This is a genomic window from Wolbachia endosymbiont (group A) of Bombylius major (assembly GCF_947251895.1).
In the GTDB taxonomy this organism is placed as follows: domain Bacteria; phylum Pseudomonadota; class Alphaproteobacteria; order Rickettsiales; family Anaplasmataceae; genus Wolbachia; species Wolbachia pipientis.
This window is the reverse complement of the sequence record NZ_OX366395.1, coordinates 1,384,116-1,441,786: the sequence shown is the minus strand read 5'-3', so window position 1 is coordinate 1,441,786 and position 57,671 is coordinate 1,384,116. Positions and strand designations below refer to the sequence as shown.

Here is a 57,671-nt window from a genome sequence, read left to right as displayed (position 1 = left end):
AATCTTTAAATTACTAAAGCCATTACTTAATGTTGAAAGTAGCTTGTTCTGCTATTTTTCCTTAACTTAAACGTACTGTACTTGAGATGTACTTGAGGTAATCACTACATTGTTAATATTAGTATTAGGATTACTGATGCTAAGAGGGTTACAAGCATCTATCAAAATTCTTAAGTCTTCGTTACTCAGGTAGCTAAATATTTTTTCAGTACAGTCATATGGTAACTCAGGAAAATTGTTAAAGAGAAAATGGAAAATTTTATTGCCTTGTTCAAGTAACTCTTTTCTTTCCATACCCTTTCTGAAATGACTTTCGACCATACTAGCATATATTGGAAATTTTGTTTTATAGTCGTCTGATTTTAAAACCTGCACTATATTTTCATTCCTCATATATATTGCTAATGAGCTTGTACCTTTTGCCAAGATATCATAAAATGAAATGTTAGGATTATTAATCTTCTCACTCTTCATCCTTGCTATTTCTTCCTCACATTCATCCTGAAAGCCACTTATTTCACCACTGATACTCATTGATAGTAAATTTTTTTCACTTACATATAAATTTGCGGTTTTCATTTTAACTATGTGGCGTTTAAGAGCTTCAGCAGTTACTTCACACGAACAGACACCACGATCAGGATCGTAATAACCATCATCATCAGAGTCATAGTTGTTGAGTTGACTATAGAATGACCTTATACCAGCCATAGCAGAATCAAGTGGTGTATGATTATTTCTACTCGTAATATTAATATCAGAGCCATATTCCAAAAGAGTTGTAACAACTTCTTCATGTCCTTCTTTAGAAGCAATGTGAAGTGCTGTTCTGCCATACTCATCTCTAGAGTTAATATCAGCACCAAATTTCAAGACAGTCTCAATAATTTCCTGGTAACCTTTTTGAGCAGCCAGGTGCAGTGGTGTTATGTCACTTTTAATTTTAGAACCAACTTTAGCACCGCATTCTAGCAATACTTTTACAACCTCTTTATGGCCTTTTTGAGTTGCAATATGAAGCGCAGTTATTCCATCTTTTTGCTTAGCGTTTGCGTTAGCTCCTTTGTTCAAGAGCATTTTGCTAATTACTTCATTTCCTTGTTGAGCAGAAAGATGGAGAGGTGTTATATCACTTTTAACTGTAGAATTAACATCTGCATTATATTCTAAAAGAGCTTCAACAACTTTCGTATATCCTTTCTGAGCAGCAGCATGAAGCGTCGTAATACCATTTTTGGTTTGAGCATTTATATTAGCTCCCTTACTTAGAAGCAGTTTAGCAATTTCTCCCTTAATATTAATATCAGGATCTTCATTAGTAAGAAATCCAAAAAAACCTTCACTCTCACTTAAAGCAGTAAAATGCAATGCTGTTCTTCCATATTTATCACTAGCGTTAATATCAGTATCGTGTTGCAAAAGAGCTTCAACGATTTCTATGCATTCCTTCTTAACAGCAATATTCAATAGCTCAGGATTATCTTTTACATTAGCTCTATTAGTTAAAAGTAGCTTGGTAATTTTTAAATCGGCATTCTCAGTAGCATAAAATATTGGAGTTTTTCCAGTTTTGTCTTGAGCATTTATATCAGCTCCATAGCTTATCAATAATTTAGCTACTTCTTCCTGTTTGTTTTTGGCTGCACTATGTAAAGGTGTAAAACCTTCTTTAGATGTTGAATTGTGTAACGTATTAACATCAGCACCATACTTCAATAGGTCTTCAACAATTTTCAAATATCCTTTTTCAACAGCAGCATGTAATAACTTAGGATTATTTGCATCTTCGAGATTAACAATAAGACCATATTCTAGAAGAGCCTCAACAATCTTTTTATACTCTTCTCCATAGCCGTGCACTGCGATTTTAAGAGAGCTTCTGTTACTTTGATGATTAATATCAGGACAATACTTTAAAACATCCTCAACAATCATTAAATATCCTTTTTCAACAGCGAGGTGTAGTGTGGTTTTACCATCTTTGTCCTGATTATCAACTTTAGCTCCATGTTGTAAGAGCAGCTTTACAACTGTTTTACGTCCTGTTTTGGTAGCAATATGAAGTGGCGTTAAATTACTATTTGTGCTAGCATTAATATCAGCACCTTTATTCAAGAATAATTTCACAGCTTCTTCATTGCCTAGTTCAGAAGCAAAATGTAGTGGCGTATATCCTTCCTTCAATGTGAAAGAATGAGTACAAGCACCATGGTTTAGAAGATCTTCGGCAATATGCATATATCCTTTCTTAGCAGCAATATGAAGAGGGGTTATACTATCTTCCCCTTTAACATCAACATTAGCACCTCTACTTAAAAGCAACGTGATAACTTCTTTACTACCTTTTTCAACAGCAAAGTGCAGTGGTGCATAACCTTTTTTCCATGTTGAAGTACACACACAATTAACATAAGCTCCATATTTTAAAAGATGCTCAACAATCTGTAAATACTCTCTCTCAGCTGCAATATGAAGAGGAGTTATACCATCATTGCTTCTGACGTTAATGTTAGCTCCACGATTTAAAAGTAGTTCGGTAATTTCCATTTTCTTATTTTCAATCGCATTGTGAAGCGGAGTTCTGCCATACTGATTTTTAGCATCAATGTTAGCACCTCTGTCTAGAAGCATCTTAACAATTTCTATGTCACCATTTATAGCAGCAAAATGAAGTGGAGTATTAGAAGGTCTTTTGTTTTTGCTGTTAACTTTAGAACCGTTTGTTAAAAGTAGTTTAGTAACCGCTGTATGTTTATTCTCAATAGCATCACGAAGTAAAACATATCCTTCTGACCATGCTTGTGAATAAGATAGTCCAAAAGAATTAATTAACTCCCTTGCTCTTTCTAGTCTTCCTTCACGAACTGCAGAAATTAAACTGTAGCTTGTATTATCATTGCCTAGCATAACTACTTACCCTCCAGATTATAACATTTTCCTTATATTAATATAATCATAAATAGATGATATATTATCCACAGTATATAATATAAGTCAAACTAGTTTAAACATAATATTTTTACTATCTTGCAGTGTTTTAGTTTCTGTAATAAATCCAGGTGTTTACATATACTCTCCTTTAACGCAATAAATATGTCTAATAGAATAAAATGGTAAACTTGTAGCTGTGATGTGGAGTATAAAGTAGCCCATGTACCAAAAATTTGTACTTTTTTCTATATCTACTTTCCTTAATTTGACTCTATGGCTTGCTGAAACTCAGATATTGTAACTGATTTAAGTATAATATTAACTTAGGTTATATATAAATATTTCAATAGTATTATTCAAAGTTTCAAACTTTTAACTCCACTTTCTATATTGACGTCTTGTAAATTTTGATCTGGCTCCTTCAGCATTTTTAACAATTTAGTTGCAATATTCTTATGTTTATTGGCTATAGCAACTTGCAATAATGTATTCCCTTGATTATTACGAGCATTTGTTACAGCTATAAACTCATCAGGTTTTACTGCTTTAAGCTTGCTGATAATTTCAACATTACCTTTTTTTGCATCTCCAAACAATTCTTCAATTAATTTCAGTAGGTTAGTAACTTTTTGGTCCTTAGAAAGATCAATAGGTATTTTACCTTCTTTGTTCTCAATGTTATAAATTGCACCATGTTTTAATAAAGATTTTACAACTTCCAAGGAGCCACCTTTAGCTGCAACATGAAGTGATGTAGTACCACTAGAAGTAGTTTTAGCATTAACAAAGTCATTTAATTTATCACGACTGATATGTTGTAACAGAACCTCAACAATTTCTTTGTAACATTTGGAAGTAGCAGTGTGTAATGGTGTATTACCTTTATTAGTAACTTGACTAACATTAGCTCCATTTGTTAGTAAGATGTTTACAATATCTATGTGTCCATTGCTAACAGCGTAATGCAACGGTGTTCTTCCATCAATATCTTTATCGTTGGCATCAGCTCCATCTTTTAACAGACGCTGAACAGTTCGTATATCACCTTTACTAGCAGCAATGTTGATATCTTTCTGCAGATGCTGGAGAACCTCTGATGCTTCGCTACCCTCAAGCTTAAATCTAAAATTAATCATCTCTATCTTTTTTAAAATATCTAAAACACTCGGATGACTTGGTCCAAAAACAGCTTTTCTTTGATCTAAACTTTCTCTGTAGACTTTAAGTGCGCTGATCCATTTCCCTTGAGCAAAAAGTACATTTGCTATGTTGTATTGAGTATTCAAGGTTTCTGGGTGATTTTGTTGTAAAGCTTTTTTCTGGATATTTAAAACCTCTTGAAAAGCTTTCAAGGCTTCATGATATTTATTTTGATTGAAGAGTACCCCAGCAATGTTATGTAACGTTCTCAAGGTATCAGCATGATTAATACCTAAAATTATTTTCTTCTTTTCAAAAACCTCTTTATAGATTTTTAAGGACTCTTCGTATTTACCTTGGTTAGCTAGTACCATTGCTATATTATTTTTGGCACTCACAGTGGCTAGATCATGTGTACCTAGTGTTTCTTTCCTCTTTTCAAAAACTGCCCTATTGATATTTAACGCTTCTTCATATTTTCCCTGTTTATCTAATACTAATGCCATGTGAAACTGAGTATTTAAGGTATCTGAATGATTTGACCCTAGTATTTCCTTTTGTCTCTGATAGACTTCTTGATAAATATTAAAAGCTTCTTCATCTTTCCCCTGTCTATGCAGCACTAAAGCGATTGTACTTCTTGTACTTAAAGTATCCTTATCGTTTAAACCCAGCATTTCTTTTTGTTTCTGAAAAATCTCTTTAAGCATATTTAAAGCTTCTTGGTAAATTCCTTGCTTATATAGCACTTTGGCTATATATGTCTGAATATCTAAAGTACCAGGATTGTCTGGTCCTAGTATTTCTTTTCTTCTTTCAAATGCGCTTCTGAAAATACTTAAGGCTTTTTGGTAATTGCCTTGATTCAAGAGCACTAAAGCTGTATCAATCTGAGCGGATACGTCACTTTGCGATATCTGCTTCAACTGCTCGACTTTTGAAAAGTTACTATGTACTGCAGCAACTACTAACGTTTTGTTCTCTCTATTACGAGCACTCATCACTGCTTTTACTGTATCAATATCCTTTATCTTATTTAGGTCATTAATAACTTGAGCATTACCATCTTTAACCTTTTTAAATGATTCACTGACTAGTTTAAATAAGCTAGTTATACTTTTATCCACAGTAAAATCTGATGGTGTTTTCCCACTGTCAGAGACAGCATTGTATACTGCACCATTAGATAATAGGGCCTTTACAACTTTTAAGTGAGAGAACTTAGCAGCATAATGCAGAGGAGTAAACCCCTTGTTACCAACCACATTAGGATTAGCTTTATTTTGTAATAGAATATTGACAACTCCATCATAGCCCTTCCATGCAGCATAATATAATGGTGTTACACTATCAGCATTTTTGGCATTAACAAACGCTCCTGCTTTAATGTAATTCTCAACCTCTGAAGAGCTATTACGTTTTACAGCCTCAAATAATTTCTCAGTTGATGCTAATAGATTGATAACGTCTTTATCGTTAGTCATTTCTAATGGTCTTCTACAAAGCTTGTCAACAGCGTTATAAACTGCACCATTTTTTAATAAAACTTCAATAACGTCTTTATAACCAAAATTAGCAGCAATATGCATAGGGGTTAAGCCATTAGTATCTTTAGCATTAACGTCAGCACCTTGTGCTATCAAATACTTTACAACTTCTAACCGACCTTTCATTGCAGCATAGTGTAGTAATGTCTGGTTAGCTGTACCAAGCTCATTAATACTCAACCCCTTGCTAAGGAAAAACTCTACGGTATCTTTATAACCTTCTCTAGCTGCAATGTGTATAGGCTTTGATCCAGAGGCATTTTTAGCATTAATATTAGACCCTTCATCTACTAGACATTTTACCATTTCCAAGTTACTTTCCTGTGAAGCAATGTGCAGTATAGTCCAATCATCATTGCCTTTAGCATTCATATCTACTTTTTTATACTGCAGTAACATTTTAACCACTTGCAAATGACCATGTGCAACTGCTAATTCTAAAGGTGTTCTGCTCTTATTGTCCTTAACATTAACTTTTGCTCCATTACTTAATAGGACTTCAATAACATTAACATGACCGTGTCCTGCAGCTATATGTAGTGGAGCACCTTCAACATTTACAAAGTTAACGTTAGCCTTGTTTGCTATCAAAATTTCAGCAACTTCTTCATGGCCTTCTTGTGCCGCAAGATATAATGGTGTTGTACTATTAATAGTCATAGCATCAACATTGGCTCCCCTTGCTATCAGAGCATTTACTATTTCCTTGTGGCCTCTTTTAGCAGCCAAATGTAATAGTGTAGCATCTTCAGGACCTTTCATATTAGTACGGGCCTTGTTTTTTAGCAAAATCTCTACAATATCCCTATAACCAGCGAGCACTGCTAATGATAAAGGTTCACCACCTTCTGCATTAACACTAGCTCCATTTTCTACAAGAACTTCAACGATTTCCTTATGATTATGCTTAATAGCAGAAAGCAATGGTGTTAGGTTGTTACTCTTAACATTAACATTGGCTCTATTTGCTACCAAAATTCCAACGATTTCTTTATAACCTTCCTCCACAGCTACATGTAATGGTGTACTACCTGCAATACCTTCCATATTAACTTTGGCTTCATTTTTTATTAAAAGGTTCACAATATCTTTGTGACCCCCTACAATAGCTGCATGTAAAGGTGTAAGACCATAATTAGCACTAGTATTGACTTCAGCTTTACTTTTGATTAGAAAAGCAATAGCGTCTTTATGTCCACTTAGAGCAGCTACATGCAATGGCGTCATGCCATCATTAGTTCTAGCATCAACTTCAGCTTTATTTTTTATTAGAAGATCAATAATATCTTTGCTACCATTCATCGCAGCTGCATGTAATGGTGTACTACCCTTAATGTCTTGAGCTCTAACTTCAGCTTTATTTCTTATTAGGAGTTCAATAATATCTTTGTGACCTTTCAGAGCAGCTACATGTAATGGTGTTAGATTATTATTGGCTTTATCATTGATTTCTACTCCATTTTTTATTAAAAGCTCAGCAACTGCCTTATGACCACTCTCTGCTGCATAGTGTAATGGCGTAGCATTATTTTTATCTTTAGCGCGAATGTTAACCCCATGCTCGAGAAGAGCAACAACTATCTTCAAGTGGCCACTCTGCACTGCAAAATGTAGTGGGGTTATACCTTCCACAGTGGCAATACTAGCATTTGCCTTATTTGTCAGTAAAGCCTTAACAATTTTCTCATGTCCATCTTTTGCTGCGTAGTGCAAAGGTGTGTTATTATAGGTTTTGTCAACAACATTAACATTAGCTCCATGCTTCAATAAAATATTAGCTATCTTTTCATGACCGTTTTCTATTGCATAGTGTAATGGTGTACAACCATCTATAACTCTGGAGTTAACATCGGCTCCTTTGAGAATTAAAGCATTCACTACTTCTAGGTGGCCATTTAGTGCTGCTGTATGTAATGGTATTCCCTCCTTATCGTTTCTTGCATTAACATTTGCCTCATTTTTCAGTAAAAAATTAACTAGCCCTAGATAACCACTTTCTGCAGCTATATGTAGTGAAGTAAAGCCACCCATAGTTTCGTTGATGTCAACATTCGCTTCTTTTTCTAGCATAATCTTAGCAACATCAATATGATTGTTTTTTATTGCATAGTGTAAAGGTGAAAAACCAGCTATATCTTTGGTATTAGTATTAGCATTATTTTTTAGTAGAATTTCAACAGCATCTTTGTGACCATTTTTAGCTGCAATATGTAGTGATGTTTTGCCACTATTATCTAGATCATCAACATATACACCTGTTTTTCCTATAAAAAATTCCACAATATTTTTCCTTCCATATGCAGCAGCAATATGTAGTGGGCTTTGACCATTAATATCTTTAACATTAACGTCTAAATTTTGATTAAGAACAAATTTTATAATTTCAAGACTAGGTCCCTTAGCAGCAAAATGTAATGTAGTCCATGAGTTAATACTTCTAGCATTGATGTCTGCTCCTTTTTTGAGATAACTCTTTAAGTCTTCAAGATTTCCTTCTTCCAACGCAGCAAACATTTTTTCCTGATTAGTAATAGTGATAAGGTTTTGATCGTATTTATCTTTCAGCTTGGAAGGATCATCTCTTACCGACTTGCCAATTTTCTTCTTACTTTTTATTACATTTTCTGAAATAAGTTTTTTAGCGTTCAAGATAACTGCTATTGAGGGATCAGATAACAATACATCAACTAAGGTATTATCGTGTGCTAAATGATTACGCAAACATTTTCCAGTTAATAAAGGAGTGTTATCATCTAAAAAAAGTAGATTGTTTTCTAGATGCTTCTCTGATCTACCTAAAATTGACATTATATCCAGAACAAGCATTTCTACTACTGCTTGCAACTTTTTATTCCTCTTGTAGGAAGGAAGCTTTTCAGTTAACTTGCCACTTAATGCGTTATTCCTCAAAATACTTTTCAGTTCAGATAACTTCAGTTCAAGCTGGTTATTGTATTTTTCTTCTGTTATGTTGTAAGCCTTCCTTTGTTTATGTATAGGAATAAACGAACCTTTCTCATTCAACTTGTTTCTTAATTCCTCAATCCATTTAAGGTCACCTGTTCCAAGTTCAGCAATGTAAAAAATCTCACAAGTTAATCTATTTACTTTATCAAGGTTGTCATCCTGTATTCTTGACCTAACACTATGAGAAATTTTCATTGATAGTTCGGCTATTTCTTTAAGATTGTGAGACTCTATTTGGGAAGGAATATTCTCTAGTGTTTTATTAGCAAAGAATTTTATTCCTCTAATAACATTATGGTCAATCTTATTGTCATTCAAACCAACATCTAAGCTCTTTAATGATATAAACGCCGTAACATAATCAGTTCTGATATTTTTTGATTTAGTTTTTGCAAAATTGATTATGTTATCAATTTTATTAAACAGCTCCTTTTCATAATTCGTCTTTTCAGTTATATTATTGCTTAATTCTTTTATGAGTTTTTCAAGCTTATCATGTTCCATCACTTTAAAACTCTCTGTAATCATTTCATCTAATTCAACGTTACTAAATATTCCAGCAACTTCTTTTATCTCGTCTAAGTTTTCACCTCTGGTAATTTTCTTTAGCAATATTATGACTATTTTAATCTTGTTATTGTAAAGAATATCAGTAATTACATTATCGATTCTTTTAGTATCATTTTGAACACCAATAAAAAAGTTAACATCTGTATTTTCCTCAATCTCTGTTCTTTTAGAGAGCGAGTAAGCATGTGATAGTGAGTTACGTAAATCTATAATGACTTCTCTTGTGTTCTTTGGTAATGATAGTAGAAGAAGCTCGCTTGTAGTGCTAGATAACTTGGGAGATTCTAGAGTGTTTTTTAAATATTCACCAATAACCTGTAAAACCCTTGTAATAATTAACTGTCCTTCCCTTTCTTTAGGATTAGCTGATAATGCCAACTTTATATAATCACTTATTTTCTCTAAAGAATGAATATCCCTAATTTGTTGATAATCGCTATACAACTCTCCAAATTGAGGATAATTGCTAACGATCTCTGCAACAACCCTCTCACGTTTTAACTTCGGGAGATCAGCAAATTTACCAATGTCCACACCTTCTATAATATCTTTTTCTTCTTTAAGTTTCTTTGCAAAATTTTCCAAGTGGTCTAGTATTTTACTTTTATTCAATGTGGCATTATAGAATAGATTCATTTCCTGTCGTTTTATGTGAGAAGAAACAAAACTGATCAAACAAAATTCCATTTCTTCCCAAGGTAGTCTATCGTAGGTTGATTTCAACTGCCGCTTTAATATATGAATATTTTGTGCAATAAATTTTGCTATGAATAAAAACTTTTCATCTACTTTTTCTGTGTTTGAATACTCTGCCTTTAACAGGCTAATATTTTGAAGTACTAACTCAATCCGCTCTCTTATGTTATTAAGATAACTCTTCACATTCTGATCTTGTCCAGAAGCACTAGAGAAAAAACGGAGGTTTATCAACTTATTTTCAACAAAAATTTCTATCTCTTCTGACAAGAATACGTTCTTTAGTTTTAATTCCTCATAAGCTCGTGAAAGAATTTCATCTAATTCCCTGAAATGAACAGCAAAATAATTACCTGGCCATTTATTAATGAGTGTATCAAGAAGTTCAACATTACCTGAACGTATAGCATAATAAAACGCATTATGGCATGTTTCATCCTCATCATCTGGTAATATAGTAGTTTCTCTGATGCCAACAGATAAATTACTGAGAATTTTACTATTATTGCCAAGTAGGTATTCTAAAATCTTTACCTTATTGTGTTTACAAGCTAAGATAACTAAGTTAGTACTCTTAACAGGATTGTTAGCATTATCATAATAGTCTCTCAAAGTTACTTGATCTTCTGCATCAGTTATGTAATCAATAAAATTGCTTAATTTTTTTAAGCTGTCGACATTACCATCTGATATTGCCTCTTCGAGTTCAGTTAAAACCAGGAGATAAAGTTCTTCAGCTTTTGCTTTTCTGCGGTAGAGCTTTTTATATTCTCTAATAAACTCCTCTTTTGATGTGTAAGAACGTGATAAAAACTGTTTATCTTCTTGATAAAAACTGGTTTGTTGTTTAGGTACATGCATAAACCCTCTCTGAGATATATTTACACCAGTATTAGAATAGCAAAGTTTACTTAATATGGCAAAATTTAAAATAGCATCTTTTGTTAATAAAATATTTTTGAGAGAATATCTACTAATCCTGCAATTTCAGGACGAAAAGCCTTCACAACATTTGATTTTGGGTGTGGGAAATGTGTTGGTTGTTTAAATTTTTAGTAACACCTACTAATAATAACCCGTTTGAAAACAACAAAGAGAAATGATGATCAACTTACATAAAAAAGCACTAAGTTTAGTGTTTTGGCATTATAGCAATCTCTTATGTATCACCTCTCTGGAACCATACGACTAATTGTTGTTCATAAAAAACTCTAGTACTGACAAAAAATGTATTTATTCTAATCTTGCACGTTTGGTATCATTACTTATAGAAGTTTCATAAAGTCTTGTACCAGGCTCTACGAGATTATTTAAGGAACTTAAAGATTGAAAAGTACGTTTATTGGAATCATCAAACGCTACTATAAAGTTTAACAAGTTATCATTAGATAGATATTCAGTTATATTATATGTAGAATCATGATCCAGAATAATTTTCTTTTCTTTGGCATCTTGATCTGCCACATCTAATTTAGTATAAAATTGTATCTTACTTAACTTATTTAACAAATCTGCTCTTTCTAAAAAAGGTTTTACCTTATCTAATATGATATCATTATATATAGGATAGCGTATGGAATAATCAATTTTTGCTAGTCTTACAGATAATTGATTATTATATAGTACATGTATGTTGAAATTATTTGTAACAAATTCATATAGTGGAAGGCTATCTTTTATTTCATCTGTTTTCATTTGAAGAATTTCACAAACACAGTCATCTAGATAACTTGATAATTTACTGTAATTACTGCATCCTTTATAAGGAGATAAGTCAATAATTTTTCCGTAATCCTTATTGAAGTTCCTTACTAAAGTAAATTTAATCAACAATTTAGCGCATGCTAGATCACTTACAGCGTTATCTAAAGATGTGGAACAATTATCATAAAGCCGTCGTTCACGATTTCTTATATTAATATCAGCTCCATATTCTAATAGTTCTTTAACTACTTCCAGATTTTTACCACTTTTTTTTACAGCATGGTTCAGTGCAGTATTGCCTTTACGGTTTGTTGCATTTACATCAGCACCATGTTTCAGAAGTTCTCTAACTAATTCTAATTCCTTCCCCAGTGTTATAGCAGAATGTAGTGGAGTTTCACTATACATGTTTCTTGAATTGACTTCGGCACCACCTAACAAAAGCTCTTTAGTAATTTCTACACTACTAGTAGTATGAAGTAACGTATCTCTATTCCTTTCTACTCTAAGGTTAGCATTAGCACCTGCAGACAAAAGAGCTTTAACTTTTTCTAAGTTTCGTTCATAGACTGCTTTTTCTAATTCTTTGTTAATATTATTATTTAGCATATTTTTAAAATCCTCCTAAATTTCACTATTTTGTAACAAAATTTTTGTATATTTTCTAGATCTTGGCACCCTCATTAGAGTTTCATTTAAGAGAGCTATAACTTTAAACTCTTTACTCGATTTTCTACGCTGACATCTTGTAAACTCTGATCTGGACTTTTTAATATTTCTAATAATCTACTTGCAAGGTTTGAGTGTTTATTGATTACTGCAACCTGGACTAATGACTTGCCTTGATCATCACGAGCATTTGTTACAGCTACGCGCTCATCGGGTTTTATTGCTCTCAGCTTACTGATAATTTCAACATTACCATTTTTTGCATTTTCAAATAGCTCTTCTACTAATTTCAATAGGTTAGTAATATTCTGGTCTCGAGAAAGATCAAGTGGTGTTTTACCTTCTTTATTCTTGATGTTATAAATTGCACCATGTTTCAACAAAGATTTTACAGCTTCGAAAAAGCTATTTTCAGTAGCAACATGCAACGATGTAGTGCCTTTAACTATTGTTTTAGCATTAATAAAATCACTCAATTTATTGTGGCTTACACGTTGTAACAAAGCTTCAATAATTTCTTTATGACCTTTGGAAGCAGCAGTGTGTAATGGTGTATTACCTTTGTTAGTAACTTTAGTAGCATCAGCTCCATTTGCTAGCAAGATATTTACAACTTTTATGTGCCCATTATTAACAGCATAATGTAATGGCGTTCTTCCATCCACGTTTTTCGAATCAATTATTGCTCCATCTCTAATGGAACTCTCAATTCCTAAATAATTATTATCTTCTATAGCCTTAAATAACTTCTCAGTCAATTTTAGTAATTTTATAACTTCTGGGTTTCCTCTTCTTTCTGCAAAGTGTAATGGTAAAACATATCTACCTCCTTCAGCTCTAGCATTAAAGTATGCTCCGCTCATAAGTAGAGACCTAACTATATCTAAATTACCAATTTGTGCCCCTAAGTGTAAAGGCGTAGCATTTTTATCCATTTTTGCATTAACATCCGCTCCATTTATAATAAGAGTTTTAACTACCTTAGGATGACCATATTGAGCTGCAAGATGTAGGGCTGTGCCTTTATTTTGATTTTCTTTTACATTTACATCAGCACCATGTTTCAATAGAACGGTTGCTATCTGATCATAACCTTTTTCTGCTGCAAAATGTAAAGGAGTCCAATTTGTGTGATCTAAAGCATTAATATCTGCTTCCTTTTCTAAGAGCAATTCAACCACCTCTAAATGATCATGGTCTACTGCAAAGTGTAGAGGTGTAGTACTTTTAACTGTTTTAGCATTAATGTCTACTCCTTTATCAAGCAAAGATTTAGCAACTTCTAAATTACCATCATATGCTGCACAATGTAGAGGAGTCCAACTTCTGTTATCTAGAGCATTAATATCTGCTCCATTTTCAATCAAGAAATTCATTATTTCCAAGCGATTATGTTCTGCTGCCAAATGTAGAGCTCTTCTACCATCATCCATCTTTGCATTTATATTTGCTCCTTTTGCAATTAAGCTCTCTACTATTTTTAAAGAAAAACCATTATATGCTGCATTATGTAAAGGAGTCCAATTCTGATCATCCACGGTGTTAATGTTTGCTCCATTTTTAATTAAAAAATCACTCACCTCGAAATGACTTTGCTGAATTGCTAGATGCAAAGGTGTAAAACCTTCGTTTTTTTTAGCATTAACATTGGCTTTTTTCTCTATTAGTAGCTTCACTACTTCTAAGTGACCATTCTGAGATCCTATATGTAAAGCTGTGGAATTATCGTGGTCCTTAGCATTAACATCAATTCCCCTTACGAGAAGAAGAGACTTAACTACTCCAAAGTGATTACGTTCTGCTGCTAAATGTAGAGGTGTAAGATTCTCATAATCCTTAGCATTAACATTAGATTTTGCTTTTAGTAAAATGTCTACTAACTCTAAAAAGCCATTTTGAGACGCTAAATGTAGAGGTGTAATCTTATCATCTGTTTTTGCATTAACGTTTGCTCCCGCTTCAAGCAGAACTTTAACTATATCTAACCTACCAGTTTGTGTTCCCAGATGTAAGGGTGTAATGTTTGCATCAACTTTATGATTACCTATGCCTGAAGATCCAGCGTTAATATTAGACCCTTGTGAAATAAGAGCTTTAACTACTTCGAGGTTACCATTTTGTACTGCAGAATGCAAAGGTCTTGCTCGATCATTATTTACAGCATTAACATCTAATCCCTTTTCAATAAAAACATTTACTATATCTAGATGACCATTCTCTGCTGCTAGGTGTAAAGGTGTATTAAGTTTATCTGTTTTAGTACTAAGATCTGCTCCATTTGCAATCAAGGTGTTGACTATATCTAAATATCCTTGCTGGGATGCAAAACTTAAAGGTGTAAAGCCTAGAATGGTCTTATGGTTTACATCTGCTCCATGAGTAATAAGAAAGTTAACCATCTCTAAGCGATTTTTTGCAATTGAAAAATACAGTGGCGTAAAGGCATCGTACTTAATCTCTGAGTTAATATCTAAACCCTCTCCTAATAAAGTGTTGACTAAATCCAACTGACCATTTCCTGCTGCTAAATGTAGCGGCGTAAGACTAAGATGTTTCTGAGTTTCATAGTTTTCATTTAAAAACTCTACAAAAAATTGCAGCTGATCCAGATTATTAGATATTCTATTAGTAAACATAAAGGCCTCGCATGAAGAATTTATGTAAAATATAGTATCTACAAGTTTTTAAGCAAGATAAATCTTCTTCTTAAAAAAGATACTGTGATCCAATCTGTGTGCTTATAACTTTTTTATTTGATCATGAGTGATCAGCTGTCTCAGCTGCAATAGAGACACCTGCCTTAAGTAGTTACATCAATTTTCTCTGTTTTTGCCCCTTTTTTTTCTGATGAAGATGTCTTCATTCTTCTCAGTAGCCAACATTCTTTTTAAAGTATAATCGTTACGTGCACCAAAGCATTAATAATTATACACAATTGTGAAGAAATATTCAATCTTTTTATTGTTTTGAATGTGTTGATGAAAAAAACGTCTGTCAGAGATCATCTGAGAATTGCATTTTAGGCTTTAGATGTAGAAGGGGTCTTATCGTCTTTTTATAAATACTCTAAAAATAGGCTTAAATCGCCAAGAGATGGATATCATGAATTTAGTAGCGTAAAAACATCAAAGATACCTCATATCATAAAGTTTAATGTCAACATTTGGTGCAACATTCCTGATTTACAAAGCAGAGTCAATAAAGGTTGCAAATAATCTACTTATGTTGGACGTTTCTGTTAATGCTATTTCTAAAATAACAGATTTATCTATTGAGGAACTTGAAAATCATGCTTCCAAAACTTAACCTGAATTAAAAGCAACATTAGTTTACTGATTTCTACACAATATATTAAAATACCAACAAAGGTGATTACATAATTAATTATCTGCATTACTGGATGAAATTCTTGTGCTTCTGTATTCAATATATAATATTAAAAAAATATTTTAGTAAATTTATTAAAGTAGATACTAGAAACTCGCTTATTTTGTTTTTCTAGCTCAGTTATAGTTTTCGATTTTGCTTGCAGAATTTGTCTATCACTTTCTGGTTATCCTCTATCATTTTACTTGCCTCTTGCTGAAGAAATTTGATATTTCTGAGTGTAATATTGTCCATCTCAGTCGATGCTACTTTCAATTGCGATTGTATTCTTATGTATTTATCATCTATTACTTGTTCTAGTTGATAATCAACGCAATCCAATCCAGAAGCGAACATCACATTCAGTAGTGGCTTGATCCACCCTATTTTGCCAAATTTCCTTGAGTTAGCATACTTTATACTTCTATCTGTTCCACCAGTGCCTATTGATAGCAGTATAATCTCATCATTTGGAAATAATCTCTTGCCACTTGCATATGCACAAGCTGCTGGATTATTAGCAAACACTCCGCCATCTATCAACACTCTCTCTGTTTGGCTAATTTTCAGACGTTTTGGTGTAAAGTACGTTGGAGCAGCTGTTGTAGCTCTGAGTGCATCTTTCAACTTAATGTTTTTTTCTTTCCAACTTTTGAAGAAAAATTCACAACTATTGTGAATGTCATAACTGGTGAGCAGTAGATTACTTGCAACATCGGCCATAGTACTTTCACCAAAGTATTTGTTGAGAATAAATTCCATATTTCTATACGAGTACTGAGAACCACTCAGCCAAGAAGCAATTGATTTTCTCCAAAATGATGATTGAAAGATATAAGCTCCATACTCTTGGTAAAGTCCAACTAAATCATTGGCAGAGTATTGAGGTTTATTGCTTTTACAAAGTCCAGCAACAATAATCCCACCGGTTGAGGTTCCTGCCATTAAGTCAAAAATCTGGGAAATTGGCTTTCTTGTTCTAGATTCAATTTCTGCTAGAATAATGGCAGGAATGATTCCTCTAATTCCACCTCCATCAACAGATAAAATATACTTTGCCACTTTTTTATTTTTGTCTCTGCTCAAGTTCATTAACTTCCTCAGCAAGGTTTTTGACCCTTTCTTCAAGGCGATAGATGATTTCTGTAGTCCTTTGATTTTGCTCTATAAATTTATCATGCATATGCACTCTTAAGTCGAGCTTAGCTAGCCACCAGATCAATGCTATTGTTTGTATCACCATAGTAGCAATTACTGCCATAGGAATCTTTCCTGTGTTTGTCATCTTTTTTAAAGGAAAAGTTGTATATATACATATACAAGATTCATCAAAAATACGTCCAAAAAATCTTTTCTAAAATAAAGTTAATTAGTTGCACTAAACAAGCGATGTAAATAATATAATCAACATGAAATCTAGCCTTTTTTGGAAATTGTTAACAAGTTCAATAATACCGATGATATGCGTTATTGTTCTGTATCAGCACTTTAGTACAGACCAATTATCAAAAGATGTGCCAATAAAAAGTAAGGCAAGTGGCAATGATCTGGAAACATTATCTACTGCAGCTGAAAAATGTAATTTAGATACTGTAAGATCCTTAATAAAAAATGTAGTAGATATCAATGCTACTCATCATTTTGGTGCAACATCATTACACTATGCTACAAGCGGAGGCTGTTTGGAAGTTGTAAAATTTCTAATTGAAGAAGGCATTAATGTAAACACTACTGATGCTTTTGGCTGGACAGCTTTGCACTATGCTGCACAGGAAGGACGCTTGGAAATTGTTAAATTTCTACTGAAAAATGGAGCAAATCCTCTTGCTAAAAACAAAGATAAAAAAACTCCTTTAGATCTTGCTGTAGAGGAATTAAACAATAATAAAGAAAAAAAAGATATTTATGAGGAAATTATCAATTTATTTTCCCATAACTGCTGTTAATATAGTACGATAGCCAAGGTTATCAATTACATGCTCAGCCCTATTTATTATCCATTTACCATAAACTCCTTTGCGAAATCCAGAAAGATTAATCTTTGCTTCAGCAAATAATTCAGGATTTCCTGGCATTGTGACATTGAGTGTTGCTGCATTACTCATCAGCTGATTCAACTTCGCAGATGCTGCACTTTGTGCCAAATCACTACTTGCATAAATATCTCGCAAAATATAGCTTGGTTCTTGATCACCTACTTTTTCCGTTATTGTCTCTGCTTTTTCATAATCATACCAGTAAGCAATAACCGAGCCATATTGATTACGCTCATTAAATTTTACTTTCCAATTTGTAATATCTCTAGGTGTTAAAGTAATAGTGCTTAAAGTTTTTCCGGTAACTGACTTTGCTTTTCCTTTTGAAACAAACAGTAAATACCCTCCAGCAGGTTTTGCTATTGCTCCATAAATTTGAGCAAGCCTGGTTAAAAAATGCATATCGCTCTCTGCAGTCTGATCAATATGTGATATCATGATATTTGCAAACTCTGCAGCAACCTTAGCTTGATAGCCATGTTTGTCTGCAATCTTTTTTACCAAATCATTTAAGGTGATTTGATGCCACTCATTAAACACTTGTTCCTTTAATGACTCTTTTAGATCCGCTGCATGACTCTTGATTTTTAGTCCTTGTGGCGGGCCTTGTAGCGTAATTTCATTCACTATGTAATCTCCCATCGGCACAATGCCAGTTTCTTTATACCCAAGTAAAATATTTAGCTTTGCCCCAGTTCTAGGAATTTCAAATAATGAATCACGGTCATCAAGATGAATTACAGCAGTATCACTTATTACTCCAGCTTCATCAGTAATATGCATTGATACTAACCGACTTTTTATCAACTCAGTGATTAAAATTCCCTCTACTGAAATACTAAAGTCTGGTGTCATTTTAATCCCATAGTTTTACTACTTGCTTTTGTGTCTCTTTTTGAATAACAGGAAGTTTAATGATTAATCCTGCAGGAAGAAGTTCGTACTCTGAAAGCCCAGGATTAGCTCTTAACACAATCTCAACTGCTCCTGAGCTGAATCCATAGTAGTTCCAGCAGATTAAATCTAACATATCATTTTCCTTAGTTTTGTAATATATCATTATCAAGTTGTATATCATCAACTGGATTATTTAGTGATCCGTCTGACAACACGTTATCATAGTGCTTCAAACTTAAGTGAAACTCAATCTTTCTTGCTTCACCATTTGGAAAAAAATATCTCTGCGTTTCTTCTATTTTCACAATAACAAAATGGCCTAAAATGTTACCTTGGCCATCAATGAGTAAAAGAGGTTTCGATAAATTTCGCATATTATTTATTTGCCCCAGTCCTCCTGAATAGATTACTCCCGCAAGCTCAATAACGTCCTCTCCAGGACCAATACTTTGAAGTAATGGCTTTTCTCCAATACGCTCAAGTGCAGGCCAGCGATATTCATTCCTGCGTGTGAAACCTCGCTCAGTTAATGAAAATCTATATGGACCAAGAGACAGCATAATTTAATTTATATCATAAAGTGCGCCACTAAATTGCTCTCTAATTCGCTCCATTACTTCATCAGCAATACTACGTACGTCTTGTCCAGAGCTTGGGTGAATATTAACATTAAAGTGATTATTGTGTGTTTTATTCTCTATAGTCTTATTGTGCGCTGCAATTGGGTGCTTAAGGGCGTCGCTTATAGTATTACTTACAGATCTAACTTCTAGTTTAGCCTCATTTTTTTTGCTCCATAGATTATTGATTGTTTTAAAAGGCTGAGTAATATTATTCCAAAACTTTCCTACCCAATCAGAAAAAGATTTCCATACAATTTTTACCGATTCCCAGATAGTAACAAAAAAGTTCTTTACCACTTGCCATTTGGTAATTATCAAAGTTGCAGCAACAGCAAGACCACCAATAATCAGCCCCATAGGGTTGCTCATTACGGCAATTGTCAATGCTTTAAATCCAGCAATTATTGCTGGAAAAACTGCAGAAAGACCTATTTTTACCAAAGTAACAACAGATCCAAACATTTTCCAAGTAGATAAAAGAGCAAATAAGGAACCTTTTACAAAAGTCCAAGCATATCCAAGAGATATGGCTGCTATTTTAATACTAATCAATGTTGCAATCGTACTTATGATCACTGTAGTCAGTACTGGATATTCCTTGGCACAAAGTGCTACTTGTGTAGTTGCTGACCTCAGAAGATTAACAGTAAAATTTAAAGGTGGTAATAGTACAGAACCAAGATTCATTCCTACTTCTGCTATTGAGTTTTTAAGTAACTGAAGGTTGTTTGCTGTAGTATTTGCTCTATTTTCAAACTCCCTTTGCATTGAGCCCTTATATTCCCCGTTTATTAATCGTAAAGATTTTTTGTATTCATCAAGACTACCAATAAGTAGTGCTATATCATCTTGATATTCAAGGCCAAAGAGATCAAAGAGAACGCTAGAACGTTCTTGCTTATCTAGTTTTGCAATTGTTTCTAAAAACTTAACTAATGTGCCTTGTGCATTCTTGCCAATTGCTTTCTCAAATTCCTTAGCATTTATTTTTAGCTGCTGAAAAGCTTTTTGAAAGTTTCCACCCTGTTTACTTGCTGTTTGCAGCTTGCTAAGCATTGCATTGATTGCCGTACCTGCTTTTTCAGGAGTTTTGCCAAGACTAATGAAGCTACTTGCCAGAGCTCCTGCTTCCGCTACAGTTAAGCCAAATTGCCTTGCCGTACCACCAATTCTGTTTAGTGCAGGAACAATGTCCTTAGCTTTTGCGGCAGTGTTATCAGAGATATGATTTATCGCATCACCAACGCTTTTCATTTCACCAATTTTAATTTGGTAAATATTAGAGAGCTTAGCAATAGCATCTCCTGCCTCTTCTGCTGACATATCAAATGCAGTTGCCATCTTGGCCACAGTGTCTGTGAAAACCGTAAGATCCTTAGCTTCAATACCAAGCTGCCCACCACTTGCAGTAATTTGCGCAAGTTCTGCTGCAGATAGCGGAATTGTTCGTGACATTTCCTTTAATGTTTCCCCAAGCTTTGTTAAGCCATTTACATCTGTATCTTCAAACTTTACAACTTTCTTTACATCAGCCATGGCACTCTCAAAACTAATTGCAGCCTTAAGTGGTGCTGCAAGGGTGAGGCCAAGTGCCACAGCATCCATCATTTGAGCTTTGAAATTTGCTCTTTGTGCTAAAACTCCTTTACGTTTTTGCATTACGGAATTTAAAGCTGTATAGTTATTTTTAAGCTTTTCAATAGAAGAGCCAAGTTTAACTTGATCTCCAATAAGAGATTTTATATCTCTACCACTTTTACTGAACTCCGTGCGTAAATGGTGGAGAGCACTTCTTTTTTGTAAATAAGCTGTTTTAGCTTTCAGTGCTGCAGTTTTAGACCTTGTAAACTCGTTTTGCAGGCTCTTACTTGGTGCTCCTGTATTTTTTATCTGCTGAGCAAGAGATTTTGTTTTTATTTCTAGTTCATTCCAAGAACGCCTAGCAAGCAGAGCATCGTGGCTTAATTGTTTAAACTTGAATACTGATTTACTTGATGATTCAAGTTGTTTTATCGTACTACCAATACGAGAAAGTTGCTTCGTGCTACCTGCTATCGTACTATTAAAACTGCTTTGCAGTGTTGCTCCAATTACTATAGAAATTGCCTTCATTTGTATAATTTTCCGCTACTTTCAAACCAAGTAATAAATTCTTCAATATCCATATCAAGCCACTGATTGATTCCACCACCAACCATTGAGCTAAGTGATAATATGCTCAACCTCAATTCTTCTGCTGAGACAAAAAACCTTGTAACGTTTCTTGAATCTTATTGTAGTCTGCTAAATCAAATTCTTCTACTGCTTCTCTTGAAATACTTGCAAGATTTGCAATCAGTGCTACTTCTTTCTCTGCATCGCTATTACCCATACGTTCAACAGCTAAACGATCTCGAACTTTTGGACGGCGTAGAGTTAGCTCTGAAACTAAAATTCCATCGATTTTTATTGGTTCAGTTAATTTAATTTTTTGCATTGTTTTACCCTTTTAGTTAAATTCCTAAAGCTGTGCGCATAGAAGTCATTTGATCAACACCATCGATCTTGCGAATCATATTCTCAGCGTCAATTTCAATCAATTCTCTGCCATCAATGGTAAGCTTATAATAGTTGGCAGCAATTATACATTTTAGTGTTGCTTTTTCAGCAGCCTTCCAGTTACCAAAATCAAGTTCCTTAAAGAGCCCTCTTAAGTTAATTACTACTGATTCGGCATCACTACTTCCCTGCAAACCTCCTCTTAAAGTAAGAGAAACAGCATTATTGTTTATCAATCCGAAAAGTCTAAAGAGCTCAGAGTCATATTCAGAAAAAGTGAAATCTGCTTCAAGCTTTTCCATGCCCATATCAATATTTATTGGAATATCCATACCACCAGCTCTGTATTCTTCTGTTTTTATGGTAAGTTTTGGCAAGGTTACTTCATCTATTTTTCCTGCATAGCCACGACCATCAACAAATACGTTAAAATTCTTTAGGATCTTTGGTAACATCTCTCTTTCTCCTTTTACAATATTGCGCCACTCACAAGGTGTGACCTGAAAGTAATCTGTTCAGCTGGATATGGTGGCGTGAACTCAAAATCAAAAGACACTTTTCCGCTTGCAATATTTGTTGGTGTATTGAGCTCTGGAGTTGCATAACATTTTCCGCTAATAATCGCCCCTTGCGCTTTTAAATTTGCAAGATAAGAATTTACCCCCTCAATCACATCATCTATATAAGTTTTGGTAATATTGCGATCAACTGCCCATAAATGAGCTCGAAGTAGACTATCGTTGATTAAATCTGCAGTCCTTCTCACTGACAAAAAAGCCCATTTTGAGTCATTTGAACATGTTCTATTTCCCCAAAGCCTATAGCCATTTTGATGAATTATCGTTGTTACTTCATTTTCATTCAAGTGGTTTGCTCTACAATTTATATTACCGAGCGTAAAATCAATAGGCCTGCTTGTTCCAACAATACCATTTATCTCTTTATTTGAAGGTGAGTGCCATAAGCCTTGCTCGCTATCTATCTTAGCTATTAAACCAGCTACAAATGAACTTGGAGGGAGAATTTCTTCTTTTCCTTCAATAAAAACCTTAACCCACGGATCAACAACATAAACTCTTGAGCTGCCTACACTTTTTCTCCATTTTATCGCTTCTTCATCATTGGTATTTGGTCCATCTGCTACTATTATTGCTCTTAGCTTTTCTGCTATAGGAATTAAAGCGCTAACCACTGGATTTCCAGCATCTCCAGATAATTGATGAGTAAACTGAGGTGCAATTAGTATTCTTGGCGCAACATGAACTATGCTTTCACTGCTTAAGAACGCTTGAATTCCCTGATATTCTCCAGTTTCTTCGTTAACTCCACCAATGACATTGCTGAGCGTCTCTTCTACTTTCTCCTCAACTCGAATAACTACTACTGTTGCACCAATTTGGGAAAAAATTGCATTAATAGCTGAAGGCAAAGTCCCAGATTGACCAAGTTTTGCTGCTTCTTTTAAGCTTCCTGCTATTAATATTGGTTTATTTAGTGGAAACTTTTGCCCGTCAGCATCAGGTGCAGTACCAATTACTCCAATTACCGATGATTTAGCTGTTCGTACTGTCCTCGCTCCTGAGGTAACCTCGATAACATTTACTCCATGTAGAAACTGTTCTGTCATTTCTTTTTCCCCTTTTCAACTTTCTTGCATTTTTTGTTTACAATTATCTAGCAAAGTTTGCAGCTCTTCCTTACTTTTAGCTTCACCGATTTCCCTTTCAGCTATATCCACCAATTCTTCGCACTTGATTATTGCTTTTTTCGCTCTTTTTGCTTTTTCCTGAATTATTCTTGCCATTTCTACTACTGAAATTCCTCGGACTTTTGCTAATGGCTCTATAATTTCTGCATCTTTTTTGTCTATAGATTCTGGTGCTGCTAAAATGTTCTCTGCGGCTTTTGCTTGTATTTCGTACGACTTAGACTTCTGATGAGAATATCCTGCGTATTGGTGAGTATAGTTATCATAATAAGCATGAAGATTAGAAAGTGCAGAAAACTTCGCATTTTGTAGTAACTCCAATTCAATATCTTCTTGATTCCGCTGAGCAATTTTGCCTCCTTCTGTTAAACAATAGCTTTTTTGCCAATCAAAATCTTCTGGTGCTTCATACCAATCATTTTCAGTTGGCTTGCTTTCAAGTGTTGTTGTTTCTACTTGTTTATCATTTTCAAATCTAATGTAGATAGACATTGTTTGTTACCTCCAAATCTCATACGTGTTAGATAATCCTGGACATTGCCAAGCTTTTAGCGTTCTCTCCACATCTACTTCAAGTCCTGTAGTTAGAACATTGCTACGTATGTTATAAATCCCCCACTGAATAAATTGACCATAGTTGTGTACATAATTTGATGCAAGCATACCTTGACTAACTTGTGTTCTGGAATACAGGTAAGATGATGTGTAAAGTAATATTGCAACTGTTTTTCCTGCTGGAATCTCCACATTACCAGATCCAGCTAATTTGCTATCAGAACTCGTGTATTGGTAAACATTTTTCCATATTATTCTTGAAATTCTTGATTTATTAGAATTGGTATTATCTGGTGTTCCCACAAATAATCCTGCTCCCCCATACTCCGTACTCGAATACGATGATCCAACAAATTCCATTGTCTTATTTATGTTCACATTGGTTGTATTTTTTACAAATACTACTCCAAGTGCAGCATACGGGTAATAGTATATCTCATCATAACTACCCGAAAAACTTTTTGTGCATAACTCTCCGTAAATAAATGTTCCTTTACTTCCCTCTATAAAACTGAGTTGTCTTGGCCGATAAAAACTAACGTAATCTGTATTGTACGTATGGCTACCTGCTAGTAGTTGTAACATATAGTCAGTTTTTGTTATATCACTACTCCACTTTCCAAGCTCTGTCGTAAAAGTTCCGTGGCCAAAATAATTATTTTTTCTGCCAAGTACACCAAATAAGAAAGGTAATGACCCTGGTTCAACCATGTTGCGCTTTCTTATTTCATTTATAAGAGACACTTTTAACTGTTCATCCCGAGTTTTTACCTCATTTATCAGGGATGTTTTTAATTGGTTATCACGAGTTTCTATTTCCCTAATAATTGATGAGCCAGATGGTACATTATTAACAGCACGAAAATCTTCTACTAAACCTTTAAGACCATCTTTATGACTGTTACTAATGCTATTTATTGCTGCAATATTGGCATTCTTTCTCGTATCAAGTAGCGATATATGCGAATCTGATGATGCTTTTAAAGTATTTAAGGAATTATCCCTAAGCTTGTTAATTTCATTGACAGAATCTGTTTTCGCTTCAGTTATTGCAGATATTGAATTTTCCTTATTGCTATTTATGTCACTTAAGTGCGTCCTTGCAGCGCTCAAGAGTTCTTTTAACTTACCATCTGTCATCTGTACAATTTCAGAAACCGCACTTTTGTCGATTATTGATTCCAGTGCTTTAGCAAGATATGCTAGTTGATCTGGTGTACTACTTCCTGCTAAATCTTTAAGCCTTCTCTGTAGTGCATCAATTATCTCTTTTACTTCAGTTATTTGTACAATGTCAGCAATAGCTTTTTTATCTGCTATCAATTCCAGCGATTTTGCAAGATATGCCAGTTGATCAGCCGTGCTATTTGCTGCTAAATCCTTTATCCTTTGCTGTAATGCTTCTATTGCTTCTTTCATTCCCAAAAATTCAAAAAAGTTTCAAATCTAAATCGTTCAAAATTATTTTTAAGTTCATCTTCTCTTTCACTCATATCTTCATCTATCTTTTCTATGGCTCTGCGAATACGTACTACATCTTCTACAGCTATGTTCTCTGGATGCGGCAAAGGATATCCTCGTTTGGTTTGATCAAAAGTCATTTAAATTTTATGTTACTATTACTCTGAGATTTTTGACTTTAGGACGATAAATAACCGTTCCACTTAAAACTAATTTTATCCTTGTCTCATTAGCATTAAAATTTGTCAGCACATGAGTTCTCTCTACCCAATTTTCTCCAATTGGTTTTCCTGATGTTAAATTTACTAATTGCCAATCACTGTTGCTTTTTTGTACATAAGCTTTAACATCTGCAGTGCCAGGTATCAGCGCATCGTACGTTATGGTGATTTTAGTATTAGCTCCTGCTGTAATACTTCTTGTAACATAATCTCCTTTTTCCCCTATATTACCCATAACTAGCTGTAACCCAGGATATAGCACTGGACTTTTTTCTCGCCCTCCTTTTAGGCTTGCCTTTACTGTTAGCTCTCCAGATAGTCTTTCACGCAGTGCAAGTGGCAAATTATCAGACAAAAAGTTCTCTTTTCCCTCTTCATCTGTTAAGATAAATTCCACATTGGTATCAAATGCTACTTTTTCGACGTTCGTCAAAACAATTAAATCTGAAGTATTGGTTGCTGTAACTTTTCCCAGATCAATAACGTGAGAATTTTCGCTAAATTTTGCAGCCAAAAGCCGAAACGTTAAATCTAAATTTTGATGTGGAGTCCAGGTGCTTGCATTGCTTGATGAAAGTAATACTCCTACTTGATATGGCTGGCTTGTTACCCAACGGCTATTTACTGCATCATATTTGCCAAGTTCTGCTATTTTTACTGCAGTATCTGCATCATCAGTAAGTAGTACTATTGCATACTCCTCTCCTGCATGGCAAAACACTGGTGACCACTCTATACGTGTTGCTGTGCCATCTATCTTTATATCTTTTGGCTCAATATAGCTTTCAGCAATGACAGTTTGCGAGGGCACTCCCACTGCTGTTTCTCTAATCTGCACAACAACACGTTTTTTGCCTTTATTTACAAACCATAGTTCCACGCCTCCTATGTGCCTACTTTCATTTAGAGTAAATGTTTGCGCTAAAGGATCAACTCTTCTTGCTGCGATAACTCTTCTTCTTTCCTCTATGGTAATTGTTTTTTTACCAGTATAAGTTGCTTCTCCATAACTGCCTTTATCACCGAAGAACTGCACTAACTTAGTCCCAGCAGGAATGTTTCTTGGTACAGTAAATCTTCCTTTTATTTTTCCTCTGTTATCAGCAATAAATGTTGCGATCATGTTTTTCTTTCAAATATTTTCTATGCTTTAGGTTGAATAAAAATTCCATCAAACTTTAATTCCTTAAGCTTTTCACCAGTTGCAAAACCTTCAATCTCAAAATTTTGAGTTGCTTCTCGCATAAATTCAGTTTCGTATGAGGTGCTTGACAGCAGCTCTGTTGTTTCTTTAACATTAAATACTCTAGTTACTGGACTTTTCCAATTCGTGGTAACCTCCGTCCAGTGGTCAATGTTTTTATTTAGAGTAATTTGTGCCGGGACTGGATCAAAAGCTTGATATGGATTAATCTTTTCTCCTTTAGTCTGTAAAAGCTGCTCCAGTACCGGTTCAAGTTCATACGGCAACAAATAAGTTTTTTCTTCCCCATCAATATCAGCAATAGTTACATCTATTGGTAAAATTAGTTCCTTATTTACTATTGCTGCAGACTGTGAAACTCCTTGATCACGCATATCATCGTCAAAAAACGAATCAACAAATACTCCTTTTTTCGTGGTTGGCTCTCTTGAATTTGCATCACTACGTAGACGTTCCTGTGCAACAAGAGCATAAAGATCATTTATTCCTTTTTTCATTGCTTCAAGCTCATTCATCGGTACAGCATGAATAGCATTATTCACTATTTTTACCCCTTCGCCTTTTTTCCACGTCTGATGAATGTAGCAGAGCAAAAGTTGTCCAGAGGGAGCTTTAGGCATCGATGGTCGCCAAGAGTGGGAAATTCCTTTTATTCTTCTTACCACTCCTTTGCTATCGATAGTAATTAAATCATAGCGTGGCATTTTCCAGGTGTAATCAATCAGAACCAAGCTGTTATCAACTGCTCCTTTTACTTTGCATCCCTGTTCACTTATATCTTCAGGGCTTACATGAGTACGACAGCGGTAAGTTATTTGATAACTACTTCCAGGAGCTGGTTCTTTACCTGGTAATGACCAATCAACGTTTCCTGCGTTTAATTTGTAATCTATACTATTTTCATAAATAACATTGCCTTGTTTAACTTGAATAATCTCAAGTACTGCAGAGTCAGGTATCGGATCAATAGCTCCAGAATATGAACCGTGAGTAACAGTAATAGTTTTCTGAACAGTTATATCTACTTTTTTAATTTCACTTATTGGAAAATCATTAACCTTCAGTTCCATTACTCTTTGGCTATTTGGCTGAAAAGTATGTGGCTCTGATTCAACTGATTTTATATCTGGATCTTCATCAAAAGAAATGCGAATACTGTGAGGTAACTCAATCTCATAGCCATCAACATGAGCTTTGCCCTCATTAATCACAAATATTTCTTTTTTACCTTTTTTTACCCCTTCTTCTCCCTTTTCTTCTTTGTGGAGGAACATCACTTCAAGGCCATTTACAACGTAGGAACCATTTGCCTCTTTGTCATAACGAGCAAGAGCTGTAGTTACTATATTTGCTTGTGGTGGCGGTGAGTGTTCTATTAATACTCCATTTTCAATGTTGTAAATTGGGTAAAATTCGCCATTTGTAGAGTTAACAGTAACACTTTCTACTTGGTATCCCCAAATGATGGAAACTTTAAGCCTTGCAGCTCCTACTTCCTGATAGTTTCTTGTACCAACTGCAGGATCACGAAGATTTTCGTCCTCAAGTTCTGTAATCGTAGATTCTAGATAATAAACACCTATACGCACTGTGGTACTCAGTGGAATAACAAACTCTTTTGCTTCTACTTTTCTAACTGCTCCACGAAGATAGATTTTTCCTCCTTCAAGTGTAACTTTACCAGTTTCTCTATCTATAATACAATTGCTTCCTGTTATAACATCACCATCACGAAATATTGCATCGCCTATACCTTTAAGCTTAGAGAGAGCATACTCCTGAGTCTCGTTTAATTCTGCTGACTGTAGACCTCTTCCAGCAAGAAACAAACTTTTTTCGTATTCTTTGTCAGGATTAAAGCGGTTATAATAACTATTTAAGGTCATTTTATTTCAAAAAGTTACAACAAATGAAAAAGTTTCCCGAGTTGCAGATGTTCTGATAAGTGGCACGGTGTGTTCTAAAACTAACAAAATTCCAGGATTTTCCACGTCTTTTGGCTCAAAATATCTCTGCCCAGATGACACTTTTTCCTTTACCTTTGTACCAACCATAACCCCGAGCTCCCTTATTACTTGATTTGCTGCGTCCGTGAAATCGAAAGTAAATTTAAGATAGAGATTATTAGTTGGTACATTAGAGGGTTTAAACCTACCTGTGGGAGTTAGAAGCTCTCCATCATCATCACCAGTACAAAAGAGTATCTCATCAACAACACGACGTCCAACTTCCTTAATTAATGTTGCAGAAGTAATTAGTTCCGGTGGTGTGTCTTGAGTGTACTCTATAGTGATTACGCTATCTGCTATAATTGCACCATTTTCTACACGCTCAATAGTGCCTGAGCTACTATCAACTATATAATCTATGCTTGACTGATAAATTGTTTGCCCTGTATAAACTTTTACATCTTTAATAGTGTGGTGATCTAAACTTATCTTGCCGCCTGCTGCAAAAGTTTTTTCAACTTTGTAGCTGCTTTCCCAGGTAGAATCTCCAGATCCCCAAGCAAGATGTATCGGTTGCTCTTTTATGCTCGCAGCAATAGCTGCTCTGCCTGATTGTGTGAGTACTGACATAGTTGATTGTGCAGTTGATATTATGTATATACAAGATCCGTAGAAAAAACGTCCAATTTTTTTGCAATAATAGGATCAAAATCTTTCCAAGGGCGATTTAAGTGGCGATGTTCATGCCAAGTAACCATACCTGGATAGAATGCTGCTACGTAATTTTCTAGCTCATGAATGGGATCTTTCTGTTTTGAATCTGAATCATTTTTACAATCAACGTGATATTCCACTAAATTAGACTCTATTATTTTTTGATCAGTAAAATTCTTCGCTTCATAGTAATAAGTTATACTAAATCGCTCTAAAATTGGTGTACGTTGAAAATTCCAAATCTGCTCAGAAAGTTTATCTTCACTTAAGTGAAATGTATGCTCTATTTCTTCATAAGTAGTTGATGCAAAACAAGCATTGATATCCCCTAAATTCCAACTATCTGACAATACTATCAATGCTTTAGCAAACTTAATTTCTGGCAATAAACTCTGTGGTAGAGGATATAGTGCTTCTAAGTTGTACCACTCATGATTTCTTTCATATGTACCGTTGTAATTCTTCGTGTGAGGCTCTGTCTCTCCTAATGTTGCAACATCTAACCTATATAAATCATTACTGTAACTTCTATCATAATGTGATCTAAAAGTGCCAAATTTAAATCTTGGATTTCCTATTTTCAGCTCAAATGAGTTTTTTCTTCCAAACGATAATACTGGTCCTTCTTTTGCTATTTTTACACCTGAGTAGTCTGAAAGAAGATCTCCAAAAATACTTTCATCTAACATAAACCGCTGAGCATTGTAATAGTCATTGAATATTCGCATTAATCGAGATCTTGCCGGTGCAGAAAGTTTTGCCAGAGCAATTACACTATCGACAAAAAAGTCATTAGGAACATCAGAGATGCCAATTTGAAATTCAGCAAAATGCTCTCCTGGTGGTTCTTCTTGAATGGTAATATTATCAATGTTTGCCCATTTCAGCGCCATCTTCAGTGACTGTGGTGTACCGCGCAAACGTTGAAATCTTATTCCGTTTTGTTTAGCTAAGACCCATTCTTTTAATGCACTCTTAGTAGCTTTCTTACCCCAGGATAAAATTTCTCCCAAGCCGTATTCCGCTACTAGCCACGGCAACATTTCAGTCTGTGGGTTAAATTTAAATCCCCGTAGAGAATTTGCATCAAGAGAATAATTAATTATGTCTGTAAGTATTTGCTCTTGCTTTGAAGCATTTGGAGGAAGTATAACCAATTTTTACCTAACACTTAAATTATTTAAAGTAACGCATTCATTATCTTGCACGACGATGTCTTCTATCGGCTCTGTAAGCTCTATATTCTGCATACCTTCTATAAAGAGGTGGGCAATAATCCATGATCTGGTAACATTCCACCCTAAACCTTTAGCAGATTCAAGATCTTTGATAAATTGTTCCTTTACAGCTTCGATAACATCTTTTGATGCAGTAGGGTAAATATGCACTTTAGCATGAATAGTAATGGGAATAATACCACAGCCAATAACTGTAAGCGTATCTGTTAATACACGAATATCATCACGAATAACGTGATTTCTGACGATCTCTAGCAATTCTTCTGAAGGTACTCCATCATTTTCTGTGGAAAGTATTGAAATCTGTACACTTCCTGGTATAGGTGATACCACTTGCGCATCTTTTACTCTCGTGTCAGCAGATAATGCATGATAGCGATAATGCTCTTTACTCCCTGCTGTTGACCAACCAACAATTTTGGCTTTTACCCGCTTCCTTAAGGATTCATCATTCTCTGACTCCTTTCTCAGCACACCATAAAATTCAGCCAAGTGATCAAGGTCATTACCTCTTGCAAAAGCAAGTAAATTTGCCTGTGCTGCATCATTAATCCTTTGCCTAAGCAAAAGTTCACGCCAGGCTGCTACTTCCAGTATCTTTATTGCTGGATCACTCTCAGTTAGTGCAGAAAAACTTGCATTCCGACGCACTAACTCTTCTTTCATTCGCGAAAAGATTTCCTCAAATTTTAATGTTTCGACAATATTTGGTGTTTTCATCCTACTACCTTATACTATAATACCATCAAGGCGGATCAGCTTTCCATTTGGCAGATAGATTCCCTCTAAAATGAGAGTTACTTTACCTTCTTTTATTTCTGTTATTTGTACACGTTTAAGCTTAAATCGACGCTCCCACTTTTCTAATGCTTCTGCAACTGCTGCATAAAGTTCTTGTGCAAAACCAGGTACAATTGGATGATCTATCAGCTCAAATAACCTTGATCCGTAATCTCGGCGCATAACACGAGTGCCAATTGGCGTAGTTAAAATATCAACTATTGATTGTTTTAAATGCTCTATACCACTTATTGTTTTACCAGTTTCAGAATTCATACCACGCATATCACTTACCCTGCAAAGACATCATTGCTTCCTTGTTCTGCCACTGCTCCACAGGAAATTAGGTCACCAGTACGAGCAATGGCTTTGCCATTTACAAACACTGAATCTGACCCCTCAAGAAGGGATTGACTAGTATGTGGTGGTTTATAAGGGTCTGTTGATGCATGTTGTGACCATTCATCTCCTTGACGATGCACAGGCCTACCATTTACAAACACATTACTGCTTCCTCCTATGCCAGGGCTTTGTAAATAATCTCCATGTTGGTTACACATATCACCAAAACGAACAACTTTTCCCTGTTTTGCCAAACTTAAATCTTTGTCTGATTCTGAAAGTCGTTTTTGCCCTAACAATGAACCTCTTGTTTCCTCCTCTCTTCTTGACTCATCTTCACATCCTGATTCATATCCACTTAATTCTGATGTTTGAGAGGTATACTCAATATCACCAATCATAATACCCTTATCATTATTAGCTCTAACATTTTTCTCCGGCTAGTTTAAATCTATTTTTTTCGCATTTAACTTAATGCCACTCTCAGTAATCTCTAGACTTGAGTTCCCAACCTGTAAGACAATCTTTTCATCAGTTATATTTGAACTTGATTTTCCCGTTTTTAAAATAACTTCCTTACTAGTTACTTCCATTTGCGTTTCTTTCACTGCAAAAACAAGAGCTCCTTCTTCTTTGACAGAAATTGTAAACTTATGACCATTTCGGTCATAGTAAATAACTGTTCCATCTTTAAAAACAAAACCGCTTACTTCTTCCTTACTTCCTTCTGGAATAGGATATTTTTTATAATAAATTGCAGGTAAGACAATCCCTTTGGCAATTTCACCAGATGGCGAAAGTACTATCACCTGTTCTCCAATACTTGGTGCAGACCAACTTCTGTCTTCTCCAGCTCTTGCTGTTACCCATGGCAACCAGTCTGTTAATATATTACCTATCATTTTTACACGTACCTTAGCCGTTCCACAGCCTACTTCTTCGACTGTGCCAACTCTAATCAAGTTATTAAGTTTTATTAGTAAGTTCGCATCTTCAAAACTATTCATCATTTTTGCCAACCTTTACATATTTATGCTTATTAGCAACTCCAATATCAGGCGTAAACCCAATGTAAACAGTACTCGGCGGAATACTACTCTCTGCCCATACTGAATCACCAAGATGTACTTCATGCACCCACTCTACCATCCACACTAAATATGCATCGAGCTCTGGCCTAAAATCATCTCCTCCTCCTGAGATAAATTCTCCTGGTGAAATTTTCTCCACTTTCCAAGTGTTTTTATTTACCACTCTTGCTACTTCTGCCGCCAATGCTCTGACAATAATAGGTGCATTTTCTATTGTGCTATCAATCACAATTCGTGCTTCAAATTTTGCTCTCAGCGCTAATTCTTCTGTTCCTGGATCATGTCCTTTTTCAAAGCCACTAAGTTCTATAAATACTGCTGGTGCTATCAATTCTTTCCTGATTGCTGGATAAACCTCACAAGTTTGAATTGCTGGTATCTCTGCCTTTAGCGTATTACAAATTGCCTCATGTAAATTAGTCCAAAATGCCGTCATAAAATAACTCATGTGTAAAATATTTTTCAAATATCCTTTCAACTTCATAATTAACAAGATTTTCTATTATCCTTGAAGCCTCAGGTTCAAGTGGTAGTTTAACCTCCTGTATCGGTAGTGCTGTTCTTCCTACACGTTTAAAAATACCACGATAGCCTCTTGGCATTGTTGCCATAAATTCATCATTAAATGCTGTTCTTATTTTTGCTTGTTTTATATTTATATCATACAGATATGCTCTAATTAAAACTTTCAAAGTGCTTTTTCTTGACTTGATGATTCTTAGTCTTTTTCTAATTACTTTCAGCCTAATTTGCTTTTCTTCACTGATTTCTCGGACAGCCTGAGATTTTAACCATAGTGCCGTTTTGTTTAGCGCTCTTACCGCTGCCAACTCTACTTTAGCTTTGTTAGCATCAATGTCGTGAGTAATTCTCTCAATGTTTTCATTAACTTCAATTTTAAACATCTTTCTCTCCAAGTACTGTACAGTTTATATTCCAAACTATTCCTGAATTACCTCGCAGTGGCGGAGAATATACTTTATATTTACAACCATCAATAACAAAAATATCTCCCACCATTGGCCTGAGTACATCAAAAACGCTTACCTCAAGAAAAAGCATCTCTCCCACAAATTGTCCTTCACCAATCTCGTATAATTTATCTGGCTGTTGCTTTAGTACTTGTACCATATATGACTTATCCTTTGATTCATACAAAGCTACTTTTCCTAAATGAGCAAAACAATCTTTAAATAATCTCTTAATATTCTCTTGCACATTTCTCCGCTATATACTAACATTTATATGCTAAGAAGAGGTAAAGCATTCTTCTGCCTCACACCGCTTTATATTTGCTCTACCTATGTTGCAACGATCTTGACTAGTATTGCTGGACGGTGGCACATTGGCAGAGGGTTTGACTGCGTATGCAAATCAGTCCCTCTATCAAATCTTCTTGGCTCTTGTTTTGCATAGAGTGGCTGTCCAAGAGTATTCACTGTTTCATTAAAATCTGCTGGTGCAAAATATGTTGTAAATGTGCTTGCTGTTCCTACTGGAAAACAGTGCCCCGTATCCCTTTCTATAAATCTTCTCACGGTTCCTTCAGGATCAGTTGCTTGTCCTCTATATTCCTCAAACGTTATTCCACAGAACGTAAATCCTGACCTCATATCATTTCTTAGCGCTGCTCCTTCTTGCCATCTCTCATATGCTTCTTTCACTTTAGCATGAGAAGTAAGTGCATCAAAAAACTCAGGGCTTACTAAAGCATGAATTCCTGTCATATATTCACCACTTAGATTATCTTCTATGTGCCTCAATACTTCCAGACACTTACGTTTTACATCAGTTATCGCTGCTCCCAGTGCAAAATTTACTACTTTTGGTGTTATTTCAAATTCGTTGTACAGATTTAACAATTCACTGCCATCTGCGTCCAGAATTATTCCTTTCAGCGCTCCCATACGCAAATGCTCCAACGTTATTGCATGTTTATTTCTCATTAGCTGCAAATGGTCAGTTATTACATCTGCCAGCGCTTTAAGTTCACTTTCTGATCCAAATGCTCTTATTCCCTGTACTTCTTCTGGTAACACTACATCATCATGCGGAATATGTGGAATCGTAAATGTTCTTACCTTTCTTTTTCCTCTTTTTCCTACTGTTGCTGGTGCTCCGGGTACTTGCGTTGGTAGTAAACTTAATACTCCATTTTGCTCTTCTATGGTAATATGTCTAAATCTTACTGACCTACTTGGAAATAAATTTAAATTTTCAACCCGTCCATAATTTATCGGCAATATATTCATCGCATTAGTTAGTGCCGTCATACTAAATGCTGTATTTGTAAATGGATTTTGCATTTTTTCTTTTCCCCCTTTGTGTTTTTTATTGTTTAATATAGCTTTAGACTGCTTTACGGATAATGATCCCTCGTGTTTCAAGTTGCTTTATTGCTGCATTTTTCTGCTCTTCAGTGATATTTGCTGGCCATACAACTGCATGATCTGCTAGCATTGCACCGCGAGCAATAATTACTCCTTTAGCATTTTCCTTTGCGTTTACATCACTTGAAATTACTCCTATTGCCGTTTGTGTGCCATCGGTTGCTGTTAGATTTAAGACCCTAATAAAACCATCTTCAGTCTTTTTAGCAACTACTGCACCAAGCTTGAGATTCTGTCCTTTGGCAACAGTTATTTGATCTCGTGAATATAAATTTGATGCTTCATATTTTAGAAGATCACCAAGGTTATTTTGTTCTGTTATACTACTCATTTTGCTTTTCTCCTTTTGTTATATATTTTAAATGCCTACGACTTTTCGCTACCTGCATCATCAACTCTTCTCCTGAATTCTGTGGTATTGTACTTATTATCTCTGTCTTCTTTGTTCTTTCTGCAAGTAATTCCATTAAAACTTCCCTTGCTTGCTCAACACTTACACTCTGCTCAATAAATTCTCCTATTTTCTCTGGCATCTTTGATATATTACATAAACGTATTAATTCAAGAACTTCAGTACGATACTTAGTTAAATTATTAGTTTCTTCTTTTAGGTCAGTTATAGTTTGTTCGTTCATAGTAATACTCCTGTTTTTATTAATATATTTAAACTCTGAAAGAATTGTAATTCCATCTGCAAGACCTATTTCTACTGCTTTCTCGCCAAAATATAGCCCTGCTTCTGTTGATTTGATTGCCTCTACAGAAAGGTTTCTATTGCGTGCTATTAGCTCAACCAGCATTCCATATAAACGATTCACTTCGCTTTTTAGGTTTTCTAAACTCTCAGAAGTTATTGGCTCATGTGGATTTAAATCATTTTTTCTACTTCCTGCAAATACTGTCGTATATTTTATTCCCTGTTTTTCATCAAACCCACTTTGATCTATATGACTTGCTATTACTCCTATGCTTCCTACTCCTGAAGTTCTACTCACAAATACCTTTTCAGCGCTAGAAGCTATAGCGTACGCTGCAGAATATGCATCATCATTTGCTATCGCTATTATCCTCTTTTTTCCCCTTGCACTGTAAATAAAATCAGCAAGGTCAAACACTCCATTGACCTCTCCTCCAGGACTGTCTATATCCAACAGGATTGTTTCTATATCACTATCTTCTATTGCTTGTGTAATTTGTGCTTCTATTTGATTATAGGAAGTCATTCCAAAAATATCATCAAAAGTTTCTGACTTTTTTGTCAAGATTCCATGTATCGGTATTATTCCTCTTTCACTATTTCTTACTGCATGTTTTATATTTTTAAAGATAGGCTGCTTTCCTGTTTGTAGTGACAGTAATTCAAAACTCCTTGGTTCTACCATTACACATCTGTTTAGCCATTGTTGTTTCATATCACCTCTTGATTGGCCGTAACGTCAGAATCAAAACTTAAGCCCAGTTCACTTGCACGTCTTTGATCTTCAGCAATTTCCTGCTCAATTTCTTCTACATCGTAACCCATTTCTGATACTACTTCTGATCGACTCTTAAATCCATTTCTTACTGCCATTTGCTGTGCTTGCTGATCTTTTAGCGGATCGACCCAATCAAATCCCTGTGGTATCCATTTTACTTCTTTTTTTGCTCCTTCTTTTCCCTTTGTCCATTCTTCACCTATGTCTAGTTCTCCAGAAAGTAGTGCTAACTCTAACCATCTATCCCATACAGGACGGCAAAACTGAAATACCATTATGTTATGCTGTAACATTGTACATCTCCTACGAAACTCTATTAATCCTGCTCTGATTGATGAATAATTAACGCCACTTAGATCCCCAGTTAGTTGCTCATATGTTATTCCTGTACCTATTGCTATTGCTCTCAGCTGCTGTCTCATGAATGCTTCATAACTTCCTCCAACATCCGATGGTTCTGAAAATTTTATATCTTCTCCTGGGTCTAAAAGCTGCATTGTTCCAGGCTCTAAACCAGATAGTGCTACTCCTTGCTCATTACTTTCACCTTCTCCTAAAATATTTGCTTCTGGATCGAGTCTCGTAATAAATCCTGCAAACATCGCCGCTGTCTTTTTTCTCACTAGCTCTGCATCATCGTATTGATCAAGCTCATAGAGCTTTAGCAGTATATTAGAAAGCCATGGCTCTCCCCTAATTTGCCCAGGTCTTAGTGGTCTATAGATATGTAAAACATCGTTTGCTGGTACTCTTACTGATTCTCCAAACGTACTTTCACCAGGGTGTTCTTTAAATAGGTAGTATGCTTCCCTTTGCCCAAGTCTATTGAACTCAATCCCGTTTCTTATTACATTACCATTTGCTAAAGTTTGATTTGTTTTATTATCTAAGTGTTCAGATTCAAGCACTTGTAATTGCAACGGTACACACAGACCATCTCCAGGTTTTCTTGTTCTTAACCGTATGAAACATTCCCCGCCTTCTATCATGCTCCTACAAACCAGTGCTTGCAGTCCATAAAAATCATTTACTCCACTACTGTCTGCTTCATCTGTCCATCTCAGCCATAACTCTTGCACTCTTTTCCGAAACTCTGGATCTTTAGCTTTTGATTGCGGTTTTATTCCTGTTCCAATCGAGTTACTTACTATTGTATCAATGATATTTGCTGCATATGGATTTTTTCTTACCATATCACGAGAGCGGCTACGCAAGTGCTCAAGGCTTTGAGAGAGTAAATTATTTATGCTTCCCGTTTCTCCTTGCCAATACATTACCCTTCTTCCTGAGCCAGATGCATCCCAGGCTGAGCTTTTGATTTTTGGCTTGCTAAATAGTTGTTTGAATGATTTTAGTAACATTACAAAACTCCCTTGTTAGTAGCAAAAATAATTTTCCTCTTCGGCTTCATTCCAACAATCTTTAGTTCAGCCTTAATACGTTGTCTTAAGCTTAGTAAATCATTTATATCTACTTCTGCATATCTCACCACATGGTCACCATATGCAATTGATACCACTCGCTCTCCGTTTTGCAGCTTCTTTATCGCTTCTTCAATTTGAACTAAATACTCTTCGTTATACATTTACTACTTGCTGATCCACTTACTTTTCACTATTTTCTTTGATTTTTTACTTTCTGGTTTTTCACTTAAACTATTCCATTTATTTTCTTGCCACCTATCAATTCCAAGCGCAATAGATGCAGCTCTCGCATAAATTCGGCAATCTAGCACTTCATTTCTTTCTCTTACCTTTTGCCACTCCTGTTTGGTGTATCCCTTTACTACCTTGCTGACTAACTGCTCTGCCGTTAGCTGCTTAAAATACTCAGGTGCATACTCGGGAAAATGACAATACCCTGCTGGCACTTTCTCTTCTTCTTTTAAAACATTAAGTAATTGAAAAAGTTCTGACTTTAATATTGATACTCCTACTGGCCAGAGCTTTATTCCTCTTTTCAGCTTTTGCCCACCAACTGTTATATCTACTCTGCTTGGACTGCTAAGTGGTACTAGAGCTTTATTTACACCTTTGACTGCCATTACTCTTCCACAGCCTTGATGACCTCTTATCCAATTGTATACTTCTTGCGTTGCATATCCAGCATCTACTGCCATCATACTTATCATATATTCAAGCCCATTTTCACCGATAAAATGATGATTTAACAGCTCTGAAAGCTTTTTCCATACTTCTCCACTTCCTGTATCTCCTTCAAATACTCGGTAGTCTATTGACCAATTTTCTCTGCCTTTTCCCCAGGCTACAACTTCTACTTCCAAGCGATCTTTTTGAACATCTACTCCTGCTGTGAGAACTACTTCGCCTTTTGGTACTGTGCCAATCTGAAAAAATTCTCTCCTGTTAAATAATTGCTTCCAGTCCGGTACTTCTCCTTTATCTACCCAGGTTTCTCCAAGCGTGGTATTTATCCAAACTTTCAGTAATTGTTCACTTTCCTTTGCATGGAGAAAGTCCTCTACTGCTTGTTGCCAACTATACCAGCCAACTGGACTATAAAGACTTGAAAGATGAAATCCTTTTTTCTCACCTTCTTTTGCCTCTGTAGCTCTCCATTCTCCACGTTCTAGCATCTCTGTCTTTTGATGATTTTCTATTTTGCCGCTACATTCAGTGCAGACATAATGTGCTGTTCTTGAGTCGTTATTTTCCCATTTTATTTGTGACCATTTTAGAACTTGATAGTAATTACAATGCGGACATGGTACAAAAAAATATCTCTTATCTGTTGCTTCAAACTCCTTCTCAATTCTGCTTATTCCATGAATCGTTGGTGTTGATACTAAAAAAATCTTTCGACGTGCAAATGTATTAGTTCGAGCAATACTGAGCAGTACTGGATCACCTTCTCCTCCTGAATCTCCTGGATAGGCATCTATTTCATCAAGAAAGAGATATTTTACTGGCATGGATCTAAGTCCTACACTGCTATTCGCTCCAGTTATTACTACTATTCCACCTGGAAACTCCTTACTTTGTACAGTATTGCCTGAGTCTCTTGATCTTGGGTCTTTTACTTTACTCTTTAAACATGGTGTACTCTCTATCAACGGTGCAAATCTTCCCTTCGACCAACGTTTTCCCATTTCGACTGTTGGCTGTACTACTAGCATTGGTCCTGGTGTTTGATCGATGATATAGCCAATCCAATTGTTGCCAGCTTCTGTTCCCCCAATCTGCGCTCCTTTCATGAATACTACTTTCTCCGCTGACGAAGATGGAGATAGTGAATCCATTATTTCTTTTAAATAAGGAGTTCTTTCTGTTCTCCATTTACCTGGCTCTGATGCTGCAGTTGGCGCTAAAACTCGATACTCATTCGCCCACTCTGATACTTTAAGCTCTGGATCTGGTCTTAAACCTTCAGAAAAAGCTCTAGCGTATATCATTGTCTGCATCTACTCATAATTGGTTCTATCTCAATATTGTTAACAGTAGAGTTTATTCCTCCACACTCCTCCAATTCCATAAACATCTTTTTCTGAAATTCGTTTTCTATATATCTTTTGCTCATCTCACTTATCATTATTGCTATAATAAGCGCAAATATCCCTGTTATTGTTGCAAAAATGATTGCACTGCTTATTGTTGTTGCTGTTAACCCTATACATACCGCTATTGCTACTGCACTTACTGAGGTAAAAACACAGATCACATTGTTGTATTTTCTTACTTTTGCATCTCTATGTTCTATACACCTATAATAAACTGGTACAGACTTGCCTATCTCGTCTGGTAATTTGATGCTCTTTTCTTTAAATAAAGTTTTTAGCAACTCTAAATTATTTGACTTGATTGCTAAGTGCAGAACAGGTGTATAATTTGCTCCTTTTGTCAGCAATAACTTTACTACATGTAAATGCCTTTTTTCTGCAGCAAGGTAAATCGGTGATAGACCTTTATTATTTGAAATATCAATATCAATTTCTTCTTTTAAGATAGACTCTACAATCTCAATTTCTCCTCTTTGTGCAGCTAAATGGAGTAGACTATTCTTTTCAGAACCGTATTTATTACTCATCAAAGCCTTCTTTATCTCAGGTTTAGCGTAATCAAATGGTGTCTTGCCGCTATCGTCTTTTACCAGAGGGTCTATATCTTCTCGTGTTAGTAAAACCTCTATTGTTTTAAGTCTTTCAGCGTAATGTAGTGGCGTTTTATTTTCGTAATCTTGTAAATTGACTTGAGCATTAGGCTCCCTTATTAAGCATTTGAGAATATCAAGACATAAGTCTCTTTCATCGTAATTAGTATTACTTACAGCTATATGAACAGGCGACAATTTCATTGAGTTTTGTCCCATACGTGCACTATTTACATCTGCTCCAAGTTTCAGCAGTAACTTTACTATCTCTAACTTTTTATTATTAACTGCATAGTGCATTGGTGTCTGATTTCGCGCATCAAAGACATCTATTTCAGCTTTTCCTTCTCTTATCAAAATCTTTACAACTTCTGCATGTCCTATTCCTGCTGCTAGATGTAATGGCGTATGATGCAGAGCATTTCGTACATTAACGTCAATACCTTTTCCTATCAAATATCTGACTGCATTAACTTCACCTATCATTGCAGCTAAATGAAGTAAACTATCTTGTTCTGACCCGTATTTGTTACTAATTAACGCTTTCAATATTTCTGCTTTTTTCTCTTCTTTGGCGTAATCAAGAGATGTTTTACCTTCATTATCTTCCACAAAAGGATTAATGTTCTTCTTCGTGAGTAACAAATCCACCATACTTAATTCATCAAATTCTATAGCACAATGTAGTGGTGTCTTTCCATTTAATCCTCTGACATTAACATCTAATCCAGGTTGATTAATGAGACACTTTATTAACTCCAAACTTAAGTTATTAGCCATTTTATATTCAAAATCTTTCTTATATTTGAAATTTAGTATTAGATAATTCTTGTAATGAGTTTGTAATCTCTTCAGTTAGCACCATATGAATCTTTTCAGTGTCACTCAGTGATGCAAGCAATGCTGAAACTCTATTTGGAATATTAAGCAAATTATTACGGACAACTCTTGCTACGTTAAATGCTTCAGTTTTTACCTCTTCAATTGACACAAATTTGCCTATTTCAGCTTTCACTTTAGCTTCCAAAAGTTTACCACGTTCGGTTTCATTTTTTATTCGCGTTTTTAGCAATATCGTTGAAAGTATTTCTCCGCGCTCTTTTCTTCTCAGTGGTTGACTTGGATCTCTTATTGCTGCTACCGCTTCATTTGCTTGTTCTCGGTCAATAAGTCCATCTTCCAGCTCAACTATTCCTTTTTTTACTAAAGAACAGACATATTGCCTCGAAAACCCTTTTTCCCTTGCCCATTCTGCTTGCGTAATTCTCACCTTTTTTTTCTCCTTATTTTAGCACTGCTCAGCTATAATTTCGTAAGTAGTTAACATTTGAAATATGTCTAACGCTAAAGAAGGCCCGAGGTCGGGACCACCAAACCCGCCAGCCTGGCCAAAAGGACCCACTTTTTATGATATCTTCAACGTATTGAAATCTTTACTAAAATTCATAACATAGAACATTAATGCTAAAGAATCTGCTTCATTATCATCTGTTGGACAAAAACCCTTTTCCTGCACTGCTTCAATTACATCAGCTTTACTTGCATTGCCCTTGCCAGTTATAAAACGTTTAATAGTCTTAACCGAAACACCTTGATAGGGAATATTACTTTCTTCACACCAAGCAGAAAGGTGTGCTAAAAACCCTCCATAGATATGTGCAGCATCAGTTCCCAAGTGTCTTCTCACTTCTTCAAAGTATACAACTTCAATGCCTGGAAATTTATACTTAAGTGAATTAAGCCAATTACGAAAATTTAAAAACTGCATTCCACCACCACTAAACCTGCTAACATGAAAACTCTTACTTCCACTTTGCACTATTCCATCATTTAAAATAGTCCAGCCGGTTTGTTTGCCAAGATCTAGGGTGAGCATTTCCTTTCAATTGCCGAGTACATATATATACAAGATTTGAAAAAATTACGTCCAAAAAATCTTTAATTTTCGAAATTTAACAACTAACATAAAAACTCTTTTACAGCCAGTTTGTTTACCAAGCCTTTCAATTGTTGTGTACATATATATACAAGATTTGAAAAATTTTCGTCCAAAAAATCTTCAAATTTTTAGGAATTTTTTTTTATAATTCTTGAATTTGAAGACCTTTCAAACGGGTTTCTCTACTTTTAGAGGTTTTTATTATTCTACTCTTATATTTTATATGTTTTTATATATGTGTATATTTTTATATATGTATTATATATATATATTATATATAAGGGTTTCAGGAAGCTAGAATCCTCCATATTGGCGGACTTCAGATATGCCGTTCCTAGGAACGGTTTTAGGAACGCATGGTGAAAACCCGCCATACAGGCTAATTCTAGATTCCTGATTCCTAATTCCTGATTTAGGAAGCCAGTAATTAGGAACGGAACTTAAGGTTATAGAGAGCATACTTTTCAACTATTTTCCTCTTAAAAATTTAAGCTATTCTTTTAATAGCGAAATCCACATTTTTAGCTCTTTAGGTGATATTGAATTTCAAAATATGAAATTCTTATATATTTTTAATATAACTTTAGGAAGCCTGAGCTACCCATTCTTAAAAATATTGAAATCCATTTAAAATAGATTCCAAAAACCTAAACTGTATTATTTTAAATTGCATCAGTATTATTCTCAAAAAAAAATAACAGAATATCAATAGATTAAAAATCGCATCAGTATTATTTATTTTTGCTCCTGTCCTACATAATAGCATTAATAACTCTCATCCTTAAAAGCATCAATTTGTTTTTAAGGAAAGTTATGAAATTACAAAACTACCATATAGTTATTAAAAATGTAAAATATCAAGCTTATAGACTAAAACTTGCTAAGTGCTTTATTAATGAAGCTCACGAAGATCTTGAGCAAGAACTCTTCTGTGAAATTTGGCCATATCTTGACCAGTATGATGAAGACAAAAGTAGCTTTAATACCTTTGTAGCAAGATTAACTGAAAATAAAGCTATTAACTTGCTAAAGAAACAGCGATGTGCAAAACGTGATATCAACAATTACATTAGTATTGATGTAACAGAGCTATTTGAGGGTGAAATAACAAAACGCATTGATGTAGACTATATGATCTCGGTTTTACCAAAGGAATGGCAAAATATATGTGAGCAACTTAAATTTTTTAACTTACATGAAGTTGCCAAAATGAACAACGTTTCAAGAACCACTTTAAACAATATTATCAAGAAGATACGTGCCAAACTTTCTCCTATTTACTACGAAGGCAAAAAGAAAAATTGAACAAAATTTTTGCCTTTCTTGTATATATATACATCGTAGCATGGATAAATAATGGTTCTTAAAATTTTGAATAATAATGAAAGATTGCAAACAATATCAACTGTAAAAATGGTCATCTTTGGTCCTTATGGTATTGGTAAAACAAGTCTCCTAAAGACCGTAGATGAACCAACACTTTGCCTTGATTTTGAAGCAGGGCTTCTTGCTGTTCAAGATTGGCAAGGAGATTCAATTAGTCTTCGCACTTGGAATGAAGCTAGAGATATTGCTTGTCTTATAGGGGGGCCTAATCCTGCGCTGAAGTCTGATCAAGCATATAGCCAAAGACACCATGAACATGTATCTGGTAAGTACAAAGATCTTTTCTCTGAGTTTTCTAAATACCGATGCATTTTTGTAGATAGCATAACCGTTGCTTCACGTTTATGTCTATTATGGGCAAAAATGCAACCTGAAGCTTTTTCTGAGAGATCGGGAAAACAGGACATGAGAGCTGCCTATGGATTACTTGCTCAGGAGATGATGGCTTGGCTCAATCAATTTCAACACATCAGAGACAAAGACATCATCATAGTTGGCACTTTAGGTCAATATCTCGATGACTTCAATCGTCCAATTTGGCTACCTCAATGCGAAGGAACTAAAACTGCTAGTGAAATTCCTGGGATAGTTGACGAAGTAATCAGTATGGTTGGAATCAAGAAAGATGATGGAACGGAGAAGCGCTCTTTTGTTTGCCACACTTTAAATCCCTGGGGATACCCAGCTAAGGATCGTAGTGGACGTCTGAGTATGGTTGAAGAACCACACTTAGGTAAGCTGCTTACAAAGATTAAAAGCAAGTTTTAAAATTTAAACATGGAGAGTGATATATGTTACAAAACCTATTAACTGATTTTAACACTGTAAAACCGCAAAGTAGACTAATACCTAAAGGTACAATAGTAAAGGTAAAAATGACAATCAAGCCTGGAGGTTATGAGCATTGGTTTACTAAAAGCCCCACTACCGGTAGCATTTATTTAAATACAGAATTTACCGTTATTGAAGGTCTATATGAAAAGCATAAGATTTACCAAATAATTGGTATTAAAAGTAGTAAAGCAGAAGATACTTGGGGAGAAATGGGTCGCTCTATGCTTCGCAGTATCTTGGAATCAGCACGTGACATTCATCCACATGATAACTCAGAAAGTGCAATCCTTGCTCGTAAGCTAAATTCAATTGCAGAATTAAATGGCTTAGAGTTTACAGTAAAGGTAGGTGTTATAACTGATGAATATGGAGAGAAGAACAAAATTGCTTCGGTAGTTACTCCAGAATACCGCAAAAATTATGAAATTGACAGAGTACCATTTTGAAGTACGACGAGGAAAAGCTTTGGTCTGCTGTCGTTACTAGAGGTATTCAGGACGCAGTAGGAAAAAACCCAAAGCTAAGAGAAGAAGCAATTAATTGGCTGAATTCAAAATCTTTTGAAACTGTTTGTGAGCTAGCTAATCTCAACTTTACACGTATGAAAAATATGTATGGGAATTTTATGTCTAAAAAGCAAAAAGAGTTAAAGATGTTATTGATTGATAATATCAAGGAGTGTGTTTCTTACCTACTTCCAAATGGTGAGTTTTACCGAGAAAAAACTTATATTGGAGACTTAAATGGAAATACAATTACAGTTAAAATAGTAGGTAAGGAAGCTGGTGATTGGCGTAATTTTACTGAAGGAACTGGTGGTGATATTATTGATCTTTGGATTTTAATTAAGGGTGATATATATTCTGCTAGAAAGTGGCTCAATAAAAAATCAAAGAGTGGAGAAAAAAAAGGGGGGAAAAGAGAAGAAAAAATATTTTCTGTAAAGCAGTACTTAAGTGATCAATCACCAATACCAGAAGACATAATAGCTCCACGAATTCTCACTCCAGGTGGTCTTTTAGTCATTGGTGGTACGCCAAAGGTTGGCAAAAGTTATTTTCTTCTCTCTTTGCTTGCACATCTTGCAGCAGGAGTGTCGTTTCTTAAGATGAAGTCAGCAAGGCCACTAAAAATAGTCTATCTGCAAAATGAGATGGAGTACAATTATATCAGGGAACGCATACAACAAATCATAACTAATCAAAGGCTACCAAATCTAGCAGAAGAAAACTTGATCATTACTACAAAGATGAGATTAACTTTAAATGATGAAGGTATAGAGAGAATAAAAGAGATCATAGGGGAAAAATTTAAAACGATAGATCTTATCGTCTTGGATTCGATTGACTATGAAAATATATTTTCTGGCCTGCAAAGTAGAATAGAAAAACTACGTTCTATAATTAATCCTATGGCTGGAATAATTATTACACGTCATACCAGAAAAGTATCCACAGCTACACTCGCAAAAAGTCCTTTTCAAGCTTTAATTGGTGCTAATGCTTTAAGAAGTTTTTATACATCTGGTATGGTAATGTTTCAACCAAATAAACGTGCAAATGTCTTGCAAGTAGTATATGAGCTAAGAAACGGTAAATCAATACCAGCAAAATTCATTAGCAGAGTAAATGGGCGTTGGCAGAACTCTAAAGTTATAGCTACGGCTTAATTTATCCACAAAAACCGACACTATGCTAGAGCTAAAAACTCAGCTTTTGCAAAACATCAGATCTTGTCTTTTTTACCTACTACCAGGAGGGACATTTCGTGGTGATAAGTTTTATGTAGGTGATGTACAGGGTAACAAGGGCAAAAGTACTGTAATAGAGTTAACAGGCGAAAGAGCCGGATTATGGAAAGATTTTGCAACGGGAGAAGGTGGTGACATTATTGATCTTTGGGCAACGGTACACGGGAAGAATGCGAAAACAGAATTTCCTGAAGTAATGCTCTCAATAAGTGAATGGCTTGGCATCAAAGAAAAAAATAATATTAGAGATCTAGAACAATATCTGACTTGTAGTTGGAACTACTACGATGAAAATAACCAATTGATTGTAATAGTCTACCGTTATGATCCTCCTTTAGAGAAAAAACAGTTTAAACCATTTGATGCTAAAAAGCAGAGATTCAAAGAGCCAGAGATAAGGCCGCTCTACAACATTCCAGGTATCTTAAAATCAGATAAGGTTGTTCTGGTTGAAGGAGAAAAATGCGCAGAAGTACTTATAGAGAAAGGAATAACTGCAACAACAGCAATGTTTGGAGCAAATGCACCTATTGATAAAACAGATTGGACTCCGCTAAAAGGTAAACATATTATCATTTGGCCAGACAATGATGAAGCAGGTAATAAATATGCTAAAAACGCTGAAAAGAAACTTTTAGAACTTGGTGTTGCATCACTTGCTACGCTTAGGATTCCACCAGATAAACTAAGGAGTTGGGATGCTGCTGATGCTGTACAAGAGAATATAGATATTTTTGACTTCATCGAAAAAAACTCAAGAAAAATAATTATTAAATCACCGCTTGATATTTTTAGCTGGAGTGTGGAGCGTTTTGTAGGTCCAGTACCAAAGCAAAGATTCTTAGTTGAAGGATTATTTCCTTTGGGTGTCACATCTATTTTAGCTGCAATGGGTGATACTGGTAAAGGTATGCTTCTTCTTGACCTAGCCCTCAAGGTTGCAGCTAGCATAGATCAGGTATGCGGATTTGGCCAACTTGTTACTGAACACGGATCTGTTGTGGTATTTTCTGCAGAAGATGATACAAATGAAATACATCGTCGCTTAGAACGACTTGATCCCAAATGTGAAAGATTAAAATATAAAGATAGGCTATTTATTGTACCACTGCCAAATATAGGAGGATCTTTTGCCATACTTAAGAATGTTCGCGGTAAAGTTGTAGAAATATCTCCAGAATTTGAGTCGGTAATGAAGCAGCTGAGGAGAATAAAGGACTTAAAGCTCATTATATTTGATCCCCTTGCTTCTTTCATTCATGCAGATTTAAATGCTGATCCAGCAGTAGGGGATTATCTCATGTGTTTATTATCTGATTTAGCATGTAGCACTGGGGCTTCAATAATTACTGCACATCATATGAGAAAGCTGAAGGGAGAAAAGCCTATATCAACAGTAGAGCAAGCACGAGATGCTATTCGAGGTACTTCTGCTCTCGTAAATGGAGTCAGGTGTTCTTTTGCTTTTTGGCCTGTTGAAGATATGACTAAACCAATGATTTTTAGGTCAATTGGAAAAATCCCAAGACAAAATGCACTATTTTATGGAGCTGTTGTTAAGGCAAATGGCCTGGCTGATCGTACCATACGCACTTACCTAAGAAATGAAGAAACAGGGCTATTGGAAGACATTACTGAACAATTAAAAGCTCAAAATATTAGCGATAAAGATCTTAAAATATATCTTACTGATTCAATTGCGCGAGCTGCTAGTTCAGGACATCCATTTACTCATACAGGAAGTGCAGGAATACATAAACAACGACATAGATTGCCTGAAGTTTTTCATAGTATGGGAAGGGATAGACTAGAGCGTATAGTTCAGGAGCTTTTACAAGCAAAGCAAATAGTTAAAGGAATGGCTAATGGTTCAAAAGAAGATAAATGGCTTGATGTAAAAACAGGACCATTTGCACGTGGAGTTGGAAAATTTACTCATGGAGCTGAAAATTTTTAAAAAACATAGTTGATTCTATTTTTTTATAGTCAAAGTAAAAGGGTTAATACGATAACCATGTGATGATCTTTGCCAACCAAGTGTTTGTATTACATCATCACGTTCAATACTTAATCCTAATTTCTCAGCAAGTATAGATTTGATTGTTCTTTGCATTTTATTTAATGGTTTTCTGATTTGTTGTTCTAAATCTGCTTCTAAATTAAGTCCCAAGAGCTTTTCTAACTGATTAATATTGAGAAGCGTATGTTTTTCAGGTGGTAACTCTTTCTCGCAGTCATGTAAAAATTGCCTAAATAATATTCGAAAAATATTAAGACATGATGCAGCTTTTTTATTTATAACTTCAATACTATTAACATATACCATACCTTTAACTACTTGTAACTCCAAAAGCTTTGTTGGTATAATTGGTTCAATACGTTTAAGCGAAATATATGAAGCTGGTAAAACTTGCAAAGAAGTATTTTCTACTACCTCTGGTACTCCTCTTTTAGCTGCTTCTTGAAATATCTCAGTTAAAGTTTTAAGCTGACAAAACAGTTTCACCATTGGCACTACATATAAACTCAATAATAGATTCGGTATATCTTTTTTTAGAGTGATTAGAACTGTCGGATGGACTCTAAGTTTATCTATTGTTAAAAATATCGCATCAGTACAAAAATCAAGGATTATTAGATTTACAATGCGACCTTGATTACAAATATAATAAACTCCTTTTTCTACTTTTTCCCACATAAGTCTTGAATCATTCAACTTTATTTCAAACCAGTCTATGATTCTCTCTGTATTTAAGTATATGGATAAGAGATGAAATCTCTGTTTTTTATAAGTATTAGGCAAAATATGACGAGAGCAGTTTTCACAAATAGCGTCATCACATGCTTCATCAAAGTCTGGATCAATAAAAATCTCATTGCTACAACTTGGATCAATTACATTCGGCCAATCAAGATGATCTTCTTCACGAGAACAAACAATATAGCACCTTTCTTGCATTTTTATCAATCCAAGATCAAATAAGTATCTTGCTGCTTTAATATGATTTTGACTTGGATTGATCCAGGAATTATTCAAACTTAAAAGATCAGCAATTTGCTCGTGAAAGGATTTTAAGACCATAAGATTGTTCCATATGTTTCTTCAGGTCCTCTCTTTCTTTTTTATTGAGTGGATGCTCTGAATAATAAACTTCCCCACTTATTTTGAAAGAAAATGTTACCTTTTTGTTTTGGAACATTACTTTAGCTGATTGAATAGATTGTAGTATGTTGCCAATAGCTGGCTTTAAAATATGTAACTCTGGTGCAATAGGATCATATGGCTTTACACTCAAAGTAAGATATGTATTACTATTTTTAAAATAATCTGACTTAAAATTTAACTCAAATATACAAATGTCAGGGTCAGAACCATCTATACATGCTTGAAGAAATTTGTACACTTGTAATGGAAAGTTCTTATCTTGTATATTTACAAAAGTACATTCGCAGTTAAAATAACCACTTACAATACTATTTGCTATTTCCACAGCTTTATTGGTATTTTTAGCACAGAGATTAACCTTTGTACCATCAATCGAAAAATCTAAAATCATCCACTCAGGTTTATGGCCATGAACAACTTTGTTTGAATTAAGCAGTAAATCCATGTCACTTCCTCGACGTACAAACATATATATCCGATCTTGATGATGGAAAAAACCCTGCAATTGGTTTTCAAACTTCAGTATCTGCTCTACAGCTTCTTGTGACATAAATTCCTTGAATGAAGTGTTTATTTGTCTTGGTGATTTCTGTAGAGCAAATGATACGAAACCTCTCTTTTGTACTTTATCAAAGTGATAGACAGATTTTAGAAGTTCACAATTTATGTGAAATAGTAAAAACAATAAGGATCTTTTATCATACTTGGTATTGTTTTTTACCAGGTACGATCTCATTAACTTCTCAGTCAGAGCAAATCTTGCTACTTCACTAACTGTAGCCTCAAGTTTTGTACGATCAAAGTAGCTAATGAGATAATAGTCAAAAAGAGAGTCAGAGTAACTGGTAAGTATCTTACGTTTTTGTTGAGTGGATCTATCGTCATAATTTCCGTCCTGAAAAAGTTGCCCATTTAAATGATTTTTAAAGCAATGCTGAAAAATGATGCTAAGTTGTTTACCAGAAAGGGAATCTAACCAAGATTGACGTACATTAGAATCCTGAAAACGTTCTAGTAAGAGGTTAACAGGAACTTCTAAATCACTCTCCCAGAATTCATTACTTGGATAAACATTCATGATACTTTAAATAAGCTATATCATATATAATATGATAATTTAAGCAAAGATTTTTTGGACATAATTTTTTCAAATCTTGTATATTTATTAGGGAGAATTTGTGTGAACTAGACAGCTTTCTTAAATAAGGTGTGCGTTGATTTAGTTTAATAGGAGTCTCCTAACCTTATAAAAAAACTCACAGGAAGAAAAACATGCAAAAAGGGGAATTAACTATTAATTGCCGTTATGAACCTCACAGATTGGCGAGTACATATTTGGCAAATGCTTATGAACAATTATTGAAATATAAAATAAAGGAGGTAGAAGAAAATGGTAACGGTAAGCTTGTATGCAAGAGTTTCATCAAGACAACAGGCACAGGAGAATACAATAGAGAGTCAGATTGTAGAACTGGAGCGTCGCATTAGTAGTGATGGACATGAGTTATTAGATGAGCACAGGTTTGTCGATAATGGTTATAGTGGATCAAATTTAGAACGTCCTGGCTTAGAGAGTTTACGTGATAGAGTAGCAGAAGGTAAGATTGATAAGATATATATTCATTCACCTGATCGGCTATCACGTAAATTTTCATATCAAATGATCTTACTCGAAGAGTTTAAAAAGGCTGGATCTGAAATAGTATTTTTGAATCATAAGTTTGATGATAATCCTGATTCCCATTTATTTCTACAGATTCAGGGAGCAATAGCAGAGTATGAACGTGCAAAGATTATGGAACGAAACCGTAGAGGTAAACTTCATGCGGCCAAAGCTGGGTGTATAAGTGTGATGGGTAGGGCGCCTTACGGTTATCGCTACATAGCAAAACATGTAGGTGAAGGAAGTGCTCAATTTGAGGTTGATGAAGAAGAGGCAAATATAGTGCGTAAAATATTTAGTCGGGTTGGCCAAGAAAGAGCAAGTATAGGAGAAGTTGTACATGAACTGAATAAGATACCGATAATAACACGAACAGGAAAAAGGTATTGGAAAAGGAGCACTATTTGGAACATGTTAAAAAATCCTGCTTATATAGGACAAGCAGCTTATGGTAAAACTAGGACATGCTCAAAACCACAAGTAAAAAAATCAAAAAAAGGAACTTGTGGTAAACTTAAAAGTGGTCGCTTTAATAGTGATAAAGAGAATTGGACTTATATTCCAGTACCAAAAATAATCAATGAAAATTTATTTGATTCAGTGCAAACACAATTAGCTGAAAATAGACAAAGAGCAAGAGTACGGCAAAGAAGAGAAACATATTTATTACAAGGTTTAATGGTATGCCAACGTTGTCAATATACTTATTGTGGTACAAACCACGTTCATAAAAAGTCGACATATTATTACTATCGTTGCTCTGGTACAAACTCTAGCAAATTTAATGGCAATAAAATCTGCGATAATAAATCAATACGCACTGATGTACTCGATACAGTCGTATGGGAGGAAGTTAAGAGTATATTAAAAGAGCCAGATAGGATTGCAAATGAATATCAACGTAGATTGTCAGAGAACAAAAAACCTTTACATAATCAAACACGTGAAAAGCAAGAAAGTAAGTTAAGATTAAGTATCAAAAAATTTATCGATAGCTATGCCAAAGGGTTTATAAGCCAAGAAGAATTTGAGCCAAGAATTACAACAATGAAACAGCATTTGAAAGAAATTGAGGAGGAAAAAGAAAAAGTACTTGATCAAAAGAAATTACAACAAGAATTGAGCCTTGTTACAGATAGCTTGAAAAACTTTTCCTCAAGTGTTGAATCAAAGCTTGATCAAGTAGATTGGCAGACTAAGCAAAATATTATTAGAATGTTAATTCATCAAATTGAAATCAACCACAACCACTTATACATAGTATTTCGCATAAAAAGTCTTGCAAATTTTGATCAAAATAGGCATAATAGAATTATGCAATGTTGTACTAGCAGTCAATATTGTTGGATTGCCAGATAAAACTGTTGCGGAATCCAAAGAACGCATCAGAGCAGCGTTAAATTCAATCAATCTACTACTACCTCCAAAAAGAATTACAGTTAATCTCTCCCCTACGGATTTGCTGAAAGAAGGCAGTCATTATGACTTGGCTATTGCTATTGGACTACTTGTTGTAATGAATGTGATACCAGTTGAAAAAGTTCAGTCTTATATCATTATGGGTGAGCTTGCCCTTGATGGCAGAGTTATTCCAGTTTCAGGAGTGCTGCCAACAGCGATCAATGCAAAACAGGCAAATAAAGGAGTAATTTGCCCAAGGGGAAATGGAGTAGAGGCTTCATGGGTAAAGAATGTTTCAATTCTAGCTATAGAGAAATTAACTGATATTATCAGACACTTTAAACGTGAATTCTGGATTAAAGGAGAATAGAAAAGGCAAGAAAACAGGGTAAACTCAGCAGTTATAAAAAAATAGATGAGGTTACCCATGGAAGATATAACAAAACTGTTTTGTTTGGTCGATGATTTTTGCAGAGATATAGAGAAAAATTTTGCAGATAAACTACTGCCAAATGGTAAAAAACCCACAAGAACAACGGAAATTGAGCACTCCGAAATCATGACAATAATCCTGCTATATCAACAATCTCCGTGTAAAAATTTCAAAACTTTCTATCTACATTACCTAACGTTGCTCTACAAATCAGAGTTTCCAAAGTTACCTTCATATACCAGGTTTGTTGCTCTAAAGCCTAGGGTTTTGTGGCATTTAGCAATGTTGTTGCATTGGCTTTGTGGACAGTCAGAAAACACTGGAATTTCATATATAGACACAACTCCCATTGCAGTTTGTCATGCAAAAAGAATATCCAAAAACAAAGTTTTTGCTGGAATTGCAAAATTAAGCAAGAGCACTTACGGCTGGTTTTTTGGTTTCAAATTACATATGGTAATCAATGAAAATGGTGAAATTTATGCACTTACGCTCACAAAAGGCAATGTTGATGATAGGATACCTGTGCCAAATCTGACGGAAAAATTAATCGGCCTTTTGTTTGGTGACAAAGGTTATATTGCAAAAGAGCTTTTTCAGAAGCTGTTTGACCGAGGTTTGAAACTTGTTACCAACGTGAAAAAAGGTATGAAAAATACATTGATTTCGCTAAATGAGAAGATTTTACTGAGAAAAAGGTCTATCATTGAGACTGTTTTTGGTTACCTAAAAAATAGACTAGAAATTGAACACACTCGCCATAGATCCCCTGTTAATTTTTTGGTTCATATCTTTTCTACTCTCATTTCCTATTCCATCAAATCCAAAAAGCCTTCTATTTCCTATTCTTTCTTCCTTCCTTAATCCAGAATTCGCGTTTTAAGGGTGAACAATTAACTCAGCCAGTAATTTTTAAATATAGTGATGCACCCAAAGAAAAAAGATTGGTTCCCGATATGAAGGATATTAAAGGCCAAGTTGTTGCAAAAAGAGCAGCTGAAATTGCAGCAGCAGGTGGGCATAATATGCTTCTTGTTGGCCCTCCTGGTACTGGAAAGTCAATGCTTGCTAAACGCTTTATAGGGTTGCTGCCTGATTTGACCGAACAGGAGATGATTGATGTTAATATTATTTCCAGCATAACAAAAACTGGTAATGAAATATTCAAAGTAACTCGCCCCTTTCGTGAACCTCATCACTCATGTTCCATGCCAGCAATGATAGGAGGAGGAAAGAATGCAAAACCCGGAGAAATTACCATGGCTCACAATGGCGTGTTATTTCTTGATGAGTTACCTGAATTTCCAAGACTCGTGCTTGATTCTCTGCGCCAACCACTTGAAGATAGAAAAGTTACCGTTGCAAGGGCGAACGCTCACATTACTTATCCAGCCAATTTTCAACTTATAGCTGCAATGAACCCCTGCAGGTGCGGTTATCTAGGTGATGCAAGCAGATCGTGCAACAAAGCTCCAAAGTGTGGCACAGATTACAAAAACAAAATATCAGGCCCATTGCTTGATAGAATAGACATATGCATTGAAATGCCAAACGTTAGCATACTCTCTCCTGAAATCTCTGTGGAGGGAGAAAGTACTAAAATCATAAGAGGAAGGGTGATAGCAGCGAGAAAAATTCAAACTGAGCGTTATAGTAAATTGAATGTTCGTTGTAACGCAGAAGTAAGCGGTGAAGCATTTAATAAATTTACTGAACCAGATCAGGCAGGGTTAGAATTGCTAAAATACGTACTGAAAGAAAATTACATTTCCAATCGAGGCTACACACGCGTATTAAAAGTTGCAAGAACTATTGCAGATCTTGCAAAAAGTGAAGAAGTAAAAAGAGCACACATTGCTGAAGCGCTGAATTACAGAATAAGGGTATATTAAAAAATTAGTTTACTTGACAGATAATTTTTTTCATTATATACTGCCCTTAATAAAATTTTAACATTCTATTTAAGGAGTAGAGTTATGAAAAGTGGAAATTTTGGTAAAACGAATAGGTTTACTATCAAGGAAGGTACCGGATATTCTAAGGCTATATGGTTTGCATATAAAAATCAGACAGATGAGAATTCAGGAATATTTAGAAAGGCTTGGGCTGGAGTAATGTCACCAGTTTATGGTACAGCTAATTACGCATACCACCATCCATACAAAACATTTGCTGCTTGTGTAGTAATTGCAGCAGCAATTTCGCTTACAGCTGCTTATTTTATGAGCCCAGCTTATGCGGCTTTCGTTGGTACAGTTGGAACAAAAGCTGCAACACTCGTTAGTCCTGCTATTACTGCAGTATCTGCATTTTTAGTTGCTCATCCACTAGTTGCTAGTTTGATAGTTGTTGCTGCGGTGGTGGCTTTAATAGTTGCACCTGTGTATGCACATAAGAATATTAGTAAGACGACAAGTCAAATTGATGAAGTGAAAGAAGTATTCAGTAACTGTGAAAAAGATGGTGATAAGCTTGCAATGAGTGGTGATAAGATTAAAGTAAATAATGGTGATCCATTAACGCACTTGACTAAAATTGCAAAAGTGATTGGACTGTTACCAAAAGAAGCAGAAACAATAACAAAATAAAGTAGCTTAAACAGAATAAAAAGGGATAGTCTCTGTCCCTTTTTATAAACATTTTCTATTTTTTTGCATCGGTTAAGTGATGTTATCTAAGAATCTAGTTATTATAATTAACGGCGCTTATTAGTATAAATGTTAAGAATAAGTAAATCCCGTTTACTGTTTACGCCTATAGAAGTGAAAAGTATTTGCATATTATTAAAAAAGCGGTAACTTATTATCAAGTGAATTCGCTAAATTTGAGTAATTTAAATGTCTATTGATCTTAGTCTGCCAGAGTTACCTATATTACACCCAAGGATTACCGTTGTGGGAGTGGGTGGTGCTGGTGGGAATGCTGTGAATAACATGATCCAATCTAATTTGCAAGGAGTGAATTTTGTTGTCGCAAATACCGATGCTCAAGCACTAGAAAAGTCGTTATGTGATAAAAAAATTCAGCTTGGCATTAATTTAACTAAGGGTCTTGGTGCTGGTGCTTTGCCTGATGTTGGCAAAGGTGCAGCAGAAGAATCAATTGATGAGATTATGGAGCATATAAAAGATAGTCATATGCTTTTCATCACAGCAGGAATGGGCGGTGGTACTGGAACCGGTGCAGCACCGGTAATTGCAAAAGCAGCCAGAGAAGCAAGAGCCGCAGTTAAGGATAGAGCGCCAAAAGAAAAAAAGATATTGACTGTTGGAGTTGTAACTAAACCGTTCGGTTTTGAAGGTGTGCGCCGCATGCGCATTGCAGAGCTTGGACTTGAAGAATTGCAAAAATACGTGGATACACTTATTGTCATTCCAAATCAGAATTTATTTAGAATTGCAAATGAAAAAACTACATTTTCTGATGCATTTAAACTTGCTGATAATGTTCTGCACATTGGCATCAGAGGAGTAACTGACTTGATGGTCATGCCAGGGCTTATTAATCTTGACTTCGCTGATATAGAAACAGTAATGAGCGAGATGGGCAAAGCGATGATCGGCACCGGAGAGGCAGAAGGAGAAGATAGAGCAATTAGTGCTGCGGAAGCTGCAATATCCAATCCATTGCTTGATAATGTATCAATGAAAGGTGCGCAAGGAATATTAATTAACATTACTGGTGGCGGAGATATGACTCTGTTTGAAGTTGATGCTGCAGCCAATAGAGTGCGTGAAGAAGTAGATGAAAATGCAAATATAATATTTGGTGCTACTTTTGATCAAGCGATGGAGGGAAGAGTTAGAGTTTCTGTTCTTGCAACTGGCATTGATGGTCGCAATAATAAATCAGAAACTTCACCTATAAGTCAGAGCGAAGACTCAGAGAAAGAGAAATTTAAGTGGCCATATAGTCAAAGTGAAAGTACGCAAGACAAAACACTGGAAACAAAACCAGCTGAACAGGTAAGCGAAGGAGCTAAGTGGGGCAGCAATATCTATGATATACCAGCTTACTTAAGAAGAAAAAAATAATGCAATTTTGGCTACTCAAGTCAGAGCCAAGTGAATACTCATGGCAAAAAATGGAAAAGGAGCAGGTAGTTGAGTGGGATGGTGTGCGCAATTATCAAGCTCAAAATTACATGAAAATTATGAAAGCAAGCGATCTTGCGTTTTTT

51 protein-coding genes and 1 pseudogene (1 of these 52 only partly in view) are annotated in these 57,671 nt (G+C 35.2%); 14 read left to right on the top strand and 38 right to left on the bottom strand.

What is annotated here, in order from left to right; all coding sequences use genetic code 11:
- Positions 1-66 precede the first annotated feature (66 nt).
- The 4 genes from OPR49_RS06860 to OPR49_RS06845 form a co-directional block, all read right to left on the bottom strand.
- Positions 67-2,907, bottom strand: a complete 2,841-nt coding sequence (locus OPR49_RS06860) for an ankyrin repeat domain-containing protein (protein WP_264951564.1) — start codon at positions 2,905-2,907, stop codon at positions 67-69.
- A 380-nt stretch (positions 2,908-3,287) separates the two neighbouring features.
- Positions 3,288-10,712 carry an ankyrin repeat domain-containing protein gene (locus tag OPR49_RS06855; RefSeq protein ID WP_264711397.1) on the bottom strand — a complete coding sequence of 2,475 codons (7,425 nt, stop codon included), beginning with the start codon at positions 10,710-10,712 and terminating at the stop codon, positions 3,288-3,290.
- 372 nt (positions 10,713-11,084) lie between these two features.
- Positions 11,085-12,164, bottom strand: a complete 1,080-nt coding sequence (locus OPR49_RS06850) for an ankyrin repeat domain-containing protein (protein WP_174516910.1) — start codon at positions 12,162-12,164, stop codon at positions 11,085-11,087.
- A gap of 95 nt (positions 12,165-12,259) precedes the next feature.
- Positions 12,260-14,860, bottom strand: a complete 2,601-nt coding sequence (locus OPR49_RS06845) for an ankyrin repeat domain-containing protein (RefSeq protein ID WP_264951567.1) — start codon at positions 14,858-14,860, stop codon at positions 12,260-12,262.
- Between the two features lie 517 nt (positions 14,861-15,377).
- Here OPR49_RS06845 and OPR49_RS06840 point away from each other — a divergent pair.
- Positions 15,378-15,530 carry a hypothetical protein gene (locus OPR49_RS06840; protein ID WP_174516912.1) on the top strand — a complete coding sequence of 51 codons (153 nt, stop codon included), beginning with the start codon at positions 15,378-15,380 and terminating at the stop codon, positions 15,528-15,530.
- A gap of 201 nt (positions 15,531-15,731) precedes the next feature.
- Here OPR49_RS06840 and OPR49_RS06835 read toward each other — a convergent pair whose 3' ends face one another.
- Together OPR49_RS06835 and OPR49_RS06830 are read right to left on the bottom strand one after the other, a co-directional pair.
- On the bottom strand, positions 15,732-16,652 hold the full coding sequence (locus OPR49_RS06835; RefSeq protein WP_264951913.1) for a patatin-like phospholipase family protein: 921 nt from the start codon (positions 16,650-16,652) through the stop codon (positions 15,732-15,734).
- A 4-nt stretch (positions 16,653-16,656) separates the two neighbouring features.
- Positions 16,657-16,875, bottom strand: coding sequence for a hypothetical protein (locus OPR49_RS06830; protein WP_264711399.1), 219 nt, complete (start codon positions 16,873-16,875; stop codon positions 16,657-16,659).
- A 124-nt stretch (positions 16,876-16,999) separates the two neighbouring features.
- Between OPR49_RS06830 and OPR49_RS06825 the strand changes: the two genes are divergently transcribed.
- Complete coding sequence (locus OPR49_RS06825; RefSeq protein WP_191110949.1) at positions 17,000-17,536, top strand: ankyrin repeat domain-containing protein; 537 nt, start codon at positions 17,000-17,002, stop codon at positions 17,534-17,536.
- Here OPR49_RS06825 and OPR49_RS06820 read toward each other — a convergent pair.
- From OPR49_RS06820 to OPR49_RS06675, 30 genes are all read right to left on the bottom strand, one after another.
- The gene (locus OPR49_RS06820) at positions 17,513-18,481 is read right to left on the bottom strand and encodes a phage late control D family protein (protein WP_191110948.1); all 969 of its coding nucleotides are present in this window, start codon (positions 18,479-18,481) and stop codon (positions 17,513-17,515) included. The two genes, OPR49_RS06825 and OPR49_RS06820, sit on opposite strands and share 24 nt — an antisense overlap.
- Before the next feature lies 1 nt (position 18,482).
- A complete protein-coding gene (locus tag OPR49_RS06815) occupies positions 18,483-18,656 on the bottom strand; it encodes a tail protein X (protein ID WP_255586148.1) in 174 nt (57 codons plus the stop codon).
- Positions 18,657-18,666: 10 nt separating this feature from the next.
- Entirely contained in the window at positions 18,667-19,083 is a 417-nt protein-coding gene (locus OPR49_RS06810; protein ID WP_191110947.1) for a phage tail protein, read from the bottom strand.
- Between the two features lie 3 nt (positions 19,084-19,086).
- Positions 19,087-21,258 (bottom strand): phage tail tape measure protein, encoded by a 2,172-nt coding sequence (locus tag OPR49_RS06805; protein WP_264711401.1) that lies wholly within the window; start codon positions 21,256-21,258, stop codon positions 19,087-19,089.
- Positions 21,259-21,370: 112 nt separating this feature from the next.
- Positions 21,371-21,622 (bottom strand): phage tail assembly protein, encoded by a 252-nt coding sequence (locus tag OPR49_RS06800; protein ID WP_015588509.1) that lies wholly within the window; start codon positions 21,620-21,622, stop codon positions 21,371-21,373.
- A gap of 16 nt (positions 21,623-21,638) precedes the next feature.
- Positions 21,639-22,139 carry a phage major tail tube protein gene (locus OPR49_RS06795; RefSeq protein ID WP_065094343.1) on the bottom strand — a complete coding sequence of 167 codons (501 nt, stop codon included), beginning with the start codon at positions 22,137-22,139 and terminating at the stop codon, positions 21,639-21,641.
- Between the two features lie 14 nt (positions 22,140-22,153).
- The gene (locus tag OPR49_RS06790) at positions 22,154-23,311 is read right to left on the bottom strand and encodes a phage tail sheath subtilisin-like domain-containing protein (RefSeq protein WP_264711403.1); all 1,158 of its coding nucleotides are present in this window, start codon (positions 23,309-23,311) and stop codon (positions 22,154-22,156) included.
- Between the two features lie 15 nt (positions 23,312-23,326).
- Entirely contained in the window at positions 23,327-23,884 is a 558-nt protein-coding gene (locus OPR49_RS06785) for a hypothetical protein (protein WP_208571640.1), read from the bottom strand.
- A gap of 6 nt (positions 23,885-23,890) precedes the next feature.
- Entirely contained in the window at positions 23,891-25,366 is a 1,476-nt protein-coding gene (locus OPR49_RS06780; RefSeq protein ID WP_264688622.1) for a coiled-coil domain-containing protein, read from the bottom strand.
- On the bottom strand, positions 25,363-25,548 hold the full coding sequence (locus OPR49_RS06775) for a hypothetical protein (RefSeq protein ID WP_174517025.1): 186 nt from the start codon (positions 25,546-25,548) through the stop codon (positions 25,363-25,365). Before OPR49_RS06775 ends, OPR49_RS06780 begins: the two co-directional genes overlap by 4 nt.
- A gap of 7 nt (positions 25,549-25,555) precedes the next feature.
- Positions 25,556-26,752, bottom strand: coding sequence for a hypothetical protein (locus tag OPR49_RS06770; protein WP_264336323.1), 1,197 nt, complete (start codon positions 26,750-26,752; stop codon positions 25,556-25,558).
- Between the two features lie 20 nt (positions 26,753-26,772).
- Positions 26,773-28,719 carry a DUF4815 domain-containing protein gene (locus OPR49_RS06765; protein ID WP_264688624.1) on the bottom strand — a complete coding sequence of 649 codons (1,947 nt, stop codon included), beginning with the start codon at positions 28,717-28,719 and terminating at the stop codon, positions 26,773-26,775.
- Between the two features lie 6 nt (positions 28,720-28,725).
- Positions 28,726-29,412 (bottom strand): hypothetical protein, encoded by a 687-nt coding sequence (locus tag OPR49_RS06760; RefSeq protein WP_264378050.1) that lies wholly within the window; start codon positions 29,410-29,412, stop codon positions 28,726-28,728.
- A gap of 20 nt (positions 29,413-29,432) precedes the next feature.
- A complete protein-coding gene (locus OPR49_RS06755) occupies positions 29,433-30,653 on the bottom strand; it encodes a phage tail protein (RefSeq protein ID WP_264711404.1) in 1,221 nt (406 codons plus the stop codon).
- 3 nt (positions 30,654-30,656) lie between these two features.
- Positions 30,657-31,454, bottom strand: a complete 798-nt coding sequence (locus OPR49_RS06750) for a baseplate assembly protein (protein ID WP_012673241.1) — start codon at positions 31,452-31,454, stop codon at positions 30,657-30,659.
- Between the two features lie 9 nt (positions 31,455-31,463).
- Positions 31,464-31,799 carry a GPW/gp25 family protein gene (locus OPR49_RS06745; protein WP_191110937.1) on the bottom strand — a complete coding sequence of 112 codons (336 nt, stop codon included), beginning with the start codon at positions 31,797-31,799 and terminating at the stop codon, positions 31,464-31,466.
- A gap of 5 nt (positions 31,800-31,804) precedes the next feature.
- Entirely contained in the window at positions 31,805-32,257 is a 453-nt protein-coding gene (locus tag OPR49_RS07515; protein WP_318010167.1) for a PAAR domain-containing protein, read from the bottom strand.
- Between the two features lie 39 nt (positions 32,258-32,296).
- Positions 32,297-32,866 carry a phage baseplate assembly protein V gene (locus OPR49_RS06735; RefSeq protein ID WP_205517798.1) on the bottom strand — a complete coding sequence of 190 codons (570 nt, stop codon included), beginning with the start codon at positions 32,864-32,866 and terminating at the stop codon, positions 32,297-32,299.
- Positions 32,856-33,383, bottom strand: a complete 528-nt coding sequence (locus OPR49_RS06730; RefSeq protein WP_224721422.1) for a hypothetical protein — start codon at positions 33,381-33,383, stop codon at positions 32,856-32,858. The genes OPR49_RS06735 and OPR49_RS06730 overlap by 11 nt, the downstream gene beginning before the upstream one ends.
- Positions 33,364-33,852, bottom strand: coding sequence for a phage tail protein (locus tag OPR49_RS06725; protein WP_164224822.1), 489 nt, complete (start codon positions 33,850-33,852; stop codon positions 33,364-33,366). The genes OPR49_RS06730 and OPR49_RS06725 overlap by 20 nt, the downstream gene beginning before the upstream one ends.
- Entirely contained in the window at positions 33,845-34,165 is a 321-nt protein-coding gene (locus OPR49_RS06720; protein WP_174516711.1) for a head-tail joining protein, read from the bottom strand. The genes OPR49_RS06725 and OPR49_RS06720 overlap by 8 nt, the downstream gene beginning before the upstream one ends.
- A gap of 83 nt (positions 34,166-34,248) precedes the next feature.
- The gene (locus tag OPR49_RS06715) at positions 34,249-35,253 is read right to left on the bottom strand and encodes a major capsid protein (RefSeq protein WP_164224824.1); all 1,005 of its coding nucleotides are present in this window, start codon (positions 35,251-35,253) and stop codon (positions 34,249-34,251) included.
- Between the two features lie 43 nt (positions 35,254-35,296).
- Positions 35,297-35,668 (bottom strand): head decoration protein, encoded by a 372-nt coding sequence (locus OPR49_RS06710; protein WP_164224825.1) that lies wholly within the window; start codon positions 35,666-35,668, stop codon positions 35,297-35,299.
- Complete coding sequence (locus OPR49_RS06705; protein WP_236515170.1) at positions 35,661-36,749, bottom strand: S49 family peptidase; 1,089 nt, start codon at positions 36,747-36,749, stop codon at positions 35,661-35,663. Before OPR49_RS06705 ends, OPR49_RS06710 begins: the two co-directional genes overlap by 8 nt.
- The gene (locus OPR49_RS06700; RefSeq protein ID WP_264337665.1) at positions 36,746-38,173 is read right to left on the bottom strand and encodes a phage portal protein; all 1,428 of its coding nucleotides are present in this window, start codon (positions 38,171-38,173) and stop codon (positions 36,746-36,748) included. The genes OPR49_RS06705 and OPR49_RS06700 overlap by 4 nt, the downstream gene beginning before the upstream one ends.
- Positions 38,173-38,397, bottom strand: a complete 225-nt coding sequence (locus tag OPR49_RS06695) for a gpW family head-tail joining protein (RefSeq protein ID WP_187297528.1) — start codon at positions 38,395-38,397, stop codon at positions 38,173-38,175. Before OPR49_RS06695 ends, OPR49_RS06700 begins: the two co-directional genes overlap by 1 nt.
- 3 nt (positions 38,398-38,400) lie before the next feature.
- Positions 38,401-40,224, bottom strand: coding sequence for a phage terminase large subunit family protein (locus OPR49_RS06690; RefSeq protein WP_264711407.1), 1,824 nt, complete (start codon positions 40,222-40,224; stop codon positions 38,401-38,403).
- On the bottom strand, positions 40,221-41,699 hold the full coding sequence (locus tag OPR49_RS06685; RefSeq protein WP_264711408.1) for an ankyrin repeat domain-containing protein: 1,479 nt from the start codon (positions 41,697-41,699) through the stop codon (positions 40,221-40,223). Before OPR49_RS06685 ends, OPR49_RS06690 begins: the two co-directional genes overlap by 4 nt.
- Before the next feature lie 19 nt (positions 41,700-41,718).
- Positions 41,719-42,189: a hypothetical protein gene (locus OPR49_RS06680; RefSeq protein ID WP_264711409.1), complete on the bottom strand. Its 471-nt coding sequence runs from the start codon at positions 42,187-42,189 to the stop codon at positions 41,719-41,721.
- Positions 42,190-42,324: 135 nt separating this feature from the next.
- On the bottom strand, positions 42,325-42,795 hold the full coding sequence (locus OPR49_RS06675) for a Holliday junction resolvase (protein WP_077188250.1): 471 nt from the start codon (positions 42,793-42,795) through the stop codon (positions 42,325-42,327).
- 876 nt (positions 42,796-43,671) lie between these two features.
- Between OPR49_RS06675 and OPR49_RS06670 the strand changes: the two genes are divergently transcribed.
- From OPR49_RS06670 to OPR49_RS06650, 5 genes are read left to right on the top strand one after another with little or no spacing between them, the layout of a single operon-like run.
- Positions 43,672-44,163 (top strand): RNA polymerase sigma factor, encoded by a 492-nt coding sequence (locus OPR49_RS06670; RefSeq protein ID WP_236514589.1) that lies wholly within the window; start codon positions 43,672-43,674, stop codon positions 44,161-44,163.
- 51 nt (positions 44,164-44,214) lie between these two features.
- Positions 44,215-45,012, top strand: a complete 798-nt coding sequence (locus OPR49_RS06665) for an ATP-binding protein (RefSeq protein WP_264711410.1) — start codon at positions 44,215-44,217, stop codon at positions 45,010-45,012.
- A gap of 23 nt (positions 45,013-45,035) precedes the next feature.
- Complete coding sequence (locus OPR49_RS06660; protein WP_264337671.1) at positions 45,036-45,524, top strand: hypothetical protein; 489 nt, start codon at positions 45,036-45,038, stop codon at positions 45,522-45,524.
- A complete protein-coding gene (locus tag OPR49_RS06655; RefSeq protein WP_264711411.1) occupies positions 45,521-46,747 on the top strand; it encodes an AAA family ATPase in 1,227 nt (408 codons plus the stop codon). The genes OPR49_RS06660 and OPR49_RS06655 overlap by 4 nt, the downstream gene beginning before the upstream one ends.
- Positions 46,748-46,769: 22 nt before the next feature.
- Positions 46,770-48,785: an AAA family ATPase gene (locus OPR49_RS06650; protein WP_264711412.1), complete on the top strand. Its 2,016-nt coding sequence runs from the start codon at positions 46,770-46,772 to the stop codon at positions 48,783-48,785.
- A 15-nt stretch (positions 48,786-48,800) separates the two neighbouring features.
- Here OPR49_RS06650 and OPR49_RS06645 read toward each other — a convergent pair whose 3' ends face one another.
- Both OPR49_RS06645 and OPR49_RS06640 read right to left on the bottom strand, forming a co-directional pair.
- Positions 48,801-49,865, bottom strand: a complete 1,065-nt coding sequence (locus OPR49_RS06645; RefSeq protein WP_245836036.1) for a hypothetical protein — start codon at positions 49,863-49,865, stop codon at positions 48,801-48,803.
- 10 nt (positions 49,866-49,875) lie between these two features.
- Complete coding sequence (locus tag OPR49_RS06640) at positions 49,876-51,072, bottom strand: hypothetical protein (protein WP_007549549.1); 1,197 nt, start codon at positions 51,070-51,072, stop codon at positions 49,876-49,878.
- Between the two features lie 312 nt (positions 51,073-51,384).
- Between OPR49_RS06640 and OPR49_RS06635 the strand changes: the two genes are divergently transcribed.
- The 7 genes and pseudogenes from OPR49_RS06635 to OPR49_RS06605 form a co-directional block, all read left to right on the top strand.
- Positions 51,385-53,016, top strand: a complete 1,632-nt coding sequence (locus tag OPR49_RS06635) for a recombinase family protein (protein WP_012673261.1) — start codon at positions 51,385-51,387, stop codon at positions 53,014-53,016.
- Entirely contained in the window at positions 53,006-53,428 is a 423-nt protein-coding gene (locus OPR49_RS06630; protein ID WP_406833420.1) for a magnesium chelatase domain-containing protein, read from the top strand. The genes OPR49_RS06635 and OPR49_RS06630 overlap by 11 nt, the downstream gene beginning before the upstream one ends.
- Positions 53,429-53,485: 57 nt before the next feature.
- Positions 53,486-54,355 carry an IS982 family transposase gene (locus OPR49_RS06625; RefSeq protein ID WP_458694421.1) on the top strand — a complete coding sequence of 290 codons (870 nt, stop codon included), beginning with the start codon at positions 53,486-53,488 and terminating at the stop codon, positions 54,353-54,355.
- A gap of 14 nt (positions 54,356-54,369) precedes the next feature.
- Positions 54,370-55,383, top strand: a pseudogene (locus tag OPR49_RS06620) (YifB family Mg chelatase-like AAA ATPase); the annotation flags it as partial.
- 84 nt (positions 55,384-55,467) lie between these two features.
- Positions 55,468-56,079: a hypothetical protein gene (locus tag OPR49_RS06615; RefSeq protein ID WP_265027014.1), complete on the top strand. Its 612-nt coding sequence runs from the start codon at positions 55,468-55,470 to the stop codon at positions 56,077-56,079.
- Positions 56,080-56,328: 249 nt separating this feature from the next.
- Positions 56,329-57,525: a cell division protein FtsZ gene (ftsZ, locus tag OPR49_RS06610; RefSeq protein WP_010962790.1), complete on the top strand. Its 1,197-nt coding sequence runs from the start codon at positions 56,329-56,331 to the stop codon at positions 57,523-57,525.
- Positions 57,525-57,671, top strand: partial view of an EVE domain-containing protein gene (locus OPR49_RS06605; RefSeq protein WP_265027013.1) — the start only. It continues 252 nt past the right edge of the window; the window shows 147 of its 399 coding nt (coding positions 1-147); its start codon is at positions 57,525-57,527; the stop codon falls past the right edge of the window. Before ftsZ ends, OPR49_RS06605 begins: the two co-directional genes overlap by 1 nt.

What these genes read in the sequence shown, in the direction of transcription:
- OPR49_RS06860 (WP_264951564.1), bottom strand. Translation starts at nt 2,907, where the DNA reads ATGCTAGGCAATGATAATACAAGCTACAGTTTAATTTCTGCAGTTCGT.
- OPR49_RS06855 (WP_264711397.1), bottom strand. Translation starts at nt 10,712, where the DNA reads ATGCATGTACCTAAACAACAAACCAGTTTTTATCAAGAAGATAAACAG.
- OPR49_RS06850 (WP_174516910.1), bottom strand. Translation starts at nt 12,164, where the DNA reads ATGCTAAATAATAATATTAACAAAGAATTAGAAAAAGCAGTCTATGAA.
- OPR49_RS06845 (WP_264951567.1), bottom strand. Translation starts at nt 14,860, where the DNA reads ATGTTTACTAATAGAATATCTAATAATCTGGATCAGCTGCAATTTTTT.
- OPR49_RS06840 (WP_174516912.1), top strand. Translation starts at nt 15,378, where the DNA reads ATGTCAACATTTGGTGCAACATTCCTGATTTACAAAGCAGAGTCAATA.
- OPR49_RS06830 (WP_264711399.1), bottom strand. Translation starts at nt 16,875, where the DNA reads ATGACAAACACAGGAAAGATTCCTATGGCAGTAATTGCTACTATGGTG.
- OPR49_RS06825 (WP_191110949.1), top strand. Translation starts at nt 17,000, where the DNA reads ATGAAATCTAGCCTTTTTTGGAAATTGTTAACAAGTTCAATAATACCG.
- OPR49_RS06820 (WP_191110948.1), bottom strand. Translation starts at nt 18,481, where the DNA reads ATGACACCAGACTTTAGTATTTCAGTAGAGGGAATTTTAATCACTGAG.
- OPR49_RS06815 (WP_255586148.1), bottom strand. Translation starts at nt 18,656, where the DNA reads ATGTTAGATTTAATCTGCTGGAACTACTATGGATTCAGCTCAGGAGCA.
- OPR49_RS06810 (WP_191110947.1), bottom strand. Translation starts at nt 19,083, where the DNA reads ATGCTGTCTCTTGGTCCATATAGATTTTCATTAACTGAGCGAGGTTTC.
- OPR49_RS06805 (WP_264711401.1), bottom strand. Translation starts at nt 21,258, where the DNA reads ATGAAGGCAATTTCTATAGTAATTGGAGCAACACTGCAAAGCAGTTTT.
- OPR49_RS06800 (WP_015588509.1), bottom strand. Translation starts at nt 21,622, where the DNA reads ATGCAAAAAATTAAATTAACTGAACCAATAAAAATCGATGGAATTTTA.
- OPR49_RS06795 (WP_065094343.1), bottom strand. Translation starts at nt 22,139, where the DNA reads ATGTTACCAAAGATCCTAAAGAATTTTAACGTATTTGTTGATGGTCGT.
- OPR49_RS06790 (WP_264711403.1), bottom strand. Translation starts at nt 23,311, where the DNA reads ATGACAGAACAGTTTCTACATGGAGTAAATGTTATCGAGGTTACCTCA.
- OPR49_RS06785 (WP_208571640.1), bottom strand. Translation starts at nt 23,884, where the DNA reads ATGTCTATCTACATTAGATTTGAAAATGATAAACAAGTAGAAACAACA.
- OPR49_RS06780 (WP_264688622.1), bottom strand. Translation starts at nt 25,366, where the DNA reads ATGAAAGAAGCAATAGAAGCATTACAGCAAAGGATAAAGGATTTAGCA.
- OPR49_RS06775 (WP_174517025.1), bottom strand. Translation starts at nt 25,548, where the DNA reads ATGACTTTTGATCAAACCAAACGAGGATATCCTTTGCCGCATCCAGAG.
- OPR49_RS06770 (WP_264336323.1), bottom strand. Translation starts at nt 26,752, where the DNA reads ATGATCGCAACATTTATTGCTGATAACAGAGGAAAAATAAAAGGAAGA.
- OPR49_RS06765 (WP_264688624.1), bottom strand. Translation starts at nt 28,719, where the DNA reads ATGACCTTAAATAGTTATTATAACCGCTTTAATCCTGACAAAGAATAC.
- OPR49_RS06760 (WP_264378050.1), bottom strand. Translation starts at nt 29,412, where the DNA reads ATGTCAGTACTCACACAATCAGGCAGAGCAGCTATTGCTGCGAGCATA.
- OPR49_RS06750 (WP_012673241.1), bottom strand. Translation starts at nt 31,454, where the DNA reads ATGAAAACACCAAATATTGTCGAAACATTAAAATTTGAGGAAATCTTT.
- OPR49_RS06745 (WP_191110937.1), bottom strand. Translation starts at nt 31,799, where the DNA reads ATGCGTGGTATGAATTCTGAAACTGGTAAAACAATAAGTGGTATAGAG.
- OPR49_RS07515 (WP_318010167.1), bottom strand. Translation starts at nt 32,257, where the DNA reads ATGATTGGTGATATTGAGTATACCTCTCAAACATCAGAATTAAGTGGA.
- OPR49_RS06735 (WP_205517798.1), bottom strand. Translation starts at nt 32,866, where the DNA reads ATGATGAATAGTTTTGAAGATGCGAACTTACTAATAAAACTTAATAAC.
- OPR49_RS06730 (WP_224721422.1), bottom strand. Translation starts at nt 33,383, where the DNA reads ATGACGGCATTTTGGACTAATTTACATGAGGCAATTTGTAATACGCTA.
- OPR49_RS06725 (WP_164224822.1), bottom strand. Translation starts at nt 33,852, where the DNA reads ATGTTTAAAATTGAAGTTAATGAAAACATTGAGAGAATTACTCACGAC.
- OPR49_RS06715 (WP_164224824.1), bottom strand. Translation starts at nt 35,253, where the DNA reads ATGCAAAATCCATTTACAAATACAGCATTTAGTATGACGGCACTAACT.
- OPR49_RS06710 (WP_164224825.1), bottom strand. Translation starts at nt 35,668, where the DNA reads ATGAGTAGTATAACAGAACAAAATAACCTTGGTGATCTTCTAAAATAT.
- OPR49_RS06705 (WP_236515170.1), bottom strand. Translation starts at nt 36,749, where the DNA reads ATGAAACAACAATGGCTAAACAGATGTGTAATGGTAGAACCAAGGAGT.
- OPR49_RS06700 (WP_264337665.1), bottom strand. Translation starts at nt 38,173, where the DNA reads ATGTTACTAAAATCATTCAAACAACTATTTAGCAAGCCAAAAATCAAA.
- OPR49_RS06695 (WP_187297528.1), bottom strand. Translation starts at nt 38,397, where the DNA reads ATGTATAACGAAGAGTATTTAGTTCAAATTGAAGAAGCGATAAAGAAG.
- OPR49_RS06690 (WP_264711407.1), bottom strand. Translation starts at nt 40,224, where the DNA reads ATGATATACGCTAGAGCTTTTTCTGAAGGTTTAAGACCAGATCCAGAG.
- OPR49_RS06685 (WP_264711408.1), bottom strand. Translation starts at nt 41,699, where the DNA reads ATGGCTAATAACTTAAGTTTGGAGTTAATAAAGTGTCTCATTAATCAA.
- OPR49_RS06675 (WP_077188250.1), bottom strand. Translation starts at nt 42,795, where the DNA reads ATGCTCACCCTAGATCTTGGCAAACAAACCGGCTGGACTATTTTAAAT.
- OPR49_RS06670 (WP_236514589.1), top strand. Translation starts at nt 43,672, where the DNA reads ATGAAATTACAAAACTACCATATAGTTATTAAAAATGTAAAATATCAA.
- OPR49_RS06665 (WP_264711410.1), top strand. Translation starts at nt 44,215, where the DNA reads ATGGTTCTTAAAATTTTGAATAATAATGAAAGATTGCAAACAATATCA.
- OPR49_RS06660 (WP_264337671.1), top strand. Translation starts at nt 45,036, where the DNA reads ATGTTACAAAACCTATTAACTGATTTTAACACTGTAAAACCGCAAAGT.
- OPR49_RS06650 (WP_264711412.1), top strand. Translation starts at nt 46,770, where the DNA reads ATGCTAGAGCTAAAAACTCAGCTTTTGCAAAACATCAGATCTTGTCTT.
- OPR49_RS06640 (WP_007549549.1), bottom strand. Translation starts at nt 51,072, where the DNA reads ATGAATGTTTATCCAAGTAATGAATTCTGGGAGAGTGATTTAGAAGTT.
- OPR49_RS06635 (WP_012673261.1), top strand. Translation starts at nt 51,385, where the DNA reads ATGGTAACGGTAAGCTTGTATGCAAGAGTTTCATCAAGACAACAGGCA.
- OPR49_RS06625 (WP_458694421.1), top strand. Translation starts at nt 53,486, where the DNA reads ATGGAAGATATAACAAAACTGTTTTGTTTGGTCGATGATTTTTGCAGA.
- OPR49_RS06615 (WP_265027014.1), top strand. Translation starts at nt 55,468, where the DNA reads ATGAAAAGTGGAAATTTTGGTAAAACGAATAGGTTTACTATCAAGGAA.
- ftsZ (WP_010962790.1), top strand. Translation starts at nt 56,329, where the DNA reads ATGTCTATTGATCTTAGTCTGCCAGAGTTACCTATATTACACCCAAGG.